Annotated in this window: 60 protein-coding genes and 1 tRNA gene (2 of these 61 only partly in view); 31 read left to right on the top strand and 30 right to left on the bottom strand. The window is 43.1% G+C overall.

Features of this window, described 5'->3' with window-relative positions:
- The 5 genes in view from IPM65_06940 to secA are tightly spaced (at most 60 nt apart) and all read left to right on the top strand, a layout consistent with a single transcriptional unit that may run on beyond the window.
- Positions 1 to 621, top strand: the 3' portion of a protein-coding gene (locus IPM65_06940; protein QQS43841.1) for an NAD(P)H-hydrate dehydratase. Its footprint begins 381 nt before the window's first position; only the last 621 of its 1,002 coding nucleotides appear in the window; its start codon lies off the left edge, out of view; it ends in the stop codon at positions 619 to 621.
- Between the two features lie 3 nt (positions 622 to 624).
- Complete coding sequence (locus IPM65_06935) at positions 625 to 1,053, top strand: hypothetical protein (protein QQS43840.1); 429 nt, start codon at positions 625 to 627, stop codon at positions 1,051 to 1,053.
- Positions 1,046 to 1,399: a hypothetical protein gene (locus IPM65_06930; GenBank protein QQS43839.1), complete on the top strand. Its 354-nt coding sequence runs from the start codon at positions 1,046 to 1,048 to the stop codon at positions 1,397 to 1,399. The genes IPM65_06935 and IPM65_06930 overlap by 8 nt, the downstream gene beginning before the upstream one ends.
- Positions 1,396 to 1,737, top strand: a complete 342-nt coding sequence (locus IPM65_06925) for a hypothetical protein (GenBank protein ID QQS43838.1) — start codon at positions 1,396 to 1,398, stop codon at positions 1,735 to 1,737. Before IPM65_06930 ends, IPM65_06925 begins: the two co-directional genes overlap by 4 nt.
- Positions 1,738 to 1,797: 60 nt before the next feature.
- Positions 1,798 to 4,536 (top strand): preprotein translocase subunit SecA, encoded by a 2,739-nt coding sequence (secA, locus tag IPM65_06920; protein ID QQS43837.1) that lies wholly within the window; start codon positions 1,798 to 1,800, stop codon positions 4,534 to 4,536.
- A gap of 8 nt (positions 4,537 to 4,544) precedes the next feature.
- Here secA and IPM65_06915 read toward each other — a convergent pair whose 3' ends face one another.
- The 5 genes from IPM65_06915 to IPM65_06895 form a co-directional block, all read right to left on the bottom strand.
- Complete coding sequence (locus IPM65_06915) at positions 4,545 to 5,063, bottom strand: PH domain-containing protein (GenBank protein QQS43836.1); 519 nt, start codon at positions 5,061 to 5,063, stop codon at positions 4,545 to 4,547.
- A gap of 189 nt (positions 5,064 to 5,252) precedes the next feature.
- On the bottom strand, positions 5,253 to 6,920 hold the full coding sequence (locus IPM65_06910) for an adenylosuccinate synthetase (GenBank protein ID QQS43835.1): 1,668 nt from the start codon (positions 6,918 to 6,920) through the stop codon (positions 5,253 to 5,255).
- A 72-nt stretch (positions 6,921 to 6,992) separates the two neighbouring features.
- Positions 6,993 to 7,778: an ABC transporter permease gene (locus tag IPM65_06905; protein QQS43834.1), complete on the bottom strand. Its 786-nt coding sequence runs from the start codon at positions 7,776 to 7,778 to the stop codon at positions 6,993 to 6,995.
- A 43-nt stretch (positions 7,779 to 7,821) separates the two neighbouring features.
- A complete protein-coding gene (locus tag IPM65_06900; GenBank protein ID QQS43833.1) occupies positions 7,822 to 8,748 on the bottom strand; it encodes an ABC transporter ATP-binding protein in 927 nt (308 codons plus the stop codon).
- A 21-nt stretch (positions 8,749 to 8,769) separates the two neighbouring features.
- Complete coding sequence (locus tag IPM65_06895; GenBank protein QQS43832.1) at positions 8,770 to 10,185, bottom strand: hypothetical protein; 1,416 nt, start codon at positions 10,183 to 10,185, stop codon at positions 8,770 to 8,772.
- 35 nt (positions 10,186 to 10,220) lie between these two features.
- Here IPM65_06895 and IPM65_06890 point away from each other — a divergent pair, with 35 nt between their 5' ends.
- Entirely contained in the window at positions 10,221 to 11,096 is an 876-nt protein-coding gene (locus tag IPM65_06890; protein QQS43831.1) for a glycosyltransferase, read from the top strand.
- On the opposite strand, the gene glmS is transcribed toward IPM65_06890, so the two are convergent.
- Genes glmS through ftsH form a run of 4 tightly spaced genes read right to left on the bottom strand, consistent with a single transcriptional unit; the run spans position 11,097 to position 16,185 of the window.
- On the bottom strand, positions 11,097 to 12,857 hold the full coding sequence (glmS, locus tag IPM65_06885) for a glutamine--fructose-6-phosphate transaminase (isomerizing) (protein QQS43830.1): 1,761 nt from the start codon (positions 12,855 to 12,857) through the stop codon (positions 11,097 to 11,099).
- Positions 12,858 to 12,867: 10 nt separating this feature from the next.
- Positions 12,868 to 13,275, bottom strand: a complete 408-nt coding sequence (locus IPM65_06880; protein QQS43829.1) for a hypothetical protein — start codon at positions 13,273 to 13,275, stop codon at positions 12,868 to 12,870.
- 45 nt (positions 13,276 to 13,320) lie between these two features.
- A complete protein-coding gene (locus tag IPM65_06875) occupies positions 13,321 to 14,259 on the bottom strand; it encodes a hypothetical protein (protein ID QQS43828.1) in 939 nt (312 codons plus the stop codon).
- A gap of 42 nt (positions 14,260 to 14,301) precedes the next feature.
- Positions 14,302 to 16,185 carry an ATP-dependent zinc metalloprotease FtsH gene (ftsH, locus tag IPM65_06870; protein QQS44731.1) on the bottom strand — a complete coding sequence of 628 codons (1,884 nt, stop codon included), beginning with the start codon at positions 16,183 to 16,185 and terminating at the stop codon, positions 14,302 to 14,304.
- Between the two features lie 124 nt (positions 16,186 to 16,309).
- On the opposite strand from ftsH, the gene IPM65_06865 reads away from it, so the two are divergent.
- The 15 genes from IPM65_06865 to lon all read left to right on the top strand — a co-directional run bounded on the left by IPM65_06865 (position 16,310) and on the right by lon (position 31,181).
- The gene (locus tag IPM65_06865) at positions 16,310 to 17,389 is read left to right on the top strand and encodes a threonylcarbamoyl-AMP synthase (GenBank protein QQS43827.1); all 1,080 of its coding nucleotides are present in this window, start codon (positions 16,310 to 16,312) and stop codon (positions 17,387 to 17,389) included.
- Between the two features lie 39 nt (positions 17,390 to 17,428).
- Entirely contained in the window at positions 17,429 to 18,004 is a 576-nt protein-coding gene (locus IPM65_06860; GenBank protein QQS43826.1) for a hypothetical protein, read from the top strand.
- Positions 18,005 to 18,043: 39 nt separating this feature from the next.
- Positions 18,044 to 18,349 carry a hypothetical protein gene (locus IPM65_06855; protein QQS43825.1) on the top strand — a complete coding sequence of 102 codons (306 nt, stop codon included), beginning with the start codon at positions 18,044 to 18,046 and terminating at the stop codon, positions 18,347 to 18,349.
- A 31-nt stretch (positions 18,350 to 18,380) separates the two neighbouring features.
- On the top strand, positions 18,381 to 19,430 hold the full coding sequence (gene tsaD / locus IPM65_06850) for a tRNA (adenosine(37)-N6)-threonylcarbamoyltransferase complex transferase subunit TsaD (GenBank protein ID QQS43824.1): 1,050 nt from the start codon (positions 18,381 to 18,383) through the stop codon (positions 19,428 to 19,430).
- Positions 19,431 to 19,593: 163 nt separating this feature from the next.
- Positions 19,594 to 20,304 (top strand): Fe-S cluster assembly ATPase SufC, encoded by a 711-nt coding sequence (gene sufC, locus IPM65_06845; GenBank protein ID QQS43823.1) that lies wholly within the window; start codon positions 19,594 to 19,596, stop codon positions 20,302 to 20,304.
- Between the two features lie 129 nt (positions 20,305 to 20,433).
- Positions 20,434 to 21,834, top strand: a complete 1,401-nt coding sequence (gene sufB / locus IPM65_06840; GenBank protein ID QQS43822.1) for a Fe-S cluster assembly protein SufB — start codon at positions 20,434 to 20,436, stop codon at positions 21,832 to 21,834.
- Between the two features lie 73 nt (positions 21,835 to 21,907).
- Entirely contained in the window at positions 21,908 to 22,474 is a 567-nt protein-coding gene (locus IPM65_06835; protein QQS43821.1) for a SufD family Fe-S cluster assembly protein, read from the top strand.
- Positions 22,475 to 22,509: 35 nt separating this feature from the next.
- Positions 22,510 to 23,772, top strand: a complete 1,263-nt coding sequence (locus IPM65_06830; protein ID QQS43820.1) for a cysteine desulfurase — start codon at positions 22,510 to 22,512, stop codon at positions 23,770 to 23,772.
- Complete coding sequence (locus IPM65_06825) at positions 23,769 to 24,128, top strand: iron-sulfur cluster assembly scaffold protein (GenBank protein ID QQS43819.1); 360 nt, start codon at positions 23,769 to 23,771, stop codon at positions 24,126 to 24,128. The genes IPM65_06830 and IPM65_06825 overlap by 4 nt, the downstream gene beginning before the upstream one ends.
- A 25-nt stretch (positions 24,129 to 24,153) precedes the next feature.
- Positions 24,154 to 24,432, top strand: coding sequence for a ferredoxin (locus tag IPM65_06820; GenBank protein QQS43818.1), 279 nt, complete (start codon positions 24,154 to 24,156; stop codon positions 24,430 to 24,432).
- 377 nt (positions 24,433 to 24,809) lie between these two features.
- Positions 24,810 to 26,600: a 2-oxoacid:acceptor oxidoreductase subunit alpha gene (locus IPM65_06815; GenBank protein QQS43817.1), complete on the top strand. Its 1,791-nt coding sequence runs from the start codon at positions 24,810 to 24,812 to the stop codon at positions 26,598 to 26,600.
- Between the two features lie 21 nt (positions 26,601 to 26,621).
- A complete protein-coding gene (locus tag IPM65_06810) occupies positions 26,622 to 27,467 on the top strand; it encodes a 2-oxoacid ferredoxin oxidoreductase (protein QQS43816.1) in 846 nt (281 codons plus the stop codon).
- A 91-nt stretch (positions 27,468 to 27,558) separates the two neighbouring features.
- Entirely contained in the window at positions 27,559 to 27,735 is a 177-nt protein-coding gene (locus tag IPM65_06805) for a hypothetical protein (protein QQS43815.1), read from the top strand.
- 546 nt (positions 27,736 to 28,281) lie between these two features.
- Positions 28,282 to 28,641 (top strand): transposase, encoded by a 360-nt coding sequence (locus tag IPM65_06800; protein ID QQS44730.1) that lies wholly within the window; start codon positions 28,282 to 28,284, stop codon positions 28,639 to 28,641.
- A gap of 77 nt (positions 28,642 to 28,718) precedes the next feature.
- Positions 28,719 to 31,181, top strand: a complete 2,463-nt coding sequence (gene lon / locus IPM65_06795; GenBank protein QQS43814.1) for an endopeptidase La — start codon at positions 28,719 to 28,721, stop codon at positions 31,179 to 31,181.
- Here the strand turns inward: lon and IPM65_06790 are convergent.
- From IPM65_06790 to IPM65_06780, 3 genes are all read right to left on the bottom strand, one after another.
- Complete coding sequence (locus IPM65_06790) at positions 31,178 to 31,762, bottom strand: hypothetical protein (protein ID QQS43813.1); 585 nt, start codon at positions 31,760 to 31,762, stop codon at positions 31,178 to 31,180. The two genes, lon and IPM65_06790, sit on opposite strands and share 4 nt — an antisense overlap.
- A gap of 1 nt (position 31,763) precedes the next feature.
- Positions 31,764 to 31,940 (bottom strand): hypothetical protein, encoded by a 177-nt coding sequence (locus tag IPM65_06785; protein QQS43812.1) that lies wholly within the window; start codon positions 31,938 to 31,940, stop codon positions 31,764 to 31,766.
- 105 nt (positions 31,941 to 32,045) lie between these two features.
- On the bottom strand, positions 32,046 to 32,528 hold the full coding sequence (locus IPM65_06780) for a hypothetical protein (protein ID QQS43811.1): 483 nt from the start codon (positions 32,526 to 32,528) through the stop codon (positions 32,046 to 32,048).
- Positions 32,529 to 32,550: 22 nt separating this feature from the next.
- Between IPM65_06780 and IPM65_06775 the strand changes: the two genes are divergently transcribed.
- On the top strand, positions 32,551 to 32,724 hold the full coding sequence (locus IPM65_06775) for a hypothetical protein (GenBank protein QQS43810.1): 174 nt from the start codon (positions 32,551 to 32,553) through the stop codon (positions 32,722 to 32,724).
- 58 nt (positions 32,725 to 32,782) lie between these two features.
- Here the strand turns inward: IPM65_06775 and IPM65_06770 are convergent, their stop codons facing one another.
- From IPM65_06770 to IPM65_06735, 8 genes are read right to left on the bottom strand one after another with little or no spacing between them, the layout of a single operon-like run.
- A complete protein-coding gene (locus IPM65_06770) occupies positions 32,783 to 33,349 on the bottom strand; it encodes a hypothetical protein (protein QQS43809.1) in 567 nt (188 codons plus the stop codon).
- A 6-nt stretch (positions 33,350 to 33,355) separates the two neighbouring features.
- Entirely contained in the window at positions 33,356 to 34,345 is a 990-nt protein-coding gene (locus IPM65_06765) for a peptidoglycan bridge formation glycyltransferase FemA/FemB family protein (protein QQS43808.1), read from the bottom strand.
- Positions 34,335 to 35,453, bottom strand: a complete 1,119-nt coding sequence (locus IPM65_06760) for a glycosyltransferase family 4 protein (GenBank protein ID QQS43807.1) — start codon at positions 35,451 to 35,453, stop codon at positions 34,335 to 34,337. The genes IPM65_06765 and IPM65_06760 overlap by 11 nt, the downstream gene beginning before the upstream one ends.
- Positions 35,450 to 36,556 carry a glycosyltransferase family 4 protein gene (locus IPM65_06755; GenBank protein QQS43806.1) on the bottom strand — a complete coding sequence of 369 codons (1,107 nt, stop codon included), beginning with the start codon at positions 36,554 to 36,556 and terminating at the stop codon, positions 35,450 to 35,452. The genes IPM65_06760 and IPM65_06755 overlap by 4 nt, the downstream gene beginning before the upstream one ends.
- Positions 36,557 to 36,562: 6 nt before the next feature.
- Positions 36,563 to 37,762 (bottom strand): glycosyltransferase family 4 protein, encoded by a 1,200-nt coding sequence (locus IPM65_06750; protein QQS43805.1) that lies wholly within the window; start codon positions 37,760 to 37,762, stop codon positions 36,563 to 36,565.
- 19 nt (positions 37,763 to 37,781) lie between these two features.
- Positions 37,782 to 39,215: a glycosyltransferase family 39 protein gene (locus IPM65_06745; GenBank protein QQS43804.1), complete on the bottom strand. Its 1,434-nt coding sequence runs from the start codon at positions 39,213 to 39,215 to the stop codon at positions 37,782 to 37,784.
- A gap of 10 nt (positions 39,216 to 39,225) precedes the next feature.
- On the bottom strand, positions 39,226 to 40,776 hold the full coding sequence (locus tag IPM65_06740; protein QQS43803.1) for an O-antigen ligase family protein: 1,551 nt from the start codon (positions 40,774 to 40,776) through the stop codon (positions 39,226 to 39,228).
- Positions 40,742 to 41,659, bottom strand: a complete 918-nt coding sequence (locus IPM65_06735) for a glycosyltransferase family 2 protein (GenBank protein ID QQS43802.1) — start codon at positions 41,657 to 41,659, stop codon at positions 40,742 to 40,744. Before IPM65_06735 ends, IPM65_06740 begins: the two co-directional genes overlap by 35 nt.
- A gap of 99 nt (positions 41,660 to 41,758) precedes the next feature.
- On the opposite strand from IPM65_06735, the gene IPM65_06730 reads away from it, so the two are divergent.
- The 3 genes from IPM65_06730 (at position 41,759) to IPM65_06720 (ending at position 42,972) form a co-directional block, all read left to right on the top strand.
- Positions 41,759 to 41,831 (top strand) — tRNA-Met (locus IPM65_06730).
- A gap of 120 nt (positions 41,832 to 41,951) precedes the next feature.
- Positions 41,952 to 42,335 carry a riboflavin kinase gene (locus tag IPM65_06725; protein QQS43801.1) on the top strand — a complete coding sequence of 128 codons (384 nt, stop codon included), beginning with the start codon at positions 41,952 to 41,954 and terminating at the stop codon, positions 42,333 to 42,335.
- Between the two features lie 37 nt (positions 42,336 to 42,372).
- The gene (locus tag IPM65_06720; GenBank protein ID QQS43800.1) at positions 42,373 to 42,972 is read left to right on the top strand and encodes a dTDP-4-dehydrorhamnose 3,5-epimerase family protein; all 600 of its coding nucleotides are present in this window, start codon (positions 42,373 to 42,375) and stop codon (positions 42,970 to 42,972) included.
- A gap of 195 nt (positions 42,973 to 43,167) precedes the next feature.
- Here IPM65_06720 and IPM65_06715 read toward each other — a convergent pair whose 3' ends face one another.
- The gene (locus tag IPM65_06715) at positions 43,168 to 44,370 is read right to left on the bottom strand and encodes a replication-associated recombination protein A (protein QQS43799.1); all 1,203 of its coding nucleotides are present in this window, start codon (positions 44,368 to 44,370) and stop codon (positions 43,168 to 43,170) included.
- Positions 44,371 to 44,618: 248 nt separating this feature from the next.
- On the opposite strand from IPM65_06715, the gene IPM65_06710 reads away from it, so the two are divergent.
- Positions 44,619 to 44,921, top strand: coding sequence for a hypothetical protein (locus tag IPM65_06710; protein ID QQS43798.1), 303 nt, complete (start codon positions 44,619 to 44,621; stop codon positions 44,919 to 44,921).
- Here IPM65_06710 and IPM65_06705 read toward each other — a convergent pair.
- The 3 genes from IPM65_06705 to IPM65_06695 are packed head-to-tail and all read right to left on the bottom strand — an operon-like array spanning position 44,902 to position 47,234.
- Positions 44,902 to 45,693, bottom strand: a complete 792-nt coding sequence (locus tag IPM65_06705; GenBank protein QQS43797.1) for a nucleoside phosphorylase — start codon at positions 45,691 to 45,693, stop codon at positions 44,902 to 44,904. The two genes, IPM65_06710 and IPM65_06705, sit on opposite strands and share 20 nt — an antisense overlap.
- 4 nt (positions 45,694 to 45,697) lie before the next feature.
- Entirely contained in the window at positions 45,698 to 46,555 is an 858-nt protein-coding gene (locus IPM65_06700) for an HAD hydrolase family protein (GenBank protein QQS43796.1), read from the bottom strand.
- Positions 46,542 to 47,234 carry a hypothetical protein gene (locus tag IPM65_06695; protein ID QQS43795.1) on the bottom strand — a complete coding sequence of 231 codons (693 nt, stop codon included), beginning with the start codon at positions 47,232 to 47,234 and terminating at the stop codon, positions 46,542 to 46,544. Before IPM65_06695 ends, IPM65_06700 begins: the two co-directional genes overlap by 14 nt.
- Positions 47,235 to 47,294: 60 nt before the next feature.
- Between IPM65_06695 and IPM65_06690 the strand changes: the two genes are divergently transcribed.
- A complete protein-coding gene (locus tag IPM65_06690; GenBank protein QQS43794.1) occupies positions 47,295 to 47,969 on the top strand; it encodes an IS1595 family transposase in 675 nt (224 codons plus the stop codon).
- Positions 47,970 to 48,181: 212 nt separating this feature from the next.
- On the opposite strand, the gene IPM65_06685 is transcribed toward IPM65_06690, so the two are convergent.
- Positions 48,182 to 49,312: a transposase gene (locus IPM65_06685; GenBank protein QQS43793.1), complete on the bottom strand. Its 1,131-nt coding sequence runs from the start codon at positions 49,310 to 49,312 to the stop codon at positions 48,182 to 48,184.
- Between the two features lie 67 nt (positions 49,313 to 49,379).
- Here IPM65_06685 and IPM65_06680 point away from each other — a divergent pair, with 67 nt between their 5' ends.
- Complete coding sequence (locus IPM65_06680; GenBank protein ID QQS43792.1) at positions 49,380 to 49,661, top strand: helix-turn-helix domain-containing protein; 282 nt, start codon at positions 49,380 to 49,382, stop codon at positions 49,659 to 49,661.
- Here the strand turns inward: IPM65_06680 and IPM65_06675 are convergent, their stop codons facing one another.
- From IPM65_06675 to IPM65_06655, 5 genes are all read right to left on the bottom strand, one after another.
- Positions 49,662 to 49,871 (bottom strand): hypothetical protein, encoded by a 210-nt coding sequence (locus IPM65_06675; GenBank protein ID QQS43791.1) that lies wholly within the window; start codon positions 49,869 to 49,871, stop codon positions 49,662 to 49,664. It abuts the gene before it with no gap.
- A 4-nt stretch (positions 49,872 to 49,875) separates the two neighbouring features.
- Entirely contained in the window at positions 49,876 to 50,322 is a 447-nt protein-coding gene (locus IPM65_06670; GenBank protein ID QQS43790.1) for a D-tyrosyl-tRNA(Tyr) deacylase, read from the bottom strand.
- Between the two features lie 2 nt (positions 50,323 to 50,324).
- Positions 50,325 to 52,556, bottom strand: coding sequence for a penicillin-binding protein (locus IPM65_06665; protein QQS43789.1), 2,232 nt, complete (start codon positions 52,554 to 52,556; stop codon positions 50,325 to 50,327).
- Positions 52,557 to 52,634: 78 nt separating this feature from the next.
- Positions 52,635 to 54,044, bottom strand: coding sequence for a methionine--tRNA ligase (locus IPM65_06660; GenBank protein QQS43788.1), 1,410 nt, complete (start codon positions 54,042 to 54,044; stop codon positions 52,635 to 52,637).
- Position 54,045: 1 nt separating this feature from the next.
- Entirely contained in the window at positions 54,046 to 54,396 is a 351-nt protein-coding gene (locus IPM65_06655) for a hypothetical protein (GenBank protein ID QQS43787.1), read from the bottom strand.
- Between the two features lie 47 nt (positions 54,397 to 54,443).
- Here IPM65_06655 and rpsO point away from each other — a divergent pair, with 47 nt between their 5' ends.
- From rpsO to IPM65_06640, 3 genes are all read left to right on the top strand, one after another.
- Positions 54,444 to 54,719, top strand: coding sequence for a 30S ribosomal protein S15 (rpsO, locus tag IPM65_06650; protein ID QQS43786.1), 276 nt, complete (start codon positions 54,444 to 54,446; stop codon positions 54,717 to 54,719).
- A 180-nt stretch (positions 54,720 to 54,899) separates the two neighbouring features.
- The gene (locus tag IPM65_06645; GenBank protein ID QQS43785.1) at positions 54,900 to 57,155 is read left to right on the top strand and encodes a polyribonucleotide nucleotidyltransferase; all 2,256 of its coding nucleotides are present in this window, start codon (positions 54,900 to 54,902) and stop codon (positions 57,153 to 57,155) included.
- A 104-nt stretch (positions 57,156 to 57,259) separates the two neighbouring features.
- On the top strand, positions 57,260 to 57,671 hold the beginning of the coding sequence (locus IPM65_06640) for a DNA translocase FtsK (protein QQS43784.1). It continues 1,724 nt past the right edge of the window; the window shows 412 of its 2,136 coding nt (coding positions 1–412); the start codon lies at positions 57,260 to 57,262; its stop codon lies beyond the right edge, outside the window.

Below are 57,671 nucleotides of genomic sequence, written 5' to 3'. Positions count from 1 at the left end.
GCGATACTGATTGGTCCCGGAATGGTGCGATCAGATGAGCAGGTTCATATCGAAAACCTACAATCTTATGAAGAGATTATAAAAATCACCGATGAGGCAACCTATACAAAAGCGATTACCAGGTATGCATTGTCTCAGTTCCCAGATAAAAAATTCGTGCTTGACGCCGGGGCTCTTCAGATGATGGAGCTTCGATGGATCGCAGACTGCAGTGTTTTGCCTATTCTGACACCGCATCAACTGGAATTCGAACGGCTCTTCGGTATACGTGTCACGGAATTACCAATGGAAGAAAAGGAAAAGGTAGTAAAAGAACAGGCAAAGAAGCATCGTTGTGTCATTCTCCTCAAGGCAATAAAGGATATCGTTTCCGACGGTGAAACAGTTATCACAATCGAAGGCGGCAATCAGGGTCTGACAAAAGGAGGTACCGGTGATGTACTGGCAGGTCTTATCGTTTCGTTGTATGCTAAAAATGATCCCGTCACATCAGCCCTGATAGCGTCTTTTCTGGAGAAGAAAGCTGCAGACAAACTTATGTCTTCGAAAGGACTTTGGTACAATGTAGCAGATCTTATTGAAACCATTCCTACAATTTTGAGAGAACTGATTTATAATTAACATATGAAACAGGAAACCATTGTTGCTATTGTGTTCGGTATTTTATTGGGTGCTGGTGCAGGGTTGTTTGTGCTTTTTCAGACAAACAACAGTGATGAAGCTAAAGTAATTCCTATAGAATCTGATGATAAAAAGGTCATAACTCAGCCTGTCACGGCAAGCACTTCACAAGCACAGCTTGTAGTTTCTTCACCTGAGCCGGGTGCCGTTGTCAATGAAGACACCGTCACGATTTCCGGAAAAGCTCCTCTCAATGGTCTTATTGTTTTCCAGTCACAGGTAGCTGAAGAAATTTTGAAAAATGAAAAAGGAGATTTTTCAGTTGAGATGCCTCTTGCTTTGGGTGAAAACGTAATACAGATCAGTGTTTACTCAGGAAGCAGTACTCCGCAGGAACAAACGTTACGAATTTATTATCTCAAAGATGAATAATATGAAATATTCGGTAACAGCATTAACTTTGCTTATTTTTACCGTTGTTGCAGTTCCTGTTTTTTCTCAATCCCCGACATCAACTCCCTCAGGAAGTCTGACCGAGGAAGTGGATAAACTTAAGGAAAAAGTTGCTGAAAAGGTGGAGCAGCTGAAAGAAACGGAAAAAGCCGTATCCGGAATAGTAGCTGAAATTGATAACAACGACTGGACTCTCACTGATTCTGACGGCAAACAAATAAGCATATCTATTGACGATACCTTGACTGACTTTTATGATATCGCCGGAACAAAACGACGGATCTGGAGCAGGATGATATCGAAAAAGGAGATTATCTTTTCGTGACGGGACCCGAAATCGGAGACTCAATCACGGCAAATGCGGTTTATCGTGATCAACAGTATCTTGTCATATCAGGCAAGATAACAAACGTAACATCAGAAGATTTTACGGTCAATGTTTTGACCGTTGATAAGACTGACTATGTCCTGGATGTTGAATCCAAGACCAGTCAGAAAATGCTCAATATCAAGACATTAGAAACAGAAAAAATCGGTTTTTCAAAGTTGAAAGAAGGCGACTCAGTGCATGTAGTCGTAAAAGGAAATCCTGAAAATACCAGTCAGACCCGTTTTACCGCTGAACGGCTGCTTGTGATACCGAACGAGTATTTCCTGCAATAATACCTTTTTTCTCTTCTTTTAGCTTGTAAATTATTATTTGTGTTTTAGAATTGTATTCATATGTTGTCCTTCATCAAAAACTTTTTTGACTTTAACCAGAAAGAAATAAACAGAATTAGCGCAATTGTAAATGAAATCAATGCTCTGGAGGATAAGGCACGCGGTCTAAAAGATGATGACTTCAGAAACGAAACGGAAAAACTCAAAAAAGAACTTCAGTCAGGAAAAACGCTAGATGATATTCTTCCCTGGTCATTTGCGCTCGTACGCGAAGCTGCCAGAAGGACACTCGGACAACGGCATTATGATGTCCAGCTCATCGGAGGGATTGCGATGCATGAAGGAAAAATCGTGGAGCAAAAAACGGGAGAAGGGAAAACGTTGACAGCAACAGCCGCTTTGTATCTCAATGCACTTGAAGGCAAAGGGGCACATCTTGTCACCGTAAACGATTATCTTGCCAGACGCGATGCCGGATGGATGGGCCAGGTATTTCACTTCCTCGGCTTGACGACTTCAGCAATGATTTCGGGACAGTCACTTCAGTACGATCCGGAATATACGGAAAAAGATATAGCCGATAAACGTTTGGCGCATCTTCGTCCTATCTCACGAAAAGCGGCATATGAGGCTGATATCACCTATGGTATCAATTCGGAATTCGGATTTGATTATCTCCGGGACAACATGGCTCAAAGTCCGGCACAGCTTGTCCAGCGGGGCTTTCATTTTGCGATTGTCGATGAAGCGGATTCAGTACTTATTGATGAGGCACGAACTCCTCATATTATTTCAGCACCATACGACCAGGATACTTCTAAATATTATGACTATTCAAAAATCGTCAAACAGCTTTCACCGGAAATGGATTTTGTGATTGATGAAAAACTGAGAACCGCACATCTGACTGAGAAGGGGATTGAAAAGGTTGAAAAAATCCTGGGTGTTGACAATATTTATGAGAAGGATTTCGACACACTTTCTTATATTGAAGCATCACTGAAAGCACAAACTTTGTTTCAGCTAGATAAAGATTACATCGTTCGGAACGGAGAAGTCATCATCGTTGATGAATTTACGGGACGGCTACTTGAAGGAAGAAGGTTTTCCGAAGGACTGCATCAGGCAATAGAGGCGAAAGAAGGCGTACAGATCAAACAGGAATCAAAAACTCTGGCTACGGTTTCGCTTCAGAATTACTTCAGAATGTATGAAAAGCTGGCAGGCATGACAGGTACCGCATCGACCGAAGCTGAGGAATTCAATAAAATATACAACGCTGACGTCTTGGTCATTCCGACTCACCGCGATATGGCCCGTGTCGATCATCCGGATCTGATTTTCAAAACAATGCGGGGGAAATACAATGCCGTTGTGGATGATATAGCTGAGCAGTACAAAAAAGGACGACCTGTTTTGGTAGGCACGACCTCCATTGATAAAAACGAACACCTTTCGAGACTTCTGAAGCAGAAAGGTATTCCGCATGAACTTTTGAATGCAAAAAATCATGAACGTGAAGCACATATTATCGCTCAGGCCGGAAAAAAACATGCCGTGACTGTGGCTACGAATATGGCCGGCCGTGGAGTCGATATCGTCCTGGGAGGGGGAGTCGAACGGGGCAGTTTCAAATCGGAAGCGGAGTACAAGAAGGCGTATGAAGCATGGGAAAAGGAACATGCAGATATCATCAAGCTCGGCGGTCTGTATGTGATCGGTACAGAAAGACATGAATCACGCCGTATAGACAATCAGCTCAGAGGACGCTCAGGACGTCAGGGCGATCACGGAGAGACACGATTTTATGTCTCACTTGAAGATGATGTGATGCGCATTTTCGGCGGTGAACAGATAGCAAATATGATGACTATGCTCAATTTCCCGGAAGATCAGCCGCTTTCACACGGTATGGTTTCCCGTGCGATCGAGCAGGCCCAGGTCAAGGTTGAAGGTTTCAACTTTGACATCCGAAAACATCTGGTGGAGTATGACGATGTTCTGAACAGACAACGCGATATTATTTATTCGCTGAGAAGAAAACTCTTAAATTATCCTGAGACCGACCCGAAGGCATTTCAGGAAACTGTGTATCGTGTGATCGATGAACAGATTGCGATGATGGGTGCGAATTTTTTTGCGTTGAAAGAAACTCAGGATGAAATACGTGAGCAGTTTGAAAAAGATGTCGATGTCCTTCTGGATATCAAAAAAGAACAACTGAACAAGATCCTTGAGGATAATGATGAAGAGGCTTTTCAGGAATATTTGACAAAGCAGGCACGGAAACATTATGCGTCGCGTGCGGAGAAGTTGGGGGAACAAATGTGGAATCAGGTCGTACGGTCATTGTTTCTTTCGACTATTGATCAATATTGGACTCAACACCTTACCGCTATTGACGATCTCAGACAAGGGATAAACTTACGCGGATTTGCGCAGATGGATCCGTTGGTTGAATATAAAAATGAGGCGTTTATGATGTTCGAAAAACTTCTGTCTGATATCAATTACGAATCTATCCGCCGCATCATGCGGGTCGAGATTCAGGAACCGAAACAGGCGGAAGAAATCAAAGAAAAGCAGCAACAAAAACAGCCGATGCAGTTTCAGGCGGCGTCAGCAGTTGATCCTTTCTCAGGTAAGCAAAAAGAACCGGCTCAGCAACCGACACAGCAGCCAGCTCAGAAAGCTGTCTCGTTGAATGCACCCAAAAAGAAAACACTGGGAAGAAATGATCCCTGCTGGTGTGGGTCGGGCAAGAAATTCAAGAAATGCCATTATCCCGAGATGGGGTGATAAGATGGTTACTTTCTTCGTAAAAATAAAGCAGATTGGTCTGATTTGGGCAAGTAGTTTTTAATTTGTTCAGCGAAGAGATGTGGTTTAGGTATTTCATTTAGCACGAGATCTTGGGATAGTGTCGGAATTGTCAGTACAATTGTTCCGAAATTGAGCAAACGTCCAAACATGCTTTGACTCACAGTGATTGTTTGGATTTGATTGTAGGGATATGATCTTGATATTTTCGAAAGAACGCCTTCATAAATCGTCAATTCATTATTCTTCAGTTCATAGCTTTCGTTCATCCACTGTAAGACAATTCTAAGTAAAATTATGATTTGTGATATGGTTACAATGATGAATACAACTGTTGTATAGCTGTGCAGCGATATTTTCATTTCTGGAGATATGGGGAAGCCATCGATACCGAATCGCCAAGCGATATATATTGACTCTAAGATCAGCTCAAATATCACCAGTCTTATGACCATTAGCGTGAAGCTCTTTCTTACAATTTGGGATGTAGTACTTTTTGATTCCATTTCAACATTCTACACGAATCTTATGAAGATATTCTGACATTGTAGCTGTTATTGATATCCTGACCTTTGTAGGGGTTCCTTCTGATCAGTATCCTTGTACATTTACAAACCCATTATTGCTTGATTCTGAGGTTTAGTATAACCTTCAACATCCGCATTTTTGTCAGATATGAACGAGAATGCTCCTTCTCAGAGAGTTCGGTCTGCGCTCCGGAATTGCTTCGGCGGAATTTCCCATCGGGGTATATCGACAAGCTGGTCACGATGCGGTCCGTTGGTGACGGCCGTGATTGGTGTTGATGTTTGAGCCTGAACAAAAGCCAGGAATTTCTTTGCATTATCGGGAAGCTCATCGAATGTACGTGCGGCTTGAGTGGCCGCTCCGTCCCATCCGGGGAGGTCTACATATACAGGGGTTAGGTTCTCCTGATGTTCGACACCAGGCTGATACGGAACCCGTTGACCCGTAGAATCGACATAATGTGTACAGACTTTGATTGGCATATCTTCCCACGCAATGTCCAAATGTGTTCCGGCAAGCATCTCGATCCCTCCCATGCGGATGTTGTATCTCATAAGTTCAAGATCCAGAAGACAGATATCACGCGGTCTTCCTGTTGTGGTCCCGTACTCATGTGCTTCTTCACGAACCCACAACCCGTATTTCTGGGGATCAGTCAGTTTTGTCGGATCCTCTACGGCACCTCTCGGCAGCATCAAGTCAGTTGCCATGTGTACGCTTCCGACACTGGACATATAGGTAAGTTTCATGACACCGATTTTTTCGCGGACATCCTGTGCTTTCCACAGCTTCGTACCCGCGGCAATACCGTTGATACTGGTATCTGAGGATGTCACATCTGGAAGTCTTCCTATTGAGTGATGGAGGCCGACAGCCTGTGCTCCTTCAAACAATACTCCTGCATTCAGATTATTGTACATTTCCTGATGCATGATGAATGTGTTCTGAATCATTGAAGGTTTATCAGGCTGACTTGCATCTCGCTCGATATACCAGTTCCTGACCGACTCCAGCCGGTCTAAAAATTCATCCATTGTCCCGAGATTTCGGGTTACTGCTTTTTTCTGGTCTCTTGTTTCGCGAAGATCGGGTACCTGCATGGTTGCAATGTCGTAATTGTGCACTGCGAACTCTTTCGCATATCGGTCATATCGGGCACCGTAGACCTCCCGCCAGTTGTCAGCCATAAGGTCTTTGACATGAGTTCCTAACCTACTCAGGTCATTGGCATATGTGGGACTGATGCCTCGTCCTGTACCTCCTCCTGACTTACCTGAACTTTTAAATCGGTTTACTACTTCTTCGGCTCTTTCCAGATCGGTAACCAGTTTTGCTTCTTCACTCAAATAGAGACGGTTCCTCAGGTCTCCGACAATCGCTTCGCCGTCTTCGATTTCGGTTTTTAGATCTTCCATATGGACGACCATACCGCTGTCCATGATACCGACTGCACGGTCTTCGTTTATACTCGAAGGGACCTGATGAAGGGGAATTTTTACACCATCCGGAGTATATACGGTATGACCGGCATTCGAGCCTCCCTGGAAACGGACAACATATGCCATCTGCATCCCGGGAATAGAAAGAATTTGCTCTAATTTATTGTCAACTATTCGTCCTTTTCCCTCATCTCCGAGCTGTGCACCGACAATGGCAACCGTATGTTCACGGGCCAGCGCATTCAACATAACTTCCGCACCCATGGGCATACCGACTGTTACCTGTTCTTGGTTGTAAATACGGTCAATATCTTTTTGCACGAAGGAGACTGGGTCAAAGAAGCGGGGATTACGTTCATTAATCATGGTTTGAAAGGCTTCTATTGGGTGTGACATTAGCCTCATTATAATGAAGTTTCTTTATCAGTCAACGGTACTCAAACTCTAATTACTTATCAAATATGTAGATCAGTACACTTTCACGAGTCCCTTATCGAGAACTTTACGGAAACTCGATTTCAAGAAGAAAAACGCTCCGACAATATAGACAGCATTCAGTACAAAACTTATTGCGATCATCAGATAATTAACTTGACCGTGTAGCAACAGGTTACGTCCCTGTTCAAACACATAACTTGTCGGAAGAGCACGCGAAATGAACTGTGCCCATTGCGGAAGTGTTTCTAGCGGGTAGTAAATTGCTGAGAAAGGCGAGACAATCCATACAAATGTCCAGGCAAGCGTTTGAATTCTTGTTCCGAATCGAAGGATAACCGATGAGATCATGAATCCCACCCAGATTCCCGTGAGTACCAGAGACAGGAAGAAGAATATGAGATGTATTGAGTAACTGAGGATACTGATATGGAAAAACAGCCAGGCGAGAAGTGTCCCGAACATCAGGCTGATCATGGCCTTTACTACTCCGAGGATCACCAGGCCACTTATAAACTCGCTAAACTTCAGAGGAGACACAAACAGATTAATCAGGTTCTTGTTCCAAAGTTCTTCCAGTAGACTGACATTAATATCCGACTGCGTTCGATAGACCAAATTCCAAAGAACTACACCGGAGATCAACATAAACACTATGTTTTGAGAATCAGGTGAGAATGACTGGAAGTACACACCGGTAATTCCCCATGTCAGGAGATCAAGGGTAATCCAGTAAAATGAATCGGCCAAACGATCATAACTCCTTCTGAAAAGGTAGAGATTACGAAGCAGTATGGCGTATATTCGATGTATTTTCATTATTCAATAGATTCCGGATCAAGTCCGGAATGACAAGGTAAAATCATAAGTCTCGGTTTTTATTCTGACCGGCAATATATAAAAAATAATCCTCAAGGTCAGGTTTATCAATACTGATTTCGTAATACTTCATCTTGTGATTAGCTAAATACGAAAGGAGATCCGGGACTTGGCTTTCCTTCAGTTCGACTACAAAATCCCGATCTTTATTCTGTATAGAGGCATGGTATTGATTGCCGAAACTCATAAGGGCAGCAAGGCAAGTCTTATCCATAACAAGCCGAACACGAACGGTGTCAAGTGATTTCATAAGATTTTCCGGTGTGTCGTCGGCGACAATAATGCCGTTGTTGATGAAAAGAATTCGATCACAAACCTCTTCGACTTCGCTCATATTGTGACTGGTAAATACGATTGATAATTCATTTTTTGACCGTTCTGCGAGAATGAATTCGCGAACCATTTTGGCGACCTCAGGATCGAGGCTTGAGGTCGGTTCATCAAGTAAAAGGACTGTGGGATTATTCACAAATGCTTTTGCGAGATTGACCCTTGTCAGCTGCCCGGCCGAAAGCTCGGTTAAAGTCTGATTCAGTAGCTTTTGCAAACGAAACGCCTCAACGATTTTTGACAGCTGTTCTTTCCTGTTCGGAAGGTTGTACAGATACGATGTATAGGTCAGATTTTCCCTTACCGTGAGGTTCCAGGGTAAATTTGTGTAGGTCGATGAAAAGTTTACTTTCTCAAGTATTTCTTCTCTATTTGAATCAAAGTCACGGCCGAAATAGGAAATCATTCCCGAAGAAGGAGACAGGACGCCCAAAAGCATCTGTATTGTTGTCGTTTTTCCGGCACCGTTCGGACCCAGTAATCCCAGTATTTCTCCCTTTTTTAGGGTAAATGAGATTGAATCCACTGCTTTAAATTTTCCGAATTGTTTTGTGAGGTTTTGAACCTTCAGAACGTCCATAATTGTTATTGTATCACGCTTTTAGAGCAAAAGACCGGTGAAAAGAAGACCGAGCGAAATCATGAGGATCGTGAGGGGCGAAAAGCCGGGAGGAGTGTCATTGATCGTGAGATCTGACGGTGCCGACGGCACAGGTTGTATGGTGGGAGTAGGAGTTAGTGTCGCTGTCGGGATAGGCGTAAAAGTCGGAGTTGCAGTCGGTGTGGGTGTAGATGTCGGTGTCGCGGTGGGTGTTGGCGTTGAGGTTGGTGTAGCAGTTGCTGTTGGAGAGGGAGAATTTGAGGGTGTTGGAGAGGAAGTAAGAGTAGCCGTTGGTACTACTGTTGCAGTTGGCGGGATTGACGTGACAGTAGAAGTCGGTTGAGGTGTGATGCTCGTTCCCGGATTGGTAGTCGGTGTAGCAGTTGCTGTTGCTGACGTCGGGGTAATAGTGGTTTGAGCTGTCGGGGTGATAGGTGTCTCGGTTGTGACAGGCGCACTTCCGGTGTACTTCAGCGTTGCAATAACCGGGTTATGGTCAGACCAATATCTTTCTATTCCATCTTTTTTCACATCCCAAGTACGATCCATGATAGCTGATTCAACGACCCAATCAGATTGCTTATGTGCCATAACATAGTCAATAATATCTAAGCGAGCTTCAGGATTTTGAGGATCTATAGGAACTGAGAAGGTGTAATTCTCATTAACACGAGGGGAATTACAGGCGCCTGAATAGTAGCGGGCATTAAAATCGCCTGCATAAATAATATTGGTACTCCCTTGTGAAATTGTTTCAGCACGATCTAAATATGCTGTATTGCTGCTACAGCTTGCTGAATTACCTCTTGGGTGCATAACGTGAAAGTATAAAGGTCGGGAAGTATCAGGAATGGTAATTTTTGCGCTTAACGGCCAGTTTGTTTCCGGGCTAAGAAGCTCCATCGGATAAACGGAAAACATCATTTGTGAGAATGAGTTAAAATCCCCTCCTTGTTCACTTTTAATTTTTCTTTGATATACAAAAAAATCTCTGTCCTTGACGAAATAGCGCTCAAGTGATCGAATAAAATAATAATCTTCGGTCGGGTTTTGTGTTACTCCGTTTAGAGCATCCTCATTTCGAACGCCACAAAAATCATCCACTTCCTCAAACCCTGCTAGAGATACATAAATGTATCTTCTGCCATTTGCATCAACTTTTGTAATAAGTTCATCAACAATACGATTCCACATCGCCGTATAAAAAGCCTCATCAGTAAATCTACAACCCTTGATGTTAAACGTCATTACATTCATTGTTCGAGTGCTTGCCTGCGTTTCTGTATCTCTTGTCGTTTCATGATCAATTGTGAGATCACTTTCACGTCTTGAAAAGAGAACGATGAAGATGCTGATTGATATCACAACAGTAAGTACTGCTATGACAAACACGATACCGGAGAGGTTTTTTTTCATCATCACACCAACAACTAACCTAAAAAAGTTATAATATGCCTTACTTAATCATTATACCTGTTCACGAGGTGAGCAAAGAGATAAAACTCATGAATCCGACAATAAGCATTATTATCCCGGCATTGAACGAGGAAGTCTATCTTCCGAAATTACTGCGAAACCTTGCAGATCAGACCTCCAAGGATTTTGAAGTCATCGTTGTAGATGCTCACTCGGAAGACAAGACACGGGAAAAAGCCGAGCGCTTCTCTGATCAAATAAATATTCAGATTATTGAAGCTGACAAACGGCATCTTGCATATCAGCGAAATTTCGGTGCGCAACAGGCAAAAGGTGACTATCTGCTTTTTCTGGACTCTGATATGAAGCTGGATTCTAACTTTATTCAGGATCTGATTAATAACATACATGATTCGGAGTTTTTACTGTATTTACCCCTGCATTTGCCGCATGACGGGACACCTCCCGATGAAGTGTTATTCAGGGTAATTTCTTCATTTGTAGAGATGAGCCATCTCAGCCAAAAGCCGTTCACTTACGGTCCCGGTGCTGTCTTCCAAAGACATTTCTTTACATCACTTGGCGGGTACGATGAAGGGGTTTTTGTTTACGAAGATCATGAAATTGTGCAGCGGGCGAAGAAAAGAGGGGTGTCTGCAAAACTGTTACCGCAAACCAAAATTTATTTTTCCTTCCGTCGTTTCAAGAAAGAAGGCAGGATGACGGTAATGAGTAAGTATCTTATTGCAACAATCCATCTTCTGACAAAAGGAAAAGTTGATAAAGAGATATTTACTTATGAGATGGGCGGCAGCGCAAAATACTTAATCGATCGACAGGCAGACAGTAACCTGATAAAGGAAGTGAAGAAATATTTTTCCAAACTAAAAGAGGTACTTGAGGAACCTTAATTATTTCACGGTGACACTTTTTGCCAGGTTTCTCGGCATGTCAGGATCAAATCCTTTCGCAATAGCTAGATAATATCCCATGAGTTGTGCAATCACCACGTTGGGGATAATCGTCGCATCTTCACAGTTTTTAACTTCGATAAACTCATCATAGACATCGCTTTTTTTGCTGGAGACACCGATGACAAACGCGCCGCGGGCTTTCACTTCATGTGCTGCAGAAAGGCTATCTTCATACGTTTCATCCTCAGGGTTAAACAGAATGACCGGTGTCCCTTTTTCTATCAGAGCAATGACACCGTGTTTAAGTTCTCCTGCCGCGAAACCCTCCGCATGAACATAGGATACTTCCTTAATTTTAAGTGCGGATTCAAGTGCTGCCGCATAGGAAACGCCGCGTCCGAGAATAAAAATATGGTCATGGTTTTTTATTTGTCCGGTCAGTTTTTTAATTCGATTTTTTCGGTCTAGCAATCCATCAATTTCATTTACTGCCTTTTGTATGTTCAATATGCCGTGTTGTAGGGATCCCTCAAGTTCATGCGCGATGAGGTATAGGAATGCAATTTTTGCTGTATAAGCTTTTGTTGACGCTACTGCTTTTTCAGGACCTGCCGATAGAAGCATGCTGTAATCTGCCATGCGATAGAGCGTTGAGCCGAGTACATTGGTCAGAGCGACAAGCTCTGCTTTTTTCTTTTTTGCTTTCTGGACACTGTCAATAATATCAATTGTTTCGCCTGACTGTGAAAGGGCTATTACCAGAGACGTATCTTTCAGAAAGTCCAATAAATAGGAAAACTCTGAGCCGATGGAAAAATTAATATGTCGTTTGGCAATCTTTGAGAAAAGATATGTTCCGGCAAGGCAGGCATATGAGGCTGTTCCGCAGCCGACCAGATAGGTACCATACGCTTTTCGGATTCTTTTTGCTACTTCTTTGATGGCACCTGTTTGTGATGAAGCAATATTTGTGACGACGGTCGGCTGTTCATAGATTTCTTTCAGCATGAAGTGGTCAAATTTCCCCCGTGTTACTGCCTCGGCATCATAGCTCAGTTTCATATACTTTATTTTTTTTGTTTTACCATGGATGCCAAATAATGTAATTTCATCTTTTTTCAAACAGATCGTTTCGCCGTCTTCGACGAAGTACACCTCTTTTGTATGGGGTATTATCGCCGATGCATCGGATGCGATAAAATATTCATTCTTACCTTTTCCGATTACGATAGGTGAGCCGTTTTTAAAAATGTAAAATGTCCCTTTTTTAGGAAAGAAGGCAATCACGGCATTCATACCTCGTATCATAGCCTTCAACGTGTAGACGGCAGACTGTAGGTCAGATTCTGACTTGAGAAGCTCTTCTAATTGATGAGCAAGGACTTCTGAATCGGTCTCCGATTTAAATATATGTCCCTTTTTAAGAAGATCTCTCTTGAGTTCCGTGAAGTTTTCAACAATACCGTTGTGTACAATCACGATTTCTTTGTCACAGCTGATGTGGGGGTGCGCATTTGCTTTTTGTACACCGCCGTGAGTTGCCCATCTGGTATGACCGATACCGATCATGGTTGAAAGCTCTGGTAGGGATGCATCTCCGATCTTGCCGGTGTGTTTTTCGATGTACAGGTCATTATTGCCTTTTTTAACGGCAACTCCCCAGGAATCATATCCCCGATACTCAAGCGATTTGAGGCCGTTTAGGATGAGCTCCCCGGCATTTTTTTTATCTCCGATATATCCGAATATTCCGCACATAGTAGTTGTATTATAAATCTTTCTTATTGTGATGCAATCTTTGCTGTATCGCTTTGATGATTTTGTCAAAAAAAATCCCGCCGATGACGAGCATCCAGCCGAAGAACGGAAGTGCCTTCGGCAACACACGCATCGTTACATAATTAATCGTATGCTCAATCCGAAAGCTTTGCCGCTCGGTAATGAGGGATCCGATGGTTTGCTGTCTCAAGGGTTCCAGAATGTGCTTGTCATATTCAAACGCAAAAAGAAGGATAATAAACCCCCACATGATCAGGATTTTACCTCGGGAGGGCTTATACAAAGATATGATCAAAGCAATAATAATGCCGACAGAGTAGAGAATCGCTTCAAAATTATGAATGAGGATAAAGTATATGGTGTATAACAGATTTTGTTGAGTGTCAGGGGCTATCATATGGGAGTATTAAAGATACAGGATTTTCGGGGAAGTTGCAATGTTTCAGGAAAACAGATCAATTTGATCGGAGTTATTCTCCTTCTTCTTCTTCTCTTCCTTTTTAACAGGCTGTAACTCAATATTTTCATAAAGCTTAGTTACCAGAGAAAAAAGTTCCAGCTTTTTGAGTTCTGCTTTCATGTCGTCACGAAAACCGGAAAATGCGAGTTGTGACTTGGGCGGATTGACCTCTACATCACGTACGATGGTTGCTATTTTTTTGAAAAGAAGTATTTGCTCTTTGTGTTCCGAAAGAATTGTTCGCCATTTTTCATTATCGACAAGATCTAGGTGTTCAAGCAGTTTTTCTACAGTCGGCTCTATCTTCAAAAGCTTCTGTGCGGTTTTCGGACCTATGCCGCGAACTGTATTATAGTTATCTGATGAGTCTCCTGCCAATGCTTTGTAATCTGGGATATGTTCCGGTGTGACACCGAATTTCATTTTTACCTCATGGGGAGTAAAAAGATCAAAGTTCGTGACTCCCCGTTTCGGTGCAATTAAAAAGACTTTGTCATCAGTCAGCTGCAGGAGATCACGGTCTCCAGTGAGAATAAGTACCCGGTCAAAGTCACTTTTCTGCTTTTCGCTAATGGTCCCGATGATATCGTCGGCTTCAAAACCCGGTTTCTCAAGTCGCGTCACCCCTCCTTTGTCCAACAGCTCTTTTATTTTCGGAATCTGTACTTTCAAAGCATCTTCCATCGGAGGTCGCTTTGCCTGATATCCGTCAAACAGTTTTTTGCGGAATGTCGGTTTCGGGGTGTCAAAGCATACCGCAAGATGAGTAGGCCGAAAATCCAGAAGGACTTTCTGCATCATAAGAAAGAACCCGTAAATGGCCCCAGTGGGTGTCCCGTCACGGGTGGCAAGTGTATCCGGAAGGGCATGATATGCCCGGTGGATCATTGCATGAGCGTCTATAAGAAGTAGCGTTTTCATAACAGATATTTATTGTACTCTGAATACCGTCGAATGGAAAGACTAGGCTTCGGATTTTTTCGGAGACTTTTTCGGTTTGGTGTCGGTTTGGTCATCACTGAGTTTATCCTCATAGGCCTTCTTTATTCCGACAATCTTTTCGAACTGATCCTGATCCATACTTTCATTTTTGACGAGCTCATCCGATACCGCATCAAGCTGTTTTCGATGTTTTTTTACAAGTTCAACTGCCTGTTTATATGCGGTTTTGAGTATCAGGCTGACTTCATGATCGATTTTGGCAAGCATTTCCTGAGAAATATCATTGCCCTGCCAGCCCTGTCGATAATCCGTGATATCGGTTGTTGCTCCGAAATTTACCGGGCCGAGACTGCTCATTCCGAAATCCATGACCATTTTCCGGGCTATTGTGGTAGCCTGATCAAAATCATTTGCTGCGCCGGTGGTAATCTCCTTGAACACAACTTCTTCGGCTGCACGACCGCCCATCATGACGGCAAGGCGTTCGATAAGAGCCGTTTTTGATGTGTGGAGTTTGTCTCTTTCGGGCGGGATAAGAGTATATCCGAGAGCCATGCCACGGGAGACTATGGAGATTCGATGTACAGGATCGGTATGTTCCTGATAATGAGAAACAATTGCATGACCTGCTTCATGATATGCGGTGATCTTCTTATCGTACTCAGTCTGCAGTCTCTTTTTCTCAGGACCGAGTTTAACCTTTGTAGCTGCGTCCTCAATATCTTCCATAATGATTTTATCCCTGTTGTGACGTGCGGCTGTGATTGCAGCTTCGTTCAGCATATTCTCAATGTCAGCGCCCGAAAAGCCGACGGTTCTTTTTGCTACACGTTCCCATTTCACATCATCTGCGACCGGCTTATTTCGTGCATGGATGGAAATAATTGCAGCACGGCCTTCCACATCAGGATAATCCACAAGGATACGTCGGTCAAACCGTCCCGGACGGAGTAGGGCAGAATCCAGAAGATCCCCTCGGTTTGTCGCGGCGATCACAACCACTTGTTCATTCGGTGTAAATCCGTCCATCTCAACAAGGATCTGATTGAGTGTCTGCTCACGTTCATCATGGGAAGACATCACTCCTGTCGAACGGGCTCGTCCGATCGCATCAATTTCATCAATAAAAATAATGGAAGGTGCATTCTGTTTGGCATTTGCAAAGAGATCTCTGGCACGTGCGGCGCCGATTCCAACAAGCATTTCCATGAACTCAGATCCGGCAATTGAGAAAAACGGAACGCTTGCTTCTCCGGCGACTGCTTTTGCAAGAAGCGTTTTACCCGTTCCGGCTGGTCCGACAAGCATGACACCCTTCGGCGGTCTTGCGCCGAGTTTGCGGTATTTACCGGGATTTTTCAAAAAGTCAACGACTTCTTCAAGTTCTTTCTTTGCCTCTTCTACACCGGCAACGTCTTTGAATGTGATATTTGAAGTTTCTTTATTAAAACGTTTTGCTTTGGATTGTCCGAATGAAAATACAGAATCCTGCGCTCCCCGAGCCTGTCTGAAGATAAACCAGAAAAATACGAATAACAAAATTGCCGGAATCACGCTTCCCAAAAACCGCAACATCTCAATGCCGCTCTGTGTATCCTCAACCTGCAGATTCACCGTATCGAGTTGTATCCCCGCATCATTCAAGACCTGTCTGAAGTTATCTCCCGGCTCAATGTAGGCGATTGCCTGTTCATTATCGTCATAGACTGCCGTGACTTTTGTATCTTCAACGATCACCTTATCTACACTCTTTTTTTTTATATCACTTATGATTTCAGTCAGAGATTTTTCTTTTGAGGCAGTTTGAGTATGGATGAAAGGAGAGAGAAGTGTATATATGAAGAATCCAGCAAACAGGATTATAAATATCGTTTTCACATCGAGATTGACTTTAATTTCTTTCATCTTTGGCATATTCTTTTCAGTTTTTTTTGGTTTTTTCATACCGCACTATTCTATCAGATCTTTGTTAGAATATACAAGCGGACCAGAGTTACAACTGCTAATAATTATCGTATTTTTCGTGCGTATGACACGCATACTAAACTTAACAAAAGAAAGTAAAGATTTCGTAATAAATGAAACCGTTAAAACACTCAAAAACGGAGGGCTTATCGTATTTCCATCAGATACAGTGTACGGGCTTCTTGTGGACTCCACTCAGGAACGGGCAGTCGATAAACTTATTGCTTTCAAAAACCGTCCTCCCGGCAAAGCGATTTCCGTTTTTGTACGGGATATGGAAATGATTGAAAAGTATTCAACATTGTCTGAAAAGCAGCAATCACTGCTTGAGACCATTCTTCCTGGTCCGTTCACTGTTGTTTTACCGTCAAAACATATTCTTGTTCCCGCACTGGAATCCGAAACGGGGACATTGGGGATACGTATTCCGGATTTCGCACCGGTAAATGAATTGATCGAGAAGTATCGATCACCCGTCACGGCGACCTCTGCCAATCTCGGCGGAAGTAATCCTCATTATTCTATTGAGTCTTTCTTACATCAGCTTCCGAAAAAGAAAGAAGAACTGATAGATCTTATTGTTGATGCAGGAAAACTTCCGAGAAACAAACCTTCAACCGTAGTTGATCTGACCGGTGATGAGACAAAAACACTGCGGGAGGGGGAAATACTCTTTGATAAAAAGGATTTGTATCTTTCGAAATCTCCTGAGCAAACACAAAAAATCGGTGAATTTATCATCGATAAAACAATGAAAAAAGCATCGGGAAAGCCCGTAGTAATTATTTTAAAAGGAGACCTCGGTACCGGGAAAACGGAAATGTCCCGCGGAATTGCACGGTTTTTAGGCATTGAGAAAGTAGTCTCCCCTACATTTGTCGTATATTACGAATATGATATTCCTGAAGGAAATAAATTGAAGTATGAACGGTTTGTTCATGCCGATCTTTACAATATCACCGATCCTCAGGAGTTTGAAAACCTCAGTCTCGAAGATTATGTTGATAAGCCTTCAATTATGGTTGTCGAGTGGGGAGAAAAACTCGGAAAACTCTACGAGACGTTTAAACAAAAGGCGCAGGTCATTTTTGTCGAGATAAGACACAAGAGTGAAACTGAACGGGAAATAGAAATAAAAGAATGAGTTGCTGATGTGTTTCCTAAAACATAGTATGATAAAACTATGTCTTCATTGTTTTCGAACATATCCTCCGCAATTGGCAAGCAAAAGAAACTGATCCTCGCTGTTTTTATGATTCTGATAATTCTGACAATCTATGACAAGTTATTGGCTCCGGATGTTTCACTTTCGGAAAGATATGACTCAAACACTTTTCAGAATTCCGCTCCTCAGGAAAGCACAGGTCATGTCGTATGGTACGCAGATCATGAAACGGGAGATGCTACGAAGTGGATGTCACGCAAAAGCGAGCAAACGTGGCAGGATTCGGGCCTGTGTATCCGACCGAAAAACGGTGTCAGTACGGATGTAGCTCATAGCGGGAAATATTCGCTCAAAATGACGATTGGCAGTTGGTTTCCTCATTCAGGATGCCGTCAGTTCAGATACCCGGAAGCCCGATCCGGAGAAGACTATTATTACAGTGCCTGGCTTTATTTCCCGGAACAATATGAGGTGAACGGATGGACAAATATCATGCAGTTTAAGGCAAAAAAAAATTCCCAAATTGGGGGACCAAGCGCTGTATTTTGGTCCGTACGATTGATGTCCCGGGAAAATGGTGAACAATACTTATAACTGAGCTGGAAAGGCGGCGAAGGAGCGGTTGCCGGTCCTATGGCTGAAGACAGTATCACATCAAAGCAGTTTACTTCATCTCCTTTGAATGTTCCGGCAAAACAGTGGGTTCATCTTGAGATGTTCCTCAGCCAGTCAAGCGGCTTTGACGGGCAGATAATTGTCTGGCAGGACGGGCAGGAAATTTATAACATTGACGGAGTACGTACGAAATTTGAGGACAGTTTCAATAGCTGGAGTGTCAACAGTTACGGTGCCGGAATTTCACCTTCTGCGTTTACCGTTTACGTTGATGATGCTGTAATCAGCACCAGGCGATTAGGTTCCGCATTCTCAAAAGAGTAATTTATCCTTTCCTGATAGGGTATAATACGATATGTCAAAAACCGTACTTGCAATCGATACTTCCTGTGACGAAACGGCTGCAGCAGTCGTCTCGGGTCGACGTGTGCTTTCGAATGTCATCTATTCTCAGGTCTTGATGCATAAAGAATGGGGAGGGGTTGTCCCGTCCATTGCCCGGCGTGCACATGAGGAACGGATCGGATGGGTTGTTGATGAAGCTGTCAGGAAATCAAAATTACAAATGAGCGATGTAGATGCCGTTGCCGTGACCTACGGTCCGGGACTGGCTATTGCCCTTGAAGTCGGGATAAGATATGCTTTGGAACTTTCGAAAAAATACAACAAACCTATTGTGCGGGTAAATCATATGGAAGGACATTTGTATTCTCCTTTTGTACAGAATAGTAAAGGAAATCCAAACCGCGATTTTAAGTTTCCTTATCTAGGATTATTAGTCTCCGGCGGTCATACAGAACTTGTGCTATTCAAAGACCATCTAACATATACCATTTTGGGAGAAACAGTCGACGATGCAGCGGGAGAAGCCTTGGACAAGGCGGCAAGAATGCTTGGTTTCGGATATCCGGGAGGTCCGGTGATTGAGAGATTGGCAAAACAGGTAGAAAACACCGATAAGTACGTTTTTCCCAGACCGATGATGAAATCAGGTGGTTTAAATTTCTCTTTTTCCGGATTGAAAACAGCGCTCCTTTATAAGATCAGAAAGATGGATGATACAGAGAAAAACAAGGAAATCGCATATCTTGCGAGTTCTTTTCAGGAAGCGGTCTTCAGAACGTTGATTAAGAAAACGGAACGGGCGATGGCGGAAACGGGAATAAACAGACTTCTTGTAGGTGGGGGTGTTGCCGTTAATCAGTACCTGAGGCAGTTGATGCGGGAGCTGGCAAAAAAACACGGAGGTTCGGCATATTTTCCTGCTCTGAAATATTTGAACTATGATAATGCTGCGATGATCGGGATTGTCGGAGCAATGCGTGCAGAAAAAGGAATTTTTGTAGAAAACGAACAGGAACTGGATCGGGTTCCGAGACTGTCACTCTTGCAATCATCTCTTTGATCGGTTAGACTAGCCATCGTAAGGGAGCTTGTAACCGAAAATGTGCTTGCCTCCAGGCGCACGCCCAGGCCGTTCATATCTGCAGTTGACGTTTCGCCTTTTCCGGCTTCACACATTTTGATTACTTCGCTTTAACCGTATTATTGGTTATACTTGAGAAACTATGCTAAAACTCAAAAATCTAAAAGTCAGTATCGAAGAAAAACAAATCCTCAAGGGAATCGATTTTGAATTTGAAAAAGGAAAAACATATGCCGTGATGGGACCGAACGGTTCGGGAAAATCTACTCTTGCATACTCGATTATGGGTCATCCTGCATATGAAGTCAGTGAAGAGTCAAAGATTGAGTACAACGGTGAGGAGATCTCGGAAATGGAACCTGATGAAAGAGCAAGAGAAGGTATTTTTCTTTCTTTTCAAACCCCGCTGTCACTTTCCGGTGTGAAAGTTTTTCAGCTTTTGCAGCTTGCACTTCAAGGAAAAAAAGATCCTCTGAAGATTCGTGAGGAAGCAAGAAAATATGGAAAAGAACTTGGCATCAATGAAGAATTGCTGAATCGCCCGCTGAATGAAGGAGCGTCAGGAGGAGAACGAAAAAAAATGGAAGTACTGCAGGCAGCGGTTCTTGAAAAACAGCTTCTCATTTTTGATGAAGTTGATACCGGAGTCGATGTTGATTCCTTAAAATCTATTTCAAAATTTCTTACCAAATATAAAGGAGACAAAACTTATATTGTCATAACTCATTACAATCGTATTCTTCATCATCTGAAACCGGATTATGTTCTGGTGATGATGAACGGAAAACTGGTGAAGGTCGGAGGGCCGGAACTGGCGAAGAAGATTGAGGATGAGGGGTATAAAAAAGTATAAAAAACTCATAATTGTTTGTATTACGCGTGCTTGTTCGCTAGTGGAGTTGTCGGAGTTCTCCACGATCGCGCATTGCTCTGCTCATTTTACGCACACTTATACAAATCAATTATTTCATTTTTTCATTCAATGTCAAAACAACAGGAAGATATACAATTTGACTACAAATATGGATTCTCCATGCCGGAGAAGGCCGTATTTAAGGCGGAGAAAGGCTTGGACGAAGCAAAGGTAAGGCAGATTTCTGCGATAAAAAAGGAACCGAAGTGGATGACGGAGTTTCGGGTAAAATCATATAAGATTTTCGGTGAAAAAAAGATGCCGTCATGGGGTCCTGATCTCTCAAAAATCCGTTTTGATGATATTTACTACTACCTGAGACCGACGGAAAATCAGGCATCTTCGTGGGAGGAATTACCCGCAGAGATTAAAGAAACATATGATCGTATCGGTGTGCCTGAAGCTGAAAAAAAGTTTTTGGCGGGAGTTTCTGCTCAGTATGAGTCTGAAGTAGTATACGAAAGTGTAAATAAAGCTTTATCAAAACAGGGAGTGATTTTCTGCGACATGGACACTGCCGTTCGCGAACATCCCGAGCTTGTGCAGGAGTATTTCGGTAAACTGATTCCGCCGCACGACAATAAATTTGCCGCTTTGAATTCTGCAGTCTGGTCAGGAGGATCATTTGTGTATGTTCCGAAAGGTGTAAAGGTACAACTTCCGTTACAGGCATATTTCCGGATTAATTCCGAGCGGTTCGGACAGTTTGAACGTACCCTTATCATTGCGGAAGAAGGAAGCGATGTCCATTATATTGAGGGTTGTACCGCTCCGATTTACACTTCAGACTCTTTGCACGCTGCCGTGGTTGAGATTTTTGTCAAGAAAAATGCCCATGTGCGTTATACGACAGTCCAAAACTGGAGCAAGAATGTTTACAATTTGGTTACGAAACGCACTCACTGTGCGGAAGGCGGATTTATGGAATGGGTAGACTGCAATATCGGCAGTCAGATCACAATGAAATATCCGAGTGTGTATCTGCATGGAGAGGGTGCCCGCGGCGAAGTGCTTTCGATTGCGTTTGCAGGAAAAGATCAGCTGCAGGATGCCGGAGCAAAGATGCTTCATTTCGCTCCCAATACATCGTCCCGTATCGTATCGAAATCAATCTCAAAAGAAGGCGGAAGGACGTCTTATCGGGGACTGGTACAGGTGTCTCCGGGTGCAAAAAATTCATCGGTTTTCGTGTCCTGTGATGCGCTGATTTTGGATGAAGAATCACGCTCTGATACATATCCCTTTATGAAGATTAAGGAAGATGATATTGAGATTCAGCATGAAGCAACGGTTGAGAAACTGGGGGATGAGAAACTGTTTTATCTGATGTCACGGGGTCTTTCTAAGGCTGATGCCGAGAGTGCGTTGGTACTTGGATTTATGGAACCGGTGACGAAGGAGATTCCCCTGGAGTATTCAATCGAATTAAACCGTTTGATCAGGTTAGAGATGGAAGGAAGTGTGGGGTGAGGATGGCACGCTGAATTTAGGGGCGCGTTCCAGATTCTGCCCTCGACTTGCACGACATTATTAGCAAAATAATATGAAATTTATTGATTTAACAAACACAACTGAGGATCATGTCAAAATTGATGAAAAAGGCCAGTATGTCGCCTTTTTTCATAACCGGTCGGGGAAACTGACATTTGAAGTGGCAGCATCCGGTGTGGAACTCTATATTTACGGACTGTTCACCGGGGAAAAAGCCGATCAGTTTCATATCGAAACCATCCAGCACCATACCGCGCCAGGATCACTTTCCGATCTTCTCATCAAAGGTGTTTTTGAAGATGAATCAAAATTCATTTATCAGGGTCTTATCAGACTTGAAAAATCAGCACAGCAAAGCCATGCTTATCAGAAAAACCAAAATCTCATTTTGAATCCCGGCGTATTTGTCGACTCCCGTCCGTTTCTTGAGATTTTGGCGAATGATGTCTTCTGTACTCACGGTTCGACGACAGGCAAACTGAATAAGGATGAACTATTGTATGTGCGGACCCGAGGTATCACGGAAAAAGATGCCCGTGACATGCTGGTAAAGGGATTTATTGACGAAGTGTATAATAAGGTAAGAGAAAAAGTCCCGGATTTTGAAGCCGTGAGTTAACCGGGAAGAAAGCAGTTATACATTTATAATTCATCATGTTTAATCCGAAGCAAATCAGAGATGATTTTCCGATGTATTATCATAACCCTGATTTGGTTTACCTTGATTCTTCAGCAACTTCCCTAAAACCGATATCAGTGATCAATAAACTGAATGATTACTACAAAAAGTACACTGCAAACATTCATAGAGGCATTTATAAACTGGCTGAAAAAGCCTCGGAAGAATATGAAGAAACAAGAAAAATTGTATCGTTATTTATAAACTCTAAATCACCCGAAGAAATTATATTTACAAAGGGAACTACTGAAGCATTAAATCTTCTTGCCTCATCGTTAGGAGTACTTCTTGAGGAAGGAGACGAGATCGTGACAACCGTTATGGAACATCATGCCAATTTTGTTCCCTGGCAGCAGCTTGTAGGAAAAAACGGTGCCGTTTTGAAAATAATCGGTCTCAATGATCAGCATGAACTCGGAATTGTCTCATACGGCAAATCCGGGAAACCCGTTATTGATTTTCAGAATATTGTCACAAAGTATTCAAAAATTCTGACACTTTCGTATGTGTCCAACACGCTCGGAACAATAAACCCGGTCAAGGAAATTATTACTGCAGCAAAAAAAATAAATCCCGACATAATTACGATTGTTGATGCGGCGCAAGCTGCTCCTCATCATGAGATTGATGTTCAGGATTTGGGTTGTGATTTCCTTGTCTTTTCCGGACATAAAATGCTCGGACCGACGGGAGTCGGAGTACTCTGGGGCAGGAAAAACATTCTTGAGAAAATGGAACCTTACCAGTATGGCGGGGATATGATCCGTGAAGTAACACTTGAAGAAACCACATTTGCTGATGTCCCGCATAAATTCGAAGCAGGGACACCGCCTATTGCCGAAGTAATTGCGTTGAAAGAAGCGATTGCTTATCTGCAGTATTACGGTTTTCAGGCTATCGCAGAACATGAAAGAAACCTTACGGAAAAAGCAATTTCAGCTCTCAACGATGAATTCGGAGAAATGATCTCGATAATCGGTCTACACGACATATCAAGAAGGGCGGGGATTGTTTCTTTTACGCTAAACGGTATTCATCCTCATGATATTGCCCAGATCCTTGACGAATATTCCGTCTGTGTCAGGGCAGGACATCACTGCACCATGCCGCTTCATGACTCACTGGGACTTGCAGCGACCGCCAGAGCGAGTTTTTATCTGTACAACAACGAAGATGATATTGATGTGTTAATTACCGGTTTGAAGAAGGCCGTTTCACTTCTAAAAAAAACTGTATGAGTATTTACGAGGAGATTATTCTGGATCATTATCAGAACCCGAGAAATAATACTCCGTTGAGTAAACCGACATCAAAAGTTGATGTTAATAATCCGCTATGCGGAGATAAACTTCATTTCGAGATTCATGATAAAAAAGGAGTCGTCGATGAAGTGGGATTTACGGGAGAAGGCTGTGCCATATCAACCGCTTCGGCATCCCTCCTTTCAGAGTATGCCAAAGGTAAATCAAAGAAAGAATTGAAGTCACTTAAGAAAGAAGATGTGTTAGGATTATTAGGGATAGAATTGACACCGAATAGGATGAAGTGTGCACTTCTTTCTTGGGAAGCACTTATCAAAGCCGTTTCCCGGTAATTATTATTTTATTTCTTTTTGTTCTATGTCAGATGATCAGAAGCTGAAAAATCCGGCAAGTCCGTCAGGACCTGTCACCGTTCGTGATCTTAAGTTTCATGTAGACCGTGACTTGTGTATCGGTGCAGCTACATGTGTTGCGATCGCCCCGAACACATTTGTTATGGATTCTGAGGCAAAAGCTATCATTCTTGATTCGGCTGAGGCTGATTCGAACGACACAATTATCGATGCTGCCCGAGGTTGTCCGACTGCGGCAATCATTGTGGAAGATAAGGACGGAAATAAAATTTTTCCTCAGTAATTTAACCTAACCTAAGACCATCGCTTGTAACCGAAAATTTGTTCGGAAGTGAACTCTTCGCCAGATGGCGAATCGAACATCCACTTCACTCACAAATTTTGGTTACTGCGCTTTGTTCTCAATTCTTCGAATGAAACCCGATAAAAAACCGACTACAGAACATACATGCAATTGCGGTCATTGCAACTGTAATGCACGTACATGTCCTGAGTGCGGATTAAAAACAATTAAGGGTATGCCGGGAGGCCGCGACGCTACCTGCACGAACTGCGGATACAAGGATCCGTGCTGCTACGACTGAATGATTGAGTTGCAGTCCCGGTAAAAAAAAGGTAGCATGAAGTATTGGAGTATTTATCAACTATTTGATAATTTGAATGAAATTTAATTGGAAAATCGGCGGAGAAGCAGGCTTCGGAATCATGACTTCAGGTCTGACATTCTCTAAAATTGCAACGCGCTCCGGCTATCACATTTTTGACTACACGGAATATCCTTCTCTCATCCGCGGCGGGCACAATACGTACGAAGTAGCATTCTCAGATGAAGAAATCCATTCATCAATCTGGAATGTTGATCTTCTGGTTTGTCTCAATAAAGACACCTATGAATTTCATAAGCATCGTCTGACATCGGAAAGTATGGTCATCTATGATCCTGAGATGTTTGAGATCGAGATGGATGTAAAAAAAATCCCCGTTCCGTTTAATCAGATTAGAAAAGATGAAAAGATCCAGCAGCAGATGATCAATACCGTCGCGGTAGCTGCCAGTGTGGCGCTTCTTGGGGGAGATCTCAAACTTCTTGAGGACATGATTCATGAAGCATTTGACCGCAAAGGTGATGAAGTCGTGAACTTCAATCTCAGACTTGCGCAAATCGGGCATGATTATATCATCAAAGGACCGATCCAGTCATTGGATGTTTTGAAACGCCATGATAATCCTCCGAAAAAGATGGTAATGACCGGGAACGAAATGTTTTCACTGGCCTGTATTCCCGCTGACTGCCGTCATTATGCGTCCTATCCCATGACCCCAGCCTCATCGATATTATCGATCCTTGCTGCATGGCAGTATGACAACGGTATGGTGGTTCGCCATCCTGAAGATGAAATAGCCGTCATAAATTCTGCGCTCGGATCAGCGTATGCGGGAGTCAGATCTTCGGTCGGTACGTCCGGAGGAGGGTTTGCTTTGATGGTGGAATCTTTGTCATATGCCGGAGTTGCGGAAATTCCGATTGTCGTATTTCTTTCCATGCGTCCGGGACCGGCCACGGGACTTCCGACCTGGACCGAACAGGGAGATCTTCTGTTTGCCGTTCATGCCGGACACGGTGAGTTCCCCAAAATCGTTTTGGCACCCGGAGATATTGATGAAATGGCGGAGCTGACACTGAAAGCATATGATCTTGCCGATATCTATCAGGTTCCCGTTATTGTGCTTTCGGATAAGTATCTTTCCGAATCACATAAAGATGTTGATAAAGCAGCAATCGACAAAATGTTTGCTGAGTATGTCCCCAATCGCGGAAAAATTGTCACTGATACCCAGATGAATCCGTATTTGAGATACAAAGACGCAGAAGACGGTATTTCAGAAATGCTGATTCCGGGCAAGGAAGGAATCTATTATCAGGCAAATTCCTATGAACATATTGAAGATTCCCATACGACTGAGGATGATAAAGCGCGTATTGTTCAGGTGGATAAACGAAACAGAAAATATGGCACATATTTTAAAAATGATTTCGTTTTGCCGACATTTTACGGTGACCCGGAGGCTGACACAATTTTCGTTTCATGGGGCAGTATGAAAGGACCTGTTTTGGATGCGATGAGACTGCTTGCCGATGAGACCAAAAAAGGATATGGCTTTGTCCATTTCACGCATATGTATCCTTTGGATGAAAAATCCTTACATGAATTTTTTGCCGGTAAAAAAGCACAGAGGCATATTCTTGTAGAAAACAACTCTCATGCACAGTTCGGACAGTTATTGAGACAACAGACGGGAATTACCTTTGAGGAAAAATTGCTTAAATATGACGGCAGACCGTTCTGGCCGGAAGAAATCAGAGATTATGTGCTCGGGATCAAAAGAGAAGCTGTTAGCGTAACCGGAACTGAAGAATCCGTGCTCGCAAAACTTGAGGAGCAAATGTAATTATGAGTTATCGGAAATACTATGTCTAATGTACAGTTTGATGCATATACCCCAACCTGGTGTCCCGGATGCGGAGACTGGGGAATTCGTGTCGGAATAAAAACCGCGCTGCAGCAGCTCGGATTTGATGCATCGAAGGTATTTCTTTCTTTTGATATCGGGTGTTCCGGAAACATGAATGATTTTTTGAATGGATATGCCATGCACGGACTACACGGACGGGCGATCGCATCGGCAATCGGTATGAAAGTCGCCAGACCCGATATGCCGGTCATAGCAATAGGCGGCGACGGAGGATTGTACGGAGAAGGCGGAAACCATTTGCTGCACGCCTGTCGCGGAAATCATGACATCACCGTCATCGTACATGACAATATGGTATACGGTTTGACGACGGGACAGGTCGCACCTACAGCCGAGAAAGGTTTCAAGTCAAAATCGACTCCGCACGGAATCATCGAACAATGCGTCAATCCTCTTGCACTTGCTATCACTCAGGGAGCCACGTTCGTCTCACAAGGGTTTGCCGGTGATGCACGTCTGGTGATTGATCTGATCAAGCAAGCGGTTTCACACAAAGGATTTTCACTGGTCAATATCCTTCAGCCGTGTGTGACATTTAACAAAGTAAATACCTATCAGTATTATTTGCAGAAGACATACAAGCTTGACGAAACATACGATCCGACAAATGCTGTCGAAGCAGTGAATAAAAGTATGGAAGTTCTAGAGGAGAAGTTTCCGCTGGGTGTTCTCTACAAATCTGAACGTCCCGCATACCATGAGCAGATACCTCAACTGGCTGAGCCTCTGACGCTTCGGAAGCGGTTTACGGATTTTGAAAAATTCGGGAACGAATTCGTGTAATCTCCCTTCTAAATCTTCATTTTTCTGGTATCATTTTCTAGGAAAGTGAATAAGTTACGAAAGATATGGCACTCATAGGGAACTAACATCTATGAGTAAATGGGGAGGAGATCAGCTTCGAGTAATTAGGAGTTATGACTGGCAGTACAATAGAGATCTTATGAAAAAAGATACGATCTCTATCAGACTACAATCAGTCAGATGTAGCACAAATCAGAAACGATGTTCTGACATTTGCAGAGAAGTACGGGATACAAGCTGCAGTTGATGCATATGGGATATCACGAAGGACATTGTTTCGATGGAGGAAGAGACGGCGAGATTCAGAAGGGCAGTTGGATAGCCTGATACCAGAGACAACCAAGCCAAAGACACCCCGACGTATGGAGACTCACCCGAAGGTCATATCCTTTATCAAAGAGATTCGAGAACAATACTTTTGTTTGGGAAAGGAGAAGATCAAGCCCTTACTTGATGAGTATTGCCTACAGGAAGGAATTTCAACTATATCTGAGTCAACCATTGGAAAAGTGATCAAAAGACACAACCTGCAGCGCAAGACCTACCGGATCTATCACAATCCAGCAAGTGGCTTTGCAAAACGGAAAGTAAAGTACCGACAGAAGGTCAAGCGGTCTCCCAAGGTGGAAGATACCGGATACATTGAGATTGATACCATCACGAAGTTTGTACACGGAATCAAGCTGTATGTCTTCAATGCAGTGGACATCAAACTCAAATTCCAGTTCTCCTACGGATACTCAAAACTCAACAGCCGAAACGGTGCTGATTTTATGAGAAGACTGGAACTAGTATACCCAATACAAGATGGTATAAAACCATACAAACAGATAACGGCCTCGAGTATCTGGGAAACTTCCATGACTATCTGGAAGAAAACAATATCCCACACCTCTTTATCTACCCCAGATGTCCCAAGATCAATGCCTTTATTGAGCGAGCAAACAGAACACTCCAGGAAGAATTTATGAACCCCTACATCTATACCAAGTGGACCGGTATCGGATCATTCAATCGTCACCTTATTGAATACCTCGTCTGGTACAATACAAAGCGAGTTCACAAAAGCCTGAACAATATTTCACCTATGGATTACCTATTATCTATTTTACTAAAAGAGTGCCATATGTATGGAACTCATACAGAAAGTTGACATTTAGCAATCGATAATCTATACTGCTAATATTCCGAAAAAATTACAAACTTTTATACGCAAAAAAACATACGAATATGTTAGAAATACAAAAGAAAAAAACAGAAAATTATCCTATCATAGCAATCCGTGACGGTATCGTGTTTCCTTCGGCAGAAAATGTCCTTGTCTTCGGCCGCGACAAGAGCGTAGAGGCCATGAAAAAGGCGATGGATGACAGTAAAAAAGTCGTTCTTGTCATGCAGAGAAAGATGGAAATTGATGATCCTTCTACTGAAGATTTGTACGACATCGGAGTCATTGCTCAGATTGACAAAGTGGCAACGGGAGACAAAGGTCAGATCAATGCCTTGGTCAAAGGTCTGCAAAAAGTAAAAGTCGAGAAATTTACGCAATCCGTGCCTTATTTTATGGGAGATATCAGTGTCATTGAAGATGAAGCAACGGAAAGCGAGGAGGTACTTGCGGTAGTAAAATACATTTCAAGTCAGATTAAAAAAGCCATCAATCTCGGGAAGACGATTGATTTCGTATTTCTGATGAATATTCTCAATATTCAGTCTTCGCTGAATTTTTCCAATCAGGTCGCAATGGTACTTGATATCAAAACTTCAGAAAGGCAGAAACTTCTTGAGGAAACGGTACTGAAAAAAAGACTTGAAATGGAAGTTGAGTTTATCAATAAAGAAATCAAAGTCCTTGAACTTGAACACAATATCTCCAACAAGACGCAGAAGAAGTTTGAGAAAAATATGCGCGACACCTTCCTTCGGGAAAAAATGAAGACAATAGAGGAAGAACTGGGTGACAAGAGCGACAATCAGGAAGTTGATGAATACAAACGTAAAATCAAAGAAGCGGAAATGCCGAGAGAAGTCCGTGAGAAGGCAATGAAAGAATTAAAGAAACTTTCGCAGATGTCTCAATTTAATCCGGAAGCATCCTATATCAGATCTTATCTTGATTGGCTGGTGGAAATCCCATGGAAACGGGCTTCAGAACAGAATATTGACCTTAAGATTGCGGAAAAAATTCTTGATGAAGATCATTTCGGTTTGAAAAAGGTAAAAGAGAGAATTCTGGAGTTTTTGGCCGTAATGAAGCTTGAGAAAATGGAGGAGGATGAGAAAAAAGCGAAATCAAAAGGAAAGGAAGAAGATAAACTTACCGTACACAAGAAAGAAAGTCAGCCGTCAATTCTCTGTTTTGTCGGACCGCCGGGTGTCGGAAAAACATCTCTCGGTCGCTCTATTGCACGTGCACTGGGACGTGAGTTTGTCAAAATTTCACTGGGAGGGATTCGTGACGAAGCGGAAATCCGCGGTCACAGAAGGACGTATGTCGGCGCATTGCCCGGGCGTATGATTCAGGGAATCAAACAGGCAGGGACGAACAATCCGGTCTTTATGCTTGATGAAATCGATAAGATCGGTCGTGATTACCGGGGTGACCCTTCGGCAGCACTTCTTGAAGCATTGGATCCTGAACAGAATCACTCATTTTCAGATCATTATCTTGAAGTGCCGTTTGATCTTTCACATGTTTTCTTTATCACAACGGCCAATATTCTGGATACCATTCCGGAGGCTCTCCGTGACAGATTGGAGATCATTCATTTTGCAGGCTACACAGAAGATGAAAAATTCAGTATTGCCAAAAATTATTTGATTCCGAAACAGAGAGGTGCCCATCACATTCCTGAAAAGAAGGTTGCGGTCACTGACTCGGGGCTTGAGATGATTGTCAGAAGATACACACGGGAAGCAGGAGTACGTGAGTTGGAAAGACAAATTGCAACCGTTTTCAGGAAGATTGCCCGTAAGATCGTTGAGAATAAAACAAATAATAAAAAAGTATCAGTCGGTAAAAACGACATTCAGGAATATCTCGGACCGTACAAATATTCTTCTCAGATGATTGAAGAGAAAGATACGGTCGGGATTACAACAGGTCTTGCGTGGACGCAGGCAGGAGGGGATATTCTCTTTATCGAAGTTTCCACAATGCCCGGAAAAGGAAGCCTTACTCTCACCGGGAATCTCGGTGACGTGATGAAAGAATCCTGTCAAGCGGCGCTAACCTATATCCGTGCCAGGTGGGACACATTCAAAGTTGACAGGAAATTCTTTTCGGAAACGGATGTCCATGTACACGTACCTGAAGGAGCTGTCCCGAAAGACGGTCCGTCGGCAGGTGTCGCAATTGTGACCTCAATCGTCTCGGCTCTGACCGGAATTCCGGTCAAACGTGATGTTGCAATGACCGGGGAAATCACTCTTCGCGGTCGTGTCACTGAGATCGGCGGTTTGAAAGAAAAGGTTATTGCCGCACACCGTGCACAGATCAAGACGGTCATTGTTCCGGAAGAAAACAAGAAAGACCTTGTTGATATTCCGGCAAAGGTGAAGAAAGATATTCACTTCGTGTTTGCCAAGAAAATTGACGATGTTTTGCAGGAAGCACTTGTATTCCCGAACAAGAAGAAAGAGTTTCCTGAACATGCACATCTTTCGCTTCCGAAAGAAGAAAAAGTAAACTAATTGTCCGTTGCTTTCGTCTTGTGATAATAGACGAAAGCAATAACAATCAGTAATACGAAAATGATTATTGCTCCGATATACACGTAACTCACATCACTAGACTGATTTTTTTCCGCAGCGGGAGCCGGAGAAACGGAAGGAGTTATCACTTCATTTGCCAGTTCAGTTTCCGTAATATTATTCTTCTCAGCAAGATCCTTTCTTATATCAATAAAAGGTATGATTGCCGAATCCTCACTTTCTCCTATTTGTTGTCTAGAAATCCCCTCATCATACCGGACAAGGGCAATAGTATCCGAAATAAGGAACACATCACCGGCCTTGGCATAAAAGGATTCCTGTCCCTTATAGTCGAGCTGAATAAGGTCATAATTATTCATATTGGGAGATTGTGTGACTGTCGGGACAATGTATCCTTTAGCAAGAAGAGCAGCAAGCTGGTTGGAATCGACAACTGCTATCATGACATTAATTCCCGTTTCAGGGTTTTCTTCATAGAAAAAAATGTTACTGCTGTTTTTGACCAGCATTACCTGATCTGCTTCTGACTGGTACTGAATTATAGTTAAATATGTATCCATGTTATTGCCGCAAAAACTCAATGAATTCGGGGAGGTCATTCCGTTCATCACCGCTTGCCCAGATCGCGATGGAATTGACTTCTGAAGCCCCGTCCAAATCCTTCAGTAAATGATAATATCCTCTGCATTCTTCCCATGAAGCATTTTGCTGACACCAGGAAGACATGATCTGCACCATTGATTCAAAATTCTGACATCCCTCGGCATGTTCGCGGAAAAAAGACGTCCTCTCAGCAATGATGCCTGCCCGTTCCGCTTTGTTTGTACGGCTGATTTGTTTTTGCTACTGGAATGCGACACCGTCAAGATAACAATTATTACCGAACATAGCATCAGCTACACGGTCTTTATCGGAACGGTTGAAGAACTCATTCCACATAGGCGTGACAGGTCCGAGCATCAGCTTAAATCCGTGCTGTTCCGTCAGTCTTCCCATTCTGTTTATTACATTGACTGTAGCATTCGGAGAAAAGATATTCTGCAGTTCAGACTCAGGAGTTCTGCCGTCCCGCTCGGCATTGTATCCTACCCACGTGACTCCGGCTGCTCTCAGCTCCTCGCCGTGATTTGTCAGAATTTGTTCGAGACCACTGTACTCTGAAATCATGATCATTTTTACGACATTTCCCTGAATTCCGGTCAGCCCCTGAATGCCTCTCTGTGTCTGCTGCGCATTGTATGAACGGTTCATCATGGCATACAGGTAAGTCGGCGGATACTGATTGTATGAAGCGTTGTAACTGCTGTAATCTATTGCAACAGGCAAATGCAGCCCTCTCGATTCGGCAATGGTAGGCGACGGGGATAAAGCAGTTGTCGGCCGGGATGTCGGGACAGTGGTCGCTGAAGGTGCATTTGTAGATGTGGGAGCGGTTGTTGCAGTCGGCATGAGTGTGGCAGAGGGTGCAAGGGTAAGTGACGGTGCAGAAGTCGGTTCATCAGGTTCTTCCGTTGGAGTCTAAGTAGGTTCGGCCGGTACTGTAGGTGCACGGTCCGGTAAACAGCTTCCGTAAACTCCGTTCATTGTACAGGTCGCAGTACATCCCGGAGTGGGGTAACCGATTCGACAATACGTTCGGCATTGGGATCCGTACCGCCGTCACACTGTGCATGAATACCGTCACCGGTCGCACAGGCTGTACATACGTATCGTTCGCAACTCAAGGTGATCGGCTTGTCTGAAGTGTTTGTGACCGTTGTGCCCTGCTCTGTCCCCCCCTGTGAACATGAGATGTCCGGATCTCCGTCATGATCAAGATCCTGCATAGCGGGAATGACGACGCCTCCTTCATGTTGCTGCAGACCGCATGACGGTGCACTCCACGCATTCCAGCATCTGCCCATATTGTCATAAACCCAATCTACCTGCCGGACACCGCTTTCAAGTGATTCGGTATACTGGACGATTGAGGATGAAGGGGCAGGTTCATCAGTCGGAAGAGAAAAGTTCAAAGTGCCTTGTTGTTGCTGAGCGAATATGCGTATGCGGACTTGCTTATTAGTAAGAGGGAGAAGAACAGAAGGATTAATAAGACAATGATGATATATTTTTTTTGCACGAAGCGTTTCATGATAGGGTATCTTCATTATGGGTTATGTGAGCTTCAGAATCAAGTCCCGAATGGCATATACAACCGTGTAGGCAGGATATATGACAGGGTTTACGACTAAATCATAGCTCCCTTGGAACTGATAAAATTCAGTTCCGTATCCTTCTTTAAAACGGGTAAAACCAGCCCACGATTTGCTTCTGTCATAATCCGGAGCAAGGGAACCCCACATATCAAACTCGGTCGCTCCCATCCGTTTTCCGAAACGGATCGCCTCCCACATCAGAAGGTTTGATGCCATCAGGTTGCGGTGTCTATCAGATGATCCCCCGTAAGGATAATAGAGTTTGTGATCAAAGAAAAACAGTTCATATGCAGCAAGCGGCTCACCCTGATATTCGGCAATCAGGATGTGAGCGATTCCGTTTTTCATGGCCTGCCAGACCTTCTGGTGATATGAACGGTTATGTCCGTAATATGTTTGCCTTTCAACGGTATCAAAATACAGTTTGGAAAATTTCGCAAATCCTTCATCGGTTGAGTCTTCCCTTACCGTAACTCCGTTTTTCTCTGCGTACCTGACATTATATCTGGTTTTGGATTTCAGCTGCTTCATCAGCTCATCCTCAGATTTCGTCAGGTCAAGTTTTTGAGTCCAGGCCGGGAAAAGAGGATGCGGAGCTTTTGTAAGATCAGACGGGAGCTTGTTCGCATCATTTTTACATACATCAGGTTCAAATTTGATAAAAAAAATTGAGTTTTGCTTTGCGTATTCTTTCAAAAACTGGACCAGCTGTTCTCCCGGAAGCGGAGAACGGGGTATATATCCGACCTTCCACGGCAGCTTCGGAAGCGGATGACAGGACATTGTAAACACTTCTTCAAGTTTGTTTTCTTCAAACCCGCCGATACGGACAACTGATGTCCCTGTGCTTTTCCTCGCTTCGCCCCACTGCCAGGACTGAAGAGGATGATGTGCCGCTTCATTAAATTGCTGCGGATCGAAATCGTCCGGGATGATGTTATACTTCATGTTCGGAAGCTATGGTATTTTTAATAGCCTGGAGTGTCTCCTCTGCACATTTACTCCATGAAAACTCCGTGACCCTTGCGTTACCCGCTGTTATCAGGTTTTGATAGAGATTTTTGTCGTTGTAAATCTCATCAAGTTTTTCATGAAGATCATCCGCACTGTGCGGGTCAAAATATAAGCACGCCTCACTGCCGATTTCGGGGAGACTGGATGCATGTGAGCTTATGACCGGAATATTGTGGCTCATAGCCTCGAGAATCGGAATCCCGAAGCCTTCATAAAAAGAGGGAAGCACGAAACAGAAAGCATTATTGTATAAATCGATCAGTCCGTCATCGGAGGTATATCCGGTAAATATTACATCTTCTTCGAGATTGTGAGACTGCACTTCCCGGAAGATCGCATCAAACAGCCATCCTTTTTTGCCGGCTAAAACAAGCTTAAAATCGGGATGATCCTTCCTGAATGCTGCATACGCTTGAATCAACGTCTGAATATTTTTTCTCGGCTGCAAAGTACCGACATAGAGGATATATTTCTTTTTTTGCAGTTCATATTCTTTGAGGATATTAACATCGGTTTTCTTTTGTTTACGTTTGCGGAATCCGTTATAAATGACTCGGACATCTCGATCCTTCAGCTTATACCATTTCAGAATATCCTTTTTGGTCGTCTTGGAAACTGCGATTATCGTTTTTGCATGGTCTATCGAGTATTTCGTCCAGTTCGTCAGCTTGTACAAGTCCTTTTTCAGAAATTCGTTGGGGTACATGAAGTAGGAAAGATCATGCACTGTCAAGACCAAGGGAACGGATAAAAAGCGGGGTGAATAATGTGCCGGAGCAAAAAAAATATCGATCCTTGTTTTAAAACGGAGATGGTAAGGAAGAAATATCTGTGACCACAGCATTTGTCCTGGAACAATCTCATAGGAAAAATACGGTCCTTCATCAGGCATCATATCATTCGGTTCATTCCGAAGAAATATTTTAAATTGTGTCGTTTTGTCAGCATGTTTCGCGAAGTATTTCAAAAGCTCGAGAGTATATACGGAAACACCGACTTTATGCTCGACATTTGCTTCATTTCCGTCAACGCCGATAATCATACGTGAGAAGATAACTGTTTGATAAGTGTATTATAGTACTCTTTCCACGTAAATTTTTCAGCCCGGGTCATCCCTTTTTTGATAAGTGCGGCACGAAGTTTTTCGTCGTCAAATAACGTTTGTATTGCTCCAGTAATCTCCTGAACATTCTCAGGATCAAAAAGAAACGCTGCATCTTTTGCAATTTCGCCCATGGATGAAGAACTGCTTGAAGCTACCGGACACTGATATCTCATTGCTTCAATGATCGGATACCCGAAGCCTTCGTAAAGTGACGGATACACGAAAAAGAGTGCATTGTGATACAGAAGTGCCAGATCTTCATCAGGCACAAAGCCTAGGAATACAATGTGTTCGGTCTGCTGCACATCTGTTTCCCCCCATCCTTTCGGTCCGGCAATCACAAGTTGTGCCGTTGTCGATGATTGGCCGAATGCTCTGATGAGTCTTTCAATATTTTTTCTTGGTTCCAGTTTGCCGACTGCAAGGATGTATGGTTTGTGAATACCGTACTTCTCAATAATATCTTCAGCGTTTCCGAGCGTTTTTTCGCTTGTCTCAACTCCGGGATAGTTTACTGTAATTTTGTTTTTTTCAACGGCATATTCTGAGATAAGGTCTTGTGCCGTGGAATGAGAATCAGTAAAGATCAGGTCACATTCCCGGACGACATGACCCAGCCTCTTTTCCTGAGTGTTGAGAATGGATGGATGGACAGTCTCCGGAAATTTTTTGAAAACCAGATCATGGACGATTGTTGCTTTTTTTGTCGGCACGGGCGGTTCCGTCCAGTCTGAAGTGATGAACCAGTTCAGTTTTTGTAACCGCTTATTATGCTTGAGTATCATTCCGGAAAACCCGTGCCAGTCATTGAACAATGTTGAAAGAAACGTGGGAGGATAAGGGTAGGTATACAGATCAAACCCTTTTGATTTGATGCGTTCTACCAATGCCTGATCAAGTTTTTGCCTGAAGGATGAAAAGAAAAATGACCAGTGGTGCGTCTCTTCATACGACAGGATTGCGTGGACCAATCCATCCGTGAAACGGCTTACACCTGATCCTTTATACACAATTTGAGATATATCAATTCCGATTTTCATAGATTGTTATGATTTGTCTATGACATCTTTATAAACTTTTTCCAGCTTTTTAGCAATTGCTTTCCAGCTGAAATTCTGTTTTGCATGTTTGAATGCCTTTGATTGGATATCATGGTACAGCGTCCGGTTATTGATTACCTCGACCGTTTTTATAACAAATTCGTGCGGGTCCCGTGCGATCATGACATGCTCTCCGTCCGTAACTCCCAGACCTTCGACACCGACGGGAGTTGATATGACGGGAAGACCCGCTGCCATACTTGCCAGTATTTTGAGACGTGTTCCTCCCGGTCCGAAAATCGGGGCGATAAACACTGTCGCCGAATGATACAGGTCTTTAACCGTTTTTTCATCACCGGGGTCAAGATTGACTATTTTTATTTTTTTATGAGATGTGACGATTTTTTCGCCCACGTTTTGACCCGCAATAATAAGTTCGAGATTGGGAAGTTTCTTGTGGAGTTCGGGAAAAACCTGATATATCAGATATTGTGCGGCTTCTACATTCTGCAGCCAAAAAAAATTGCCCATGAATAGAAGCTGAGGATGCTTACTTGCATTCTCCGGCAGTTTGTCAACGAACATTTCGTCACCTGCTCCGTTGGGGATGATGACGGGCTTAATAGAAGGAAGTATTTGCTGGATTTCATTTTTATCAAACTCAGACACCGTAGCTACCAGATCGGCTTTTTCCCAGTAATGCTTTTCCCAGCACTTTAGTTTGAGGATGTCAAGATTGAGAGGGAAACGCAGGAGCTTGGGGAGTGATGCAATGTAATGTTGATAGACTTTGTATTCGATCGTCTGTTCTACCAGAATAATCGGGACATCGGTTTTCGGGATGTGAGGCATGATGTAAAAGGTCTCAGCATGAATCACGTCAAAGGTATTGTTTTCCAACAGTTCCTGAATTTTTTGTACCGCTTCCTGAGAATAGTTTCGGACAATAAGAAACGGCAGATTGGAAAAAACCGCTTTCAGGATATTGCTCGGCTGCCAGGGTTTTTTTGGCCTTTTGCACAAATGAATTTCAGTACAGTAGGACTTGAGATGTTTTGCATACTTCTTTTCATTCTCATCTTTGTACAGGGAGACAAGTGTTATGGAATGATTTTGAGCGAGATACTTAAGAAGATATAGGGTTCTGATTTGTCCGCCGGACGCCGGAGGATACGGAAGATACGGTGTCAGCATCAATATTTTCATGGTGGGAGTATCGAAATTATTAAAGCGCAATCATAGTAAACATCTCGTTTTCTACGACCACACTGTATCCTTCGTCTTTAAGTTTTTGTGCTTCCCCTTCATTTGTCGTAACAAGATATTTATATCCGGCGCCTTTTAATTCTGACGGTGATTTATAGATTGCCGGAGCGCCTTTGCGATCCGCGAGGTAGAGAAGAGTAGTGTCACCGCTGCGGTCAGTGACGATTTTATCGTCTTGTTCAGTGAAAATTTTGATAAGTTCGGCTATACGGGGAAGATCATTGGGGTACACATAATAATCTTTTACTTTGTAATAGGAAAACAATACGGAAAAGGCAAAAACGGTAAAAAGTGTCGGATACAATATAAACTTGTGGACAAATTTATCCGGCATCTCAAGAAGTTGTGCAAGGCCAACGCCTGATACCAGTGCGACTGCTGGGAGCAGGATGGTCTGATAATATTCATGCTGTACATTTCCTCCCTGAAACGTAAAAAGATACAGCATTCCGGAAAAGAAAACAGAGTGGATAAATAATCTTTTGTATTTTCCCACGATTCCGACAATAAAAAAGACCACACCGTAAATACCGAGAACTGCAAGTCCGATTCTCTCCATGAACATCCAGCGGAAAAACGCCGGCCGGAAAAATATTTCTTTCGGACCTTCAAAGGTATTGACCGTCGTGAGAAGCCAAGCACTAGCAGGAATACCTTCAGGGTACTGAGTGATGTACACGCGCCAGGCTACAAAAGGGATGAGCGCAATAATAAAATAGAAATACGGTTTCCAACTTTTAAATACGTCAAATTTATAAGCATCAATAAACAGATATGCAGCAGCAAGTCCGTAAAAAATCGTCGTTGGTTTGGTAAGTATAGACATGGCAAAAAATACACCTCCGAGGGTAAAAAGGAAGATTGCATGACCTTTTTTCTTTACGGCATGATACAGGAAAAAGAGTGCCAGCATCATAAATGAAACAGCAGTCGTTTCGGGAAGAATAACACGAGAAAAGAATACAAAATACGGGAATACGGAAAAAATTACAGCTGTAGCTATCGCTGCAGTCCTATTTTTTTCCTTCAACGCAAAATAATACAGAACTGCAATGGTTATAAGAGAAAAGAATATTGATGTCAGTCTCCCGTATATCTCAAGGCTTGTAATCGGCAGATACCGGTACATTGCCGCAAATAATGCATTATAGATTGGAAATTCGACCATACGGAGACCTTCAGGGTTTTCATGCCCTGTCTGTATACTTGAGATATCATCGTAGGTCGGTTTCAGCATATTGATCCCGTCCCTGGCAAAATTGCGGGCGACTGCAGCGGTGTCAACCTGACGCCATGAATGCAGATCGGCAAGGGGAGTATCAATCTTATAAAGACGCAGAGCAAGAGCTACAACAAGAATGATTGAGAGAATGATAAAATCCTTTTTTTTCATAGCAAATTCATTAAATCTTCAGTTTTTCGGGTTGAACTGACCGTTTCAGGAATAACGGAACGGATGCATAAAATATCCCCGCAACGAGCCAGAAAGTATAGGCCAATTTTGATGCTTCAAAAATATCGATATAGGATGCATTCACAAAAACTCCGATAAAAGCAGCCACAAAAGCATGAAAAAGATAAGAGTTTTTGCTGGTCATGTGCCGGGCAGCCTGAAAAACATACCAACCGATAGTTCCGAATATTGCAAGGAGCACTGATGTACCGATAAGACCCATCTCCCCAAGCCAACGCAGATAGTCTCCGTCAGTTGCTTCTCCGAGGGATGACGGACCGCTTCCGAGCCAGATGTTCCTCATGAATGCCGCAAATGCACGCGGCCATGAGACCTGCAGACGTGTGGAGATTGAGATATCAGGCAGATACTTTGTAATCGGTATTTGTCTGGAAAAAATACTGTCCACGGCTGCGTTGATTTCCTCAGGAGAGTATTGTTTTCCCTGCTGATTAGCCTCTTCTATCAGTGCATCACGGATTTGTTTCTTAGCTGCCAGCTCTTCTTCAGGCTTGAGAGTTGTAGACCCTTTACCTGTCGTGATTGCGGGGATGGTATTCGGTTTTGCACCGAAATCACCCGGCGGCAAATCATCAGGTTGCAGCTGTCTTGCGACAAAAGTTTCGCCGGTTTCACTGTCTACAAATACTTTTGATTGCTGGAAAGTCCGCGTAAGACGGTTGGAAAGATTGTCCGACAAAGGCGTGAATACCGCCGTAGCTATAAGCACAAAAACGAGTATTTTAAATCGTCGGACATATATAAGGTACATTGTAATTGCTCCGAGATAGGCTATATACGATGCTCTGGAGGCAGTGAGTACAAGTATTCCCAGAGCAAGCAAAAAGAGTCCTAAGTACATTTTTTTACCGCTGTGAAGATAGAAACCGATAACGATCGGCATAAGTAAAATGAGGTAGGCTGCAAGATCATAATGTCCGGCAAACGTTGATGAAACTCTTGACCATGAGTCCAGGACAAGGAGGTATCCTTTTGCATATTCAGGGTTCATGGTCTGCACAGCCGGCCAACCCAGGAATTTTTGACCGTATCCGTACACGGATACGATCGCAAGCGTAATAAATATGAGCTTCATATACAGGAAAAAGTCCTTCTTTGACCGGATTGTCGTATATGCTACAAAGAAGATAAGCATGTACTCAATCCGTCTTATGCTGTGAAGAAAACCTAAATGATCAATTATCACCGTTTTTTGTACGTAATAACCCCAGATAAACGATGCAAAAAGTGCTACCCAGAAAACAACAAACAGCCAGAACATTTTCCAAGGGACCGTTACTTTCTTCCGGAAAAACTGGATAAGAAATGCCAGTCCCATCAATGCCACATAAATATCTTCGAGACGAATGGCGACAAAGGTATAGTTGATCATCCGAAGGGGAAGTTTCGGATATAGCGGTATTATAAAAATAAATCCAATGACAAGAATTTTAAGCAGATGCTTGTCAAGCCATTGAAGCGATTTCTTGAGCTTTTCCATAAGTTTCTATAAGATAGTTCTTTCCGGTGAGTTTACCGAGAATCATAGCTATCCGTGCTTTCAATTGTAACATACCTTTGAGAACTGTAACAGAAGCGGGACCGTAGTGCTTTTTATAGAAGTATAAAAAGCCTCTATACACCTGTAATATCGGGTACGTTTTGCCGCCGCTTGAGGCAGAGCCGAGATGAATAAACCGGGCTTGAGGCACGAAAAACGTCTGATAGCCCAGCTTATTAGATCGATACAACAAGTCTATTTCCTCCATATACATGAATATTCCTTCGTCAAATCCTCCGACTTGTTCAAAATACTCTTTTTTCGTCAACAGACAGGCTCCCGATACCCAATCAACCCGTTTGACCTCATCAGGCGAATACCGAGTCAAACCCCAGTAATCTCCCCGTAAAAACAGTGCACCGAAAACAACCGGAAGGGTATAAAACGGACCGCAAGAAGCCTGATCTGATATATCCTTATTGAGCAGCTTTCCGCCGGCAAATTGGGCAGTTTTGTCATGATCTTTGAGGTAATTCAGGAGGTTATCAATTCCTTTTTCCTGAACGATGACATCTGAGTTGAGAAACAGAAAATATGTGCCTTTAGCTTGCTTTGACGCTATGTTATTTCCTTTTGAAAAACCGGTATTTTCTTTACTTTCTATGACATGGAGGTTAGGATGGTTTTTTTCAAGTTTCCGGAGCATTTGTAACGAATTATCGGTTGAAGCGTTGTCGAGCACAATTATTTCGAAGCTGTTTGTATCAAGTTCCGTCGATTCATAAATTGATTCGATTGTCTGCCGTGTCAGAGCTTCAGTATTGTATGAAAGGATGATGATAGAAAGCTCTATCTCCCTTTCAGTCGGCTTGTTTACAGTCATAGAATATATTATAATCTACAAGTTCGAGATGGTCGATGGGAAGCATGGCTGGGTAGCTCAGTGGTTAGAGCGATCGTTTCACCGCGCCTGCCTGAGAAAGGCTAAGTAGCTCAGTGGTTAGAGCGAACGTTTCATAAGCGTTAGGTCGGGAGTTCGATTCTCCCCTTAGCCACAGTTCGGCGGGCAGGTAAGCGATAGGTCGAGAGTTCGACTCTCTCCCCAGCCACCAAAAGAGACTGTTGGTTTATAGACGTTAGTCGTTGGTACACTTGATAAATCCGCTCCAGACATTATGACTTCTTTATTCTCATTCTCAGGTACAGTATTTCGCCACCTCGGCCGGGGTAAAGATCTCGGATATCCGACGGCAAATATTCATGTCGATCCGTCAACTCCAGAAGGTATTTATGTCGGTTATGCTCAAATCACTGACAGATCATATCCTGCACTTGTTTTTGTAGGGAGACCGTTGACATTCGGAGAAAATGACAAAAAAGCTGAGGTATATATTCTTGATTTTGACCAGGATATTTATGAAATGAACGTTGATGTCACCGTTATGAAAAAACTCCGGGAAAACCTGAAATTTGATTCGCAGGAGGCTCTTATTTCTCAGATGCAGCAGGATGAACGGGATGCCAGGGAATACTTCAATGAACACAAAGACCTTCCCTAATGGCTCTTGTCGTGGTTTTCAGTTATAATCTGTACATATGAATACTACTTTTTCACTTGACAATGCAATACTTATTGAAGATTCCATTTATAAAACCGGAATTGAAGGTCTTCTGTATATTGACAGAAAGCTCCTGGGTGATGACCGTGGTTTTTTCTCCGAGGTAGCACACGTTCCGTCTATCCAGAAAGTTACCGGGACGGACTTTTCAATAAAGCAAATAAACCATGCCAGATCCGAAAAGAATGTAGTGCGGGGTATTCATGCAGAGGACTGGAACAAATGCATTTTTCTTGCCTCAGGCAAAGCATTCTGTGCCGTTGTGGATCTTCGGACGGAATCACCGACATTTAAGAAGGTGGAAACATTTATTCTGGGTTTTGATGAAGAGAGCCTTCACGGAGGTCTTTTTGTTCCGAAGGGTTTGGGGAATTCGGTTGTAGTGTTGGAAGGGCCGCTTGATTACATTTACTTCGTTGACAAACTGTATAGTGAAAGAGATCCTTTGGGAGATGTTGCCGTGTCTCTCTTTGATCCGGAGCTTGCGATTGAATGGCCGATCCCGAGAGAAGATATGATTATTTCGGAGAGGGATAAAAATGCTGTGACAGTAAAAGAGAAATTCGGTGCAGTGTAACATTTCGTTTGCTCATAACGAGAAATGTATTAGGGAAGATTGTCAGAGAAATAATGTCATGCTGGACTTGTTTTGGCACTCCTTCAAATCCGTTCGATATCATTTTTTAAGCTCTGTGGGCGTGCTCGTTATGGAGCCTCCTGCGTACCTCCCAAGTCGCGAAAAAATGATATCTTCACTCTTTTATTAATTTCATTACTTCCAATCCGGTTTGTAGTATTTCTTTCCTTTTAGGTTTGCCGGCAGATATTCCTGATCCACTTTCTTTCCTTCACGTTCTTCCATCCACGGATATCTCACATGACCCTTTCCGTATCCCTCCTGCTTCATAACTTTGTTTGAAGGATTCCGGAGATGCATCGGGACAGGATCGAGTTTGATTGTTTCAATATCATGCATGGCCTCCATCAGTCCGGCATAAGAAGCAATGGATTTTTTTGCTGTTGCTAGATATGTCGCACACTGAGCAAGTATGATTTGAGCTTCGGGCAACCCGACCATATGTACGGCCTGCATTGTGGAAGTTGCGACTACAAGAGCTGTCGGCTGGGCGTTTGAGATGTCTTCTGCGGCAAAGATGACCATGCGGCGGGCGATGAACATCGGATCTTCTCCGGCCTTTAGCATACGCGCGAGGTAATGAAGCGCGGCGTCAGGTTTGCTGCCGCGCATGCTTTTGATAAAAGCCGAAATCGTATCATAGTGAAAATCACCCTTTTTGTCGTAATACAGTGACTTCTGCTGGAGAGCTTCTTCTGCGACTTCAAGATTGACACGCTGCGCGATTGAGGCGGCCAGTTCCAGCGCGTTCATTGCAGATCTGGCATCTCCGTTTGCGAAAGTTATGATATGCTCCAGTGCTTTCTTTTCAAATTTGTTTTGCGGAAATTCTTTGACAGCCCGTTTCAGAATCTTTCGCATATCATCATCAGTGAGTTGTTTGAGAACGTAGACATGTGCGCGGGATATCAGCGGTGCATTTACCTCGAATCCGGGATTTTCCGTTGTGGCGCCGATAAGAGTGATCGTACCGTCTTCAACTGCAGGGAGAAATGCATCCTGTTGGCCTTTGTTGAAACGGTGAATCTCATCGACAAACAGAATCGTGTCCTGTTTGAAAAATTCTTTCCGTTGTCTGGCATCGGCTATGACTTCCCGTACTTCTTTGACACCGCTTGTAACAGCCGAGAAGGGGATAAATACGGCATCAACTGATTGGGCCAGAAGTCGGGCAATGGTTGTCTTCCCGCAGCCGGGAGGACCCCATAAGATCATTGAAGATATTTTTTTATTTTCAATCATACGACGAAGAGGTTTACCCTCTCCGAGAAGGTGTTCCTGGCCGATATATTCCTTCAACTGGTGCGGTCTTAGACGATCTGCTAAAGGTTTATCCATATGTTCATTGTAGCATGTATGTCATGTTTTTGTACAGCTGTACTATTTTTATTGTCATTGTGATTTATTTTTTTTATCCATATAATAAAGTATGAGAGTCCCGATGCCGCGCCATTTGAAAAGTAAAATTTTATTTGTTCTGGTGACCGGTTTCCTGGCATTTCTGATTGCATACTTTATCGATCAGTATTATATTTTTGGTAAAGGATGGTGGTTTTTGCTCGAGTTAGTAAGTTGACAAATCAAGTATGATTTTCCGACTGGATAGATTCTTTTTCGATGAGAAGGATGTCGCCACATTTATTTTCGGCGTATTATTGGTCGTGAGTTATATTTTTTCCATACCTCTTGCACCGTTCAAATTCGGGTCGCTTGTTGCGTTATTTGTATATCTTCTCATTACCCGCTCACTAAAAAGCAGTGTGACATATGAAGGATACTTCATGATTGCCATTCTGGGATTATTTTTTTCACTGTTCCTTTCTCCCTACGGTCTGGGTATATTTCTTCTCATTTCGACCTTTATTTATATCAAGTCAAAACGGGTGTAGCTTCCATAATTGTTACAGCATTTAGCGCCGTCCTGATCATTGTGCTTACTGTTTTGTCTCGAATTGTTTCATTGTCATATGTTTTTACGGCCAGCTTCGTACCCTTAAGTCGATCTTTCAAAGGTTCAGGTGATGCATCTACAGCCAGTATCGCTCCGGCTTTTACTCCTCTGAGACTCGCGATCACAAAAAGGGCAGAAGCCTCCATTTCCGAGCTGAGAATCGGAGTTTCATTTGTTCTAAAACGAGGGTCAGAAAAATACGAACCCCATTTTTTAATACTTTCTGAAGCCCCGTAAAACGAGTCATGGGTGCGGTTGATTCCGACAAAAGAAGGGATATTGTTATCTCTCGCCGCTTTTCTCAATGCTGAAACTACATCAAAATCAGCTACGGCAGGAAACTCCGGCAGAATGTATTCTTTTGTAGTCCCTTCATCACGCACACTTGCTGTCGGAATAATGAGTGATCCGGCTTTAATGTCTCCACGCCAAGAACCGCCGCAGGTCCCGGTCCGAATCAGTACCTGAGCCCCGGCATTGATTGCTTCCTCCACGGCAATTGCAGTCGACGGACACCCGATCCCGGTCGATAAAACCGATATCGGGACTGTATTGTATACCCCGTTCATCAGGACAAACTCCCGGTTTTCGGAAATTATTTTTGTGTTTTTAAGAAATGGCTTAAAAGCTGAAATCCGTTTCGGATCGCCGGGTAATAGGACATATTTATTTATCTGGCCTTTTGTTATAAGAATGTGTTGCTGTCGCATAAGTTTATGAACTAATAATAGAATTGATAATTTCTGCTGTACTTCTGTCCAAAACTGCCGTTTCATTAATAACATCTGCATTTGTTTTCAATTCCGGTGATGCATTCCCAACGGCACAGGTGATAACTCTTTTATCGAGACTTCTCATAGCATCAGCCATGCTGTCTCCGATCATAAAGCACGGTCCGCCAAATCCGGAGAGCTCCAACAGTCGGGAGACGGCATCCGCCTTTGACGGTCTGTTTGTTGTCCTGACCAAACAGCTGCCTATTTCAGGATACTGAGAGATTTCGACACCTTGCACATCGGAGCATACTTTTGTCACAGTCTGATAAACACTTTCTGTTAGATCCCTGTCAATAGTCATCCCGGCTTGTCGTGCGTAAATTCCGACACTGCATTGTCTTGATGTATTTACCAAGAAAAGGGGAGAGTCGTTTTTCAATTCCCGTTTTCTAACGGCTCTTGTGGCATCTCCTTGCCAAACAGTTCCAGATGAAGAAAGTATCTCTGCAAACCGTATCCTCAGTCCGGACATAAATGTTCTCGGATCAGGTTCCTGAATCATCCAAACATCATTTTCTGTTTGGATATAACTGCCGTTTTCCGCGATGCAAAGATCGGATGTGATACCCATTTCCCGTGAAAGCTGCAGTAAACTTTCTCCGCCTGTATCTGAATTTAAAACGAAAACATAGTCTTGTGATTGTGCCCTTAAAATCGCTTCAAGACTGTTATTGTCGGGAAAGGCAAAGTTTTTTGTCTCATCAAGCCAGACACCATCAACATCGGAAAAGATGATGCCTTTTGCCTGTTTCAGCTTTTCTCCCATTTCTGTGTATCCGTTATTAAGCCGTTCCATAGGTTAGCTTCTGTAAAAACTGGTCAAAGCCCTCCGGAAAGTAGGTAGACTTCAGTTTGTCACGCACTGCCTGGCCTTTCTCATCGGCAAAAAGAAGGGTAGAGAGACTATTGCAGGGAGGAATGCCGTTTCCGCCTTTATATGTATATACGGCGGAAACGGCATCAAACCCTTCAACTGATGAAGGACTTTTTGTTTTTGTCATCTTCTTGCGACGCTTCGGATCAAGTGAAAGCCATGATGCCACTGTCCAAGAATCATTATCTCTTCCTGTATTGGTAATTATTTCCTGCTGTATTGTTCTGGCTGTTTGTCCGCTGAGGACAACATCATCAACAATTATCCAATCAGTACACCGTTTTAGTTCCTCACTCAATTCAGGTACTTCTACAGATACTGACCAAATACCGTCTTCAAGAGTGCGTTTTGTTTTAACTGCCATACATAATCTATCCTGCAAAATCTCAGGATAGGAGAGTTGCATAATATCTTGTATGATCCGTGAACCATTCCCCGGAAAAATAAAAGCAGCTGTTTTAGGGATCTGATCGAGACGAGCTGCAAGCTCTCTTGTCAAGTCAGCTGCCTTAAAAACGGTAAGTTCACGATTATTTAATACTGCTAATTGCTGGTAACTACCATCCATAATTGGTAAACCGGGAATATCCTCAATAAGCATATTGCCGTTTGGAGGAATTGTTAAGGCTCTAGACTAGCAGAGTAGTGCTAAACTAGAGGTATGGTTTGTAACAATAGGCCGATATCAAAATACAAGAGAAAAAAGATACTATGGTGTTTTGCACACGATCTGAGTGCTACACAGACCTCTGGTATTTTGGGTCTCAACCGCAATACAGTCAACAAATATTACAATAATATTCGTCAACTCATATATCATCACCAAGTGCACCAGATGCAACGATATGTTGGTGGTGAGATAGAAATTGATGAATCATACTTTGGACCTCGAAGGATGAGAGGCAAGTCAAGTAAAAGAGGTCGTGGGACGTCATTTAAGCAGGTAGTATTTGGGATATATGAGCGTCAAGGACGTGTATTTACTCGTATCATTCCAAACTGTAAAAGAAGAACGCTACATGCTGTTATGAAGGGAAAGATTGACTTGAACAGTACTGTATATTCAGATTCGTGGAGCGGATACAACGGACTTGTTGATGTCGGGTATGACAAACATTTGAGAATCAATCACAAGAAAAATGAGTTCTCAAATACAAAAGGGGTCCATATCAATGGCATAGAGTCATTCTGGTCCTTTTGTAAAAGACGTCTCGTTAAGTTCAATGGTGTAAAGAAAAACTTTCCATTACACTTGAAAGAGTGTGAATGGAGATGGAGCAAATCCCCATCGATCCTTTACAATGAACTATTACAAATTGTTAATGTGCTAGTCTAGAGCCTTGTTAATATCTTGTCAGAGTAGAAAGCAGGAAAGTCAGGATTACTCTGAAATTCACTCAGTTCTGTATTACTGACACTGTTTGAGTATTGTTCTTGTAACATAGTTGTAAAAAATTGCCATAAAAAAACCCCGCGGGAAGCGGGGTTTCTAAAGTTCTTAAAGCACAAACGATCAACCCCGCCTCAGCGAGGTATGATGAATTGTGACTAAAGAATTTTCAATGAATTGCATATTAATATGTTAACATGATAAAATATACTTGTTGTATGAGTTCCATACATATGGCACTCTTTAGGTAAAATAGATAATAGGTAATCCATAGGTGAAATATTGTTCAGGCTTTTGTGAACTCGCTTTGTATTGTACCAGACGAGGTATTCAATAAGGTGACGATTGAATGATCCGATACCGGTCCACTTGGTATAGATGTAGGGGTTCATAAATTCTTCCTGGAGTGTTCTGTTTGCTCGCTCAATAAAGGCATTGATCTTGGGACATCTGGGGTAGATAAAGAGGTGTGGGATATTGTTTTCTTCCAGATAGTCATGGAAGTTTCCCAGATACTCGAGGCCGTTATCTGTTTGTATGGTTTTTATACCATCTTGTATTGGGTATACTAGTTCCAGTCTTCTCATAAAATCAGCACCGTTTCGGCTGTTGAGTTTTGAGTATCCGTAGGAGAACTGGAATTTGAGTTTGATGTCCACTGCATTGAAGACATACAGCTTGATTCCGTGTACAAACTTCGTGATGGTATCAATCTCAATGTATCCGGTATCTTCCACCTTGGGAGACCGCTTGACCTTCTGTCGGTACTTTACTTTCCGTTTTGCAAAGCCACTTGCTGGATTGTGATAGATCCGGTAGGTCTTGCGCTGCAGGTTGTGTCTTTTGATCACTTTTCCAATGGTTGACTCAGATATAGTTGAAATTCCTTCCTGTAGGCAATACTCATCAAGTAAGGGCTTGATCTTCTCCTTTCCCAAACAAAAGTATTGTTCTCGAATCTCTTTGATAAAGGATATGACCTTCGGGTGAGTCTCCATACGTCGGGGTGTCTTTGGCTTGGTTGTCTCTGGTATCAGGCTATCCAACTGCCCTTCTGAATCTCGCCGTCTCTTCCTCCATCGAAACAATGTCCTTCGTGATATCCCATATGCATCAACTGCAGCTTGTATCCCGTACTTCTCTGCAAATGTCAGAACATCGTTTCTGATTTGTGCTACATCTGACTGATTGTAGTCTGATAGAGATCGTATCTTTTTCATAAGATCTCTATTGTACTGCCAGTCATAACTCCTAATTACTCGAAGCTGATCTCCTCCCCATTTACTCATAGATGTTAGTTCCCTATGAGTGCCATATCTTTCGTAACTTATTCAGCATTTGATTTATACTATGACTATGAAATACAAACCGGAGGATCATTTACAAAAACAATTAGCTGAATCATTTCTGAAATTGCAGAACCGTCAGGATGTTCTGAATTATCTTAGGGACCTTATGACGCCGGCAGAAATCAGAGAGTTCAGCAAGCGTCTCGAGATTGCTCGGCTGCTGAAGAAAGGAAAGCTGCCATGTCTGGAGATATCGGAAAAATTGGGAGTATCTACAACCACTGTGACCCGGGTCGCACAATGGCTCAATAACGGCTGTGAGGGATATCAGACAGTATTGAAGAAGTAATTAAAGGATACGGTTTGTGGCTGTATTATATACCGTGATTGCCCCGTCCGGATCGAGTCCGATCAGGCTTTGGAGGATCTGACCGACAATATGTTCAGCTCCCTGTATCGGATACCGTTCGGCCATGTTCTCAAATGCCTCAACTGCGGCAATACGCGCATCTATGTCTCTTGTTGGAAATATCCGAATTTCTCCGTATTCTGTTTTCATATTGTTATATTTTAGTACTGTCAACGAGTATTGTGACGGGTCCGTCATTGTGGATTCTGACATCCATATAATTACCGAATTTCCCTGTTTTAACCGCCAGTCCCTGCTTTTTCAATAGTTCGATCATATATTTGTATAGTTTATATGCTTCATCAGGCTTCTTAGCTTTGATGAAAGATGGTCTTCGCCCACCTGAAATATCACCACAAAGGGTAAATTGTGAGACAAGCAGGACCTCACCTTTTGTATCAAGAATTGACCGGTTCATTTTATCCGCTTCATCAGACATTATACGGAGATTGAGAATTTTGTTCACGCTTTTCTCAACATCAGTTTGGGTATCATCTTCATAAATACCTACAAGGATCGCATATCCATGGGAGATCTCTGAAAAACACGCGGAGTTGGTGTAAACCGCAGCCTGTGTGACACGTTGGATAAGAGATATCATCGTTATTGGACTGTAACTGTCTGTCGCGCTTCTCCTTCATGATTACAATCGATACAGTACTCACCGAACATGTCCTTCAAAACGGTCTTTTCTCTCATTTCAACTGCCGGATTGTTGGGATCGGGGAGGTACTGATCGGTATCTTTATTCACCGGTACCTGTTTTTTCGATATGTCCGCTGTCGAGTTGGTGCCCTGGATCAGATACTCAAATCGGGTCGGGCAGTTGTATCCTTCGCCCTGTTTGCCTGCAATTACGCCGGTATCGCTGCAGACCTGCATGCCGACAACGGATGACGGTTTGACGGGGGGAAGATCAGGCTGATCCTCGAGAAGTCCGGTCATGACACGGTTCCATACGGGAGAAGCACCGGTCAGTCCTGAAGCAACTCCCTGTGCCATAGGCGTAAAATCATTGTTCCCGACCCAAACTGCCACAAGAAAGTTCGGCGTATAACCGATCGTCCAGTTGTCCCGCAGGTCGTTTGTCGTACCCGTTTTTACTGAAACTGTACGGTCTTTTATGACAAGTTCAGAACTCGGGCCGAAGGCTGACGTTCTGGCTCCGTTGTCCTGGAGAATATGGGAGATGATAAAGGCCGTTCCCTCTGAAATGGCATTTTTCCCTTTGATGACGAGACTGTTCGGTCTTTCAAGTGGTTTGTGTACATCCTGTTCAAAGTTCGGATCCTTAAATTCATACAGTACTTTTCCCGCTTTATCTTCAACTTTCAAAACATAATTCAGAGCCCGTGGCTTTCCACGATTTGCAAATGCCGAAAATGCCTGTGCCATTTCAGTCATCGCCACTTCACCTCCGCCGAGTGTGAGTGACAACCCGTAATTATCAGGATCCTTGAAAGACGTGATAAGAAATGCTGATGATGATGCAATAAAATCTTCCACCCCGTTGTAAGCCAGCATCTTTACTGCAGGAATATTGTAAGAATTTGCCAGAGCGTATCGCAGTTGTACCGGTCCGTGAAATGAATTGTCATAGTTTTTCGGACAGAATGCTTTCGGTTGTCCGGGATTGGAAAAACAGGTGGGAACATCAAGGAACATGGATGATGCGGTTACCAAACCCCGGTCGATACCGATTGCATAGTTTATCGGTTTTATCGATGATCCCGGCTGTCTGGTTCCGGCGGTCGTGACATTAAAAGCTCCTGACGATCCGTCAAAGTAATCAACTGATCCGACCATTGCAAGAATTTCACCGGTCGGCGGGCGTGTGACAAGAACTGCACCGTTTGTGACATTCAGTCTTTGCAAATCATCAATTTCTTCCCGTAAAGCAGCTTCAGCCGAAGCCTGCACGTCAAGATCAAGAGTGGTCGTCACTTTCAGTCCTCCTTCTTCCAGCTGTTTCAATCCGTACTCTTTTTCCAAAAGTTCTTTGACCTCGAACACAAAATGCGGTGCTTTAATATTGGTTTTCGGAGGAAGGACATTTACTTCCTTTTTCATCGCTTCATTCATTTGTTTTTCAGTGATATACCCTTCTTCAAACATATTTCTCAACACACTGTCACGGCGGGTTTTTGCACGATCGGGATTGGTATGAGGTGAGTACAGTGTCGGAGCCTGGGGAAGACCGGCCAGCATTGCCGCTTCATGGAGTTCAAGATCATGCGGTTTTTTATTAAAGTATGTTTTTGATGCCTGTGCAATACCGTAAGATGATCCTCCGTACGGGACCTGATTCAGATACATTTCCAAAATCTCGTCTTTCGAAAAAATCTGTTCGACCCAGACTGCAAGAATGATCTCTTTTGCTTTTCGCTGTATGGTTCTTTCGGGAGTCAGCAATGCACTTTTTACCAGTTGCTGCGTAATGGTGGATCCTCCCTGAAGATTGCTGGTCTTCACGGTATCTCTTACGGCACGAAGCATTCCCGATACAATTGATATACCGCCGTGCTTATAAAAATCTTTGTCTTCGATCGCTATCGTTGATTCCTTCATATAGTCGGGAAGATCCTTCAGTTTGACCGGTGTTCGGTTTTCATCACGAAACACCTCATACAGAAGTTTCCCGTTCCGGTCATAAATCTGGCTGGAAATAGGAATAGCCTTGAAATCCTTCAGTGTATACGGGGACGGAAGATCCGCAAAAATAAAGAAGTACAAAAAGACGGCAGCAGAAATAAATCCGATTAGTGTAATAAGTCCGACAGAGGTAATAATCCAAAGTTTTTTTGATTTTCTGAACTTCGGCAATTTGAATTTCATAGAATGTATCATTATACCTTATATTGGATAGGTCGTGTCCTGTTTTGAAGAGCTTGAGCGTGTCTGAAAAGCCGGATTTCAGATACGGGGAAAAAGAGGGACCGTTTTCCCGATTTTTCCCGATGTAGCCTGCCCGATTTTGTCTGCCGTATCAGGCATAAACGGCTTTAATGATAGTGAAATCCCATATAGTTTTCCGAGCCAGTTTTCGAGATGTCCTTTTCTGTCATCGGCACTCAGCTTCCAGGGTTCTTTTTCATTTATTTCTTTGTTGAGGTCTTTGATGATTTTCCAGATGTCTTCAAGCGCCTGATTGAATTGAAAGTGCTTTGCTTTATCAAGGATATATTTGTCGGCTTCAGTATCTGCCTGAAAGGTTAATTCGTCTTTTGATGCCAATGTAGTCACCCGGGAAACGAGGTTTCCGAGCTCATTTGCCAGATCGGCATCATACAGTTGTTTCATGCGGTCTATCGAGAAATCGCCGTCAGTCAAAGAAGGAATTTCTTTCAACAGATAATATCTGACTGCATCGGTACCGAATTTCTCTACAACTTCATACGGATCAATGACATTCCCCAGTGATTTGCTCATTTTTTGTCCCGATACGGAAATAAATCCGTGCACATATTCGCGTGTCGGAAGCATTATCTCTGCAGAGAGGAGCATGCCGACCCAGTAAATGGCGTGGAACTTGATGATATCTTTTCCGATGACATGGATCCTATTGGGATTTTCAGTCCAGTAGGACCGGAACAGTTGTCCGTTTTCCGCGAAATCAAGTGCCGTTATGTAGTTGGCCAGTGCATCATACCAGACATACATCCGTTGGTTTTCATCGCCCGGTACCGGGACACCCCATCCTTTCATACGCTCCACGGGACGTGAGATTGAGAAGTCTTCAAGACCTTTGTCTATGAAGTTCAACATTTCCTGTTTTCTGAATGCCGGATCGATCTTCAGCATGTCCGATTGGATGACGTCACGTATTTTTTCCGAGTACCTGGAAAGTGCAAAGAAATAGTTTTCTTCAGTCACCAGTTCGAGTTTGCGATTGTGGTTCGGGCATATATTATTTTCAAACTCGCCGTCTTTGTAAAAGGTCTCACAGCCGACACAGTACAACCCGCTGTATTTTTTCTTATAAATATCCTTCTCACACAATTTCCAAAGCTTTTGGGCACCTTTCATATGTTTATCTGAAGTTGTCCGGATAAATTGATCAAACGAAAGATTCAGCGGCTTTTTCAGATTCTGGAAACGCTCTGAGTTTTGATCAACAAGAGTTTGTACAGGTATCCCGGCTTTTTCGGCAGATTCAACATTTTTCTGTGCATTCTCATCAGTTCCCGTCAGAAAATATGTGTCATATCCGTCTTCCCGATATGCCCGTGCCATGGTATCGCTTTGCACAAGTTCGAGAGCATGTCCGATATGCGGAGCTCCGTTTACATAGGGAATGGATGTTGTGATAAGTACTTTTTTCATGTTATGTCTCAGATGAACTTTTGCCTTTGCGATCTTTCATGAGAATAAGTTTCGTCAAGGCAATTATAAACGATAAGAGCAATAATGTATTTATTATATCGAATCCGACAAAATAACTTAGAGCAAGCACGAGGGGTGTAAAAAGGGTCATCACCAGTTGTACCGGCCTGTATTGAAAGAAGGAGGTAATAAGGAATACAATAAGTGTTGTTATAACAATGAAAAATGATATAATGATGATATTCGACGGGGGAATTTTCCAAAGCAACAGACCGAGCAGTACCGACAGTCCGATGAGAATAAAGGGCTTTAGATCGGTAAATGTATGATTTAAGAGTCTTCGTGACTTCATATATGTGCGCTTGAAACTTCCGTTAACATTTATTATAATCACAAACTATGGCACAAGCACAACTACCAGAAAACAAACAGGAAATTATTGATATGTTCGCCCAAAAGTCAGGCGACACCGGGTCACCTGAGGTCCAGGTTGCTCTTTTGACATTCAAAATTCAGAGACTTACCGGACATCTTGAAGGAAATAAGAAAGATAATCACTCACGACGCGGACTTCTTAAAGTCATTGCAAAGAGACGCAGAATCCTCAATTATCTTCAGAAACTTGATGAAGCTCGATACAAAGAGCTGATAAAAAAACTAGGCCTTAAAAAATAATTATAAATTGAACGGGATAAGAAGAGAGAAAGTCATTATTACTTATTCCCCAAAGAGGATACTCAGACAGGTTTATTTTAGGATACTTACTCAGCAGATTGTCCTGAAACAAGCTTGCCCTGAGGTCTCTCTCACATACTTCTTTCTCTTATTTAACTTCTCCCGTGCTATATTTTATGTATGAAATATTTAGAAGAGTCCATCGAAATTGATGGCAATAAACTAACACTCCAGTTCGGAAAACTGGCACAAAACGCAACCACATCAGTGTTTGCACGTATGAATGATACTTGTATTCTTGTCACGGTCACGCTGGGCAAGGAAAACAATGACATTGATTACTTCCCTCTTTCCGTCGAGTATGTCGAAAAACTTTACGCAGGAGGAGTTATTAAAGGTTCACGCTGGGTAAAACGCGAAGGAAAACCGACCGATGAAGCAATCCTGAAAGGACGCATCATTGACCGCTCAATCCGACCGTTTTTTCCGAAAACCTACCGTCGCGAAGTGCAGGTTGTCGCAACTCTTATGTCTGTTGACAATACCGTTGCACCGGAAGTACTCGCAACGATCGCATCTGCAGTCGGGGTACATCTTTCACCCGCTCCGTGGAACGGACCTGTCGCCGCAACGCAAATCGGACTGATCAAAGATTCTGAAGGAAATTCATCTTTTATCATTAATCCGACTCAGGAAGAAGAACTGCACTCTGATCTTGATCTTTTTGTCACGTCAAACCGTGAAAAAGTCGTCATGATCGAAACTGCGGCAAAAGAACTTTCTAATGATGTTATCAAGGAAGGAATTCAGCTTGCAAAGAAAGAAAATATGAAGCTGATTGAATTCATGGATACACTTCGTGAAAAAGTCGGTATGCCGAAAGAACAGGCAGCAGAATCACTCATTGATCCGAAACTCAAAGAAACATTAAAACATGATTTCGATAAGGAAATTGATAAGCTTGTTGCTTACAAAGCTGACCGTGAATTCGATGACGGTTCAATGATGAAGGATCTTGTCGGGAAAGTCGTCGAAAAAACTGGCGAAGAATTCACCGACAAACAAATCGCGGAAGCTTTTGATTATCTTGCAAAGGATAAAATTCGTAGCAAAACAATCAATGAAAAAGTCCGTATTGACGGACGAGGAATTGATGATATCCGACCCTTGTCAGCAGAAGTCGGCATTCTTCCCCGCACTCACGGAACGGGATTGTTCAAAAGAGGCGCTACCCAGGTACTGTCAGTATTGACACTTGGCGCACCCGGACTTGAACAATTGATTGACGGACCTGAAGGACAGGAAGAAAAAAGATACATGCATCACTATAACTTCCCGCCATACTCAGTCGGTGAAACCGGACGAATCGGATTTACGAATCGTCGTGAAATCGGACACGGAGCACTTGCCGAAAAAGCACTGCTGCCTGTTCTCCCGACAGAAGAAGAGTTCCCGTATGTCATTCGAATCGTGTCAGAGGTTCTGACTTCAAACGGTTCAACCTCAATGGCATCAACCTGCGGTTCATCTATGTCACTTATGGATGCCGGTGTACCGATCAAAAGACCTGTTGCCGGAATTGCGATGGGACTTATGTCAGAATCGGATGATAAATATGTCATTCTGACGGACATTATGGGTATTGAAGACTTCTCAGGCGAGATGGACTTCAAAGTAACAGGAACAACAGAAGGCGTGACTGCGATCCAGCTTGATGTGAAGAACATGGGACTCACTGATGCCATGATTGATGAAATACTTGATCGTGCACAGTCAGCAAGACTTCGTATCCTGGAAGTCATGAACGGAGCAATTTCTGAACCACGAAAAGAGATTTCCCAGTATGCACCGAAGATTGAGACACTGCAACTTCCTGAGGATATGATCGGAACCGTGATCGGACCGGGAGGCAAAACCATCAAGAGTATCATCGCACTTACGGATACTGACATCAATATCGAAGATGACGGATCTGTGACAGTTGCAGGTATTGATCAGGTCAAAGTCGCAAAAGCACTTGAAATGATAAACAACTTGATAAGACAGGTAGAAGTCGGTGAAGAATTTGACGGTGAAGTCAAAAGACTGATGGCTTTCGGAGCATTCGTTGAAGTGCTTCCCGGCAAAGAAGGATTAGTCCATGTCTCAAAAATGAGCAACGGATTTGTTAAAAATCCTGAAGATGTCGTACAGGTCGGTGACAAAGTCAAAGTAAAAGTCCATGAGATTGATTCTCAGGGAAGAATCAACCTTGTGATGACTCAGCTCCCCGACGGGACACCGGTCGAGATTGATATGAGTGCAGCTCCTGATCGACATGATCAGCGCCGCATGGACAGACGCGGTGGAGGAGGCGGAAGACGATATGATGATCGTCGCGGAGGAGACCGACGGGATCATCGCGGACCTCGACGTGATGACCGCAGAAGATATTGATCTTTTTCAGACAAGAAACCTTAAGAGCTCCCGGCCTAACCCGGGAGCTCTTTTTTGTTGCAAAAACTACGCACAAACGTTACTTAGTGGTATATACTTAATCTATGGGAAGAAGAAAAAAATCTAAGTTTCCACGGCTTAAAATCAACGGTAAAACTATTTTCAATATTTTCGGATTTGTTCTACTGCTTATCGGGATTATCTCGCTGGCATCATTTTCTCAGCTGTTTGCTCCATCGGAAGAGGGCAGAGTACTGAAGGAAATCAATGTTCAGCTTTTGGAGCTTTTTGGCGGACTGGCAATATTTGTTCCGTTCACAATCATTCTGTTGTCAGGACACTTTTTTAATTCGAAAAAACTGAAGTTCGTCAGGCTGAATCTCACCGCAGGCTCCTTTTTGCTGCTCGTCTCTCTGATGGGGCTTTTTCGATCGGGTGCGTGGGGAAAGTCCATTTATAACAATCTCTCTATTGATTTTACTCCGCTCGGATCACTCTCCATTCTTATCGTATTTT

This window comes from Candidatus Roizmanbacteria bacterium (assembly GCA_016700135.1).
GTDB lineage: Bacteria > Patescibacteriota > Microgenomatia > UBA1406 > GWC2-37-13 > UBA1450.
Note: the sequence above shows the minus strand (reverse complement) of the source record. Positions and strands in the feature narration are given on the sequence as shown.

Coding starts and splice junctions, on each gene's coding strand:
- IPM65_06935 (QQS43840.1), top strand. CDS start 625: ATGAAACAGGAAACCATTGTTGCTATTGTGTTCGGTATTTTATTGGGT.
- IPM65_06930 (QQS43839.1), top strand. CDS start 1,046: ATGAATAATATGAAATATTCGGTAACAGCATTAACTTTGCTTATTTTT.
- secA (QQS43837.1), top strand. CDS start 1,798: ATGTTGTCCTTCATCAAAAACTTTTTTGACTTTAACCAGAAAGAAATA.
- IPM65_06915 (QQS43836.1), bottom strand. CDS start 5,063: ATGGAATCAAAAAGTACTACATCCCAAATTGTAAGAAAGAGCTTCACG.
- IPM65_06910 (QQS43835.1), bottom strand. CDS start 6,920: ATGTCACACCCAATAGAAGCCTTTCAAACCATGATTAATGAACGTAAT.
- IPM65_06905 (QQS43834.1), bottom strand. CDS start 7,778: ATGAAAATACATCGAATATACGCCATACTGCTTCGTAATCTCTACCTT.
- IPM65_06900 (QQS43833.1), bottom strand. CDS start 8,748: ATGGACGTTCTGAAGGTTCAAAACCTCACAAAACAATTCGGAAAATTT.
- IPM65_06895 (QQS43832.1), bottom strand. CDS start 10,185: ATGAAAAAAAACCTCTCCGGTATCGTGTTTGTCATAGCAGTACTTACT.
- IPM65_06890 (QQS43831.1), top strand. CDS start 10,221: ATGCCTTACTTAATCATTATACCTGTTCACGAGGTGAGCAAAGAGATA.
- glmS (QQS43830.1), bottom strand. CDS start 12,857: ATGTGCGGAATATTCGGATATATCGGAGATAAAAAAAATGCCGGGGAG.
- IPM65_06880 (QQS43829.1), bottom strand. CDS start 13,275: ATGATAGCCCCTGACACTCAACAAAATCTGTTATACACCATATACTTT.
- IPM65_06875 (QQS43828.1), bottom strand. CDS start 14,259: ATGAAAACGCTACTTCTTATAGACGCTCATGCAATGATCCACCGGGCA.
- ftsH (QQS44731.1), bottom strand. CDS start 16,185: ATGAAAGAAATTAAAGTCAATCTCGATGTGAAAACGATATTTATAATC.
- IPM65_06865 (QQS43827.1), top strand. CDS start 16,310: ATGACACGCATACTAAACTTAACAAAAGAAAGTAAAGATTTCGTAATA.
- IPM65_06860 (QQS43826.1), top strand. CDS start 17,429: ATGTCTTCATTGTTTTCGAACATATCCTCCGCAATTGGCAAGCAAAAG.
- IPM65_06855 (QQS43825.1), top strand. CDS start 18,044: ATGGCTGAAGACAGTATCACATCAAAGCAGTTTACTTCATCTCCTTTG.
- tsaD (QQS43824.1), top strand. CDS start 18,381: ATGTCAAAAACCGTACTTGCAATCGATACTTCCTGTGACGAAACGGCT.
- sufC (QQS43823.1), top strand. CDS start 19,594: ATGCTAAAACTCAAAAATCTAAAAGTCAGTATCGAAGAAAAACAAATC.
- sufB (QQS43822.1), top strand. CDS start 20,434: ATGTCAAAACAACAGGAAGATATACAATTTGACTACAAATATGGATTC.
- IPM65_06835 (QQS43821.1), top strand. CDS start 21,908: ATGAAATTTATTGATTTAACAAACACAACTGAGGATCATGTCAAAATT.
- IPM65_06830 (QQS43820.1), top strand. CDS start 22,510: ATGTTTAATCCGAAGCAAATCAGAGATGATTTTCCGATGTATTATCAT.
- IPM65_06825 (QQS43819.1), top strand. CDS start 23,769: ATGAGTATTTACGAGGAGATTATTCTGGATCATTATCAGAACCCGAGA.
- IPM65_06820 (QQS43818.1), top strand. CDS start 24,154: ATGTCAGATGATCAGAAGCTGAAAAATCCGGCAAGTCCGTCAGGACCT.
- IPM65_06815 (QQS43817.1), top strand. CDS start 24,810: ATGAAATTTAATTGGAAAATCGGCGGAGAAGCAGGCTTCGGAATCATG.
- IPM65_06810 (QQS43816.1), top strand. CDS start 26,622: ATGTCTAATGTACAGTTTGATGCATATACCCCAACCTGGTGTCCCGGA.
- IPM65_06805 (QQS43815.1), top strand. CDS start 27,559: ATGAGTAAATGGGGAGGAGATCAGCTTCGAGTAATTAGGAGTTATGAC.
- lon (QQS43814.1), top strand. CDS start 28,719: ATGTTAGAAATACAAAAGAAAAAAACAGAAAATTATCCTATCATAGCA.
- IPM65_06790 (QQS43813.1), bottom strand. CDS start 31,762: ATGGATACATATTTAACTATAATTCAGTACCAGTCAGAAGCAGATCAG.
- IPM65_06785 (QQS43812.1), bottom strand. CDS start 31,940: ATGGTGCAGATCATGTCTTCCTGGTGTCAGCAAAATGCTTCATGGGAA.
- IPM65_06775 (QQS43810.1), top strand. CDS start 32,551: ATGGTAGGCGACGGGGATAAAGCAGTTGTCGGCCGGGATGTCGGGACA.
- IPM65_06770 (QQS43809.1), bottom strand. CDS start 33,349: ATGAAGATACCCTATCATGAAACGCTTCGTGCAAAAAAAATATATCAT.
- IPM65_06765 (QQS43808.1), bottom strand. CDS start 34,345: ATGAAGTATAACATCATCCCGGACGATTTCGATCCGCAGCAATTTAAT.
- IPM65_06760 (QQS43807.1), bottom strand. CDS start 35,453: ATGATTATCGGCGTTGACGGAAATGAAGCAAATGTCGAGCATAAAGTC.
- IPM65_06755 (QQS43806.1), bottom strand. CDS start 36,556: ATGAAAATCGGAATTGATATATCTCAAATTGTGTATAAAGGATCAGGT.
- IPM65_06750 (QQS43805.1), bottom strand. CDS start 37,762: ATGAAAATATTGATGCTGACACCGTATCTTCCGTATCCTCCGGCGTCC.
- IPM65_06745 (QQS43804.1), bottom strand. CDS start 39,215: ATGAAAAAAAAGGATTTTATCATTCTCTCAATCATTCTTGTTGTAGCT.
- IPM65_06740 (QQS43803.1), bottom strand. CDS start 40,776: ATGGAAAAGCTCAAGAAATCGCTTCAATGGCTTGACAAGCATCTGCTT.
- IPM65_06735 (QQS43802.1), bottom strand. CDS start 41,659: ATGACTGTAAACAAGCCGACTGAAAGGGAGATAGAGCTTTCTATCATC.
- IPM65_06725 (QQS43801.1), top strand. CDS start 41,952: ATGACTTCTTTATTCTCATTCTCAGGTACAGTATTTCGCCACCTCGGC.
- IPM65_06720 (QQS43800.1), top strand. CDS start 42,373: ATGAATACTACTTTTTCACTTGACAATGCAATACTTATTGAAGATTCC.
- IPM65_06715 (QQS43799.1), bottom strand. CDS start 44,370: ATGGATAAACCTTTAGCAGATCGTCTAAGACCGCACCAGTTGAAGGAA.
- IPM65_06710 (QQS43798.1), top strand. CDS start 44,619: ATGATTTTCCGACTGGATAGATTCTTTTTCGATGAGAAGGATGTCGCC.
- IPM65_06705 (QQS43797.1), bottom strand. CDS start 45,693: ATGCGACAGCAACACATTCTTATAACAAAAGGCCAGATAAATAAATAT.
- IPM65_06700 (QQS43796.1), bottom strand. CDS start 46,555: ATGGAACGGCTTAATAACGGATACACAGAAATGGGAGAAAAGCTGAAA.
- IPM65_06695 (QQS43795.1), bottom strand. CDS start 47,234: ATGCTTATTGAGGATATTCCCGGTTTACCAATTATGGATGGTAGTTAC.
- IPM65_06690 (QQS43794.1), top strand. CDS start 47,295: ATGGTTTGTAACAATAGGCCGATATCAAAATACAAGAGAAAAAAGATA.
- IPM65_06685 (QQS43793.1), bottom strand. CDS start 49,312: ATGAGTAAATGGGGAGGAGATCAGCTTCGAGTAATTAGGAGTTATGAC.
- IPM65_06680 (QQS43792.1), top strand. CDS start 49,380: ATGAAATACAAACCGGAGGATCATTTACAAAAACAATTAGCTGAATCA.
- IPM65_06675 (QQS43791.1), bottom strand. CDS start 49,871: ATGAAAACAGAATACGGAGAAATTCGGATATTTCCAACAAGAGACATA.
- IPM65_06670 (QQS43790.1), bottom strand. CDS start 50,322: ATGATATCTCTTATCCAACGTGTCACACAGGCTGCGGTTTACACCAAC.
- IPM65_06665 (QQS43789.1), bottom strand. CDS start 52,556: ATGAAATTCAAATTGCCGAAGTTCAGAAAATCAAAAAAACTTTGGATT.
- IPM65_06660 (QQS43788.1), bottom strand. CDS start 54,044: ATGAAAAAAGTACTTATCACAACATCCATTCCCTATGTAAACGGAGCT.
- IPM65_06655 (QQS43787.1), bottom strand. CDS start 54,396: ATGAAGTCACGAAGACTCTTAAATCATACATTTACCGATCTAAAGCCC.
- rpsO (QQS43786.1), top strand. CDS start 54,444: ATGGCACAAGCACAACTACCAGAAAACAAACAGGAAATTATTGATATG.
- IPM65_06645 (QQS43785.1), top strand. CDS start 54,900: ATGAAATATTTAGAAGAGTCCATCGAAATTGATGGCAATAAACTAACA.